Source organism: Mesorhizobium robiniae, assembly GCF_040545535.1.
In the GTDB taxonomy this organism is placed as follows: Bacteria; Pseudomonadota; Alphaproteobacteria; order Rhizobiales; family Rhizobiaceae; genus Mesorhizobium; species Mesorhizobium robiniae.
This window is the reverse complement of record NZ_JBEPMC010000001.1, coordinates 280,190-337,397: the sequence shown is the minus strand read 5'-3', so window position 1 is coordinate 337,397 and position 57,208 is coordinate 280,190. Positions and strand designations below refer to the sequence as shown.

Here is a 57,208-nt window from a genome sequence, read left to right as displayed (position 1 = left end):
ACCTCCAAGCCGGTTGCGCTCATCGTCGCCTCCTTTGGCATGGGCAATCCCGCCCCACTCAAATACCCGCCATGACGGCCAAACGGGGATCGAGCGCAATTGTTTCGTCGCTCGTCGAAAAATTGCCGAAAGAGAGCGGCGGCGCGAATGCAGCTTTGGTTCGAAAGCTCAGTGCCCGGAACTTCCGCCCCTCTCGCCAGTTTATCCGCGGAGGGGTAGGAAATGGGTCCATACTTCAGCCTGACCGCTGCGTCTCTATTGCTCGCGAGCGGCTTTGCCGGCGTGCCGTCGGCACTTGAGCCCGCGGGAGAGGAAGCGCAGCAGATAGCCGTGCTGTTCTGGGTAATGCTAAGCGGCGGCGCGGTCATTTGGCTGGGCGTGGTCGGCCTGCTTCTTCATTCAGCCCTATTCAATCGTCGCGTGCTGAACGAAAGGTCTGCCAGCAGGATCATCCTTTGGGGCGGCGTAATCTTCCCGTCGGTCACGCTTTGTGCCCTGCTCGCTTATGCACTGTGGCTGATGCCTGGCCTTCGGCCCTTCGCCCAGGCGAGTTCCGCCGGCTTGCGGATCGAAATCACCGGCAAGCAGTTCTGGTGGGAAATTGTCTATCACCCGTCTCAGGGACCGCCGGTCGCTTCCGCCAACGAGATCAGGCTGCCGGTCGGCGAGCGGGTCGAACTAACCTTGAAAAGCGCCGATGTGATCCATTCGTTCTGGATCCCTCCGCTCGGCGGCAAGATGGACATGATCCCCGGCCGCACCAACAGGCTTTCGCTTATGGCCACGAAACCCGGTGTCTTCCGGGGGCCCTGCGCGGAATATTGCGGCACGTCCCACGCGCTGATGGCGTTCTCGGCCGTGGCGATGGAGCCCGACAAATTCCGGTCCTGGCTGGCCGCCCAGGCAATTCCCGCGGAGCGGGCAGGCGCGGGCGGCGGCGCGCTGTTCCTGCGCCATGGCTGCGGGTCCTGCCATTTCGTCGCGGGCACCGATGCGCGGGGCACGATCGGCCCGGATCTCTCGCATCTCGGTTCCCGCGTTACCGTCGGAGCCGGCATCCTGCCCAATACCGAAGACGCCATCGCCCGCTTCATCGCCCGGCCCGAACGGATCAAACCCGGCTCCAGCATGCCGGCCTTCGACATGTTGCCGCCGGACGACATTCGCGCGATGGCCGTCTGGCTGAGAGGCCTGCAATGAGCGCTGCGGTCAACGAGCGTTCACGGCAAGAATACAAGGCGCAGGAGGAGCGGCTGCGCGCCGTGTGGGCCAATCCGACCGGCTGGCGCTACTGGGCCTCGGTGAACAACTTCCAGGTCGGCCTCTGGTACGGCTCGACGGCCTTCGCCTTCATGCTGTTCGCCGGCGTGCTCGCGCTGCTCATGCGCCTGCAGCTCGCCGTGCCCGACAACGACTTCCTGTCGGCCGACTTCTTCAACCAGGCTTTCACCCTGCACGGCACGGTGATGATGTTTTTGTTCGCGGTGCCGATCTTCGAGGCGGTCGCGATCTTCCTCCTGCCGCCGATGCTGGGTGCGCGCGAGATGCCGTTTCCGCGCCTCGGGGCCTTCAGCTTTTGGAGCTTTTTCCTCGGCGGTATCTTCGTCTGCGGCTCGATCTTCTTCGGTGCGGCACCGTCGTCAGGCTGGTTCATGTATCCGCCGCTCGCCACAGACAAGGAATTCTCCGGCATCGGCGCCGACATCTGGCTGCTCGGCCTTTCCTTCATCGAAGTCGCCTCGATCGCTGCCGCGGTCGAACTCATCGTCGGCATCATGAAATGCCGCGCGCCCGGCATGCGCGTCAACCTGATGCCGCTCTTCGCCTGGTACCTGCTGATCGTGGCGGGAATGATCCTGTTCGCCTTCCCGCCGCTGATCGCCGGCGACCTGCTGTTCGAGATGGAACGGATGTTCGATTGGCCGTTCTTCGATGCAGCGCGCGGCGGCGACCCGTTGCTCTGGCAGCATCTATTCTGGATCTTCGGCCATCCGGAGGTCTACATCATCTTCCTGCCGGCGATCGCGCTGATGGCGATGATCGTGCCGACTTTTTCCCAGCGTCCGATCGTCGGTTATTCCTGGATCGTGCTCGCGGCAGTGGGGACGGGGTTCCTCTCCTTCGGCCTGTGGGTACATCACATGTTTGCGACAGGCCTGCCGCAGATCTCGCTGGCTTTCTTCTCGGCTGCCTCCGAGGCGGTGGCGATACCGACGGGTGTGCAGATCTTCGTCTTCATCGCCACCATGCTGGCCGGCCGGGTGATTTTCTCGACCCCGATGCTGTTCGGTGCCGGAGGGCTGGCCATCTTCGTCATTGGCGGGCTGACGGGAGTCATGGTGGCGCTCGCGCCCTTCGACTGGCAGGCGCACGACACCTATTTCGTCGTCGCGCACCTGCATTATGTGCTGATCGGCGGCATGCTTTTTCCGGTCGTAGCCGGCCTCTATTACTATTACCCGCTGATCGACGCGAAGAAACTCTCCGACCGGCTGGGGCGACTCGCCTTCTGGCTGATGTTCTGCGGCTTCAACATCGCCTTCTTCCCCATGCATCTGAGCGGCCTGCGCGGCATGCCCCGACGCGTCTTCACCTATCCGGCCGAAATCGGCTGGGATTGGCTGAACCTGATCTCGACGGCCGGAGCCTTCGTTTCCGCCGCGGGCGTGCTGGTGGTTGTCTTCGACACGCTCCGGCCGAAACACCGGCAGCCGCGCGGCGAGCTCAACCCATGGAACGCCGGTACGCTGGAATGGATCTCCGAGCCGGAGGAGAACTGGGGCGTCCGCTCGATACCCATCGTGCGCAGCCGCTACCCGCTCTGGGACCAGAAGGACCTTGTGCGCAAGGTCAATGAAGGCCGCTATTACCTGCCCGACGCGGAAGAGGGATGGCGCGAGGGATTGGTGACCTCCGTGCTCGACGCCGAGCCCATCCAGGTGCTGCGCGTCGGCGGCACCTCCTATGTCACCATTGTCTCGGCCCTTTCGCTCGGGGCCACATTCATCGCGCTGACCTTCCACTGGTGGATCGCCACGGTGCTGGCCGCAATCATCTGCTTTTGCGCCGTCACCTACTGGCTCTGGACGGGCACCGGCGAAATCCCCGAGAAGCCGACAAAAGATGTCGGCCTCGGCCTCAGCCTGCCGCTTTATGCCTCCGGCCCCGATTCGGTCGGCTGGTGGGCAATGTTCATCACCATGGTCGGCGACGGCACAGCCTTCGCCAGCCTGGTCTTCGGCTATTTCTTCTACTGGACGATCCATGCCGACTTCACCGCAGGGATTTCCGGGCCTGACCCAGTCTGGTCGCTGGCGGCTGCCATCCTGTTCGCCGCAGCATGGGGCCTGATGATGGCGGCCCGCAGGTTCAACAGGCGAGGCGCCACGACCGCCATGCGGGGCCTGCTGGTGCTGTCCCTGTTAACGACCGTCGGCGCGTCCGTCGCAGGCCTGGCCGGACCGTGGCCCATGGACCCGACGAGCCACGTCTATCCCGCTATCGTGTGGATTCTCGTGCTCTGGGTGCTCGCCCATGCTGCGGTCGGCACGGTAATGCAGGCCTATTGCCTGGCACGTTCGCTGGCGGGCCGGCTGACGCAGAAGCATGATATGGACCTAAGCAACGTGGTGCTCTACTGGCATTTCCTGCTGATCGCCGCCGTCATCACCTTCACCATCATCGGCCTTTTTCCGGCGGCGATGTGAGGCGGCGATGCGGCTCATCCCCAAACAGATCGAGACACTCTGGACGCTGTTCACCGCACCCGTGGTATGGGCTGCGCATTTCCTCGTTTGCTACATAGGCGCGGCGGTCTATTGCGCAAAGCCCGAGCTGGTCGGACTGGGTTTCAGTGCCGTGCGCGCTGGAATCGCCGCCGCCACTATGGTCGCCCTCTCACTGATCGCGCTGTCCGCATGGCTCGCCTGGCGACAATGGGGCTTCGGCACCGACGATCCGCCCCATGACGATCCGACGAGACGAGACCGGACCCTGTTCCAGGGCTTTGCGACGTTGCTGCTCTCGGGTCTCAGCTTCATCGCTGTGATCTTCACCGCGATGCCCGCGCTGTTCCTGACGGAGTGTATCCGGTGAGACGAACCTGCCTCATCCTGGGTATCTTCGTCCTCGCCCTGGTCTGGCTCGGACCGCTGCTCGATACCTGGCGGGATTCGTTCTCGGCGCACATGCTGGCGCATATGGGAGTGGTGGCGATCGCTGCGCCGCTGATCGCGATCGGGCTCCCGCTCGGCCAAACACCAGATGCAAACCGGGCGTTCGCCCTCGCCCTCCCCGCCTCCCTCGTCGAACTCATCGTCGTCTGGTCCTGGCACGCGCCGGCCTTGCGGGCTCTGGCGCAAAGCTCGCTGTTGGCCACCGCCATCGAGCAGGCCACGTTTCTCGCCGCTGGGCTGTTCTTGTGGCTGGCCTGCCTGCCGCGCCGCGGCTCGGATGCCACAGGCAATGCCGCCGGAGCCTTCGCCCTGCTTCTCACCTCAATCCATATGACCTTGCTTGGCGCGTTGCTGGCGCTGACCCCAAGGCCGCTATTCGGCACAGGCGATGTAAGCTGCTACGGCGTGACGCTTTCCGCGCAGCAGGATCAGGAGCTTGGCGGCGTCATCATGCTTCTGGTTGGTGCAGCGGTCTATCTGGCCGGCGGCTTAGCGCTTTTCGCACGCATGCTCGCCACTCCGTCACGGGAAACAGGCTGATGCATATCAGCTGGAAGAAGCTCGCCATAGCGCTTGCCATTTTGCCCTTCGTCGTGGTGCTGGCGGCCTGGATCGGCTTTTTCAATGTCGGTGCCTCAAGCGGCCACTGGAAGATTACGGAATGGTTTCTCCATTTCGCCATGCAATCGGCTGTGCGCACCTATGCGCTTGCGGTCGACGTCCCGGACTCTCTACCGCGCCATGCGATCCAGCCGGCGGCCGGGCATTTCGCGCGTGGCTGCGCCATCTGTCACGGTGCGCCGGGCGAGCCACGATCTCCTGTCGTCGCGAGGATGCTGCCGCAACCGCCCGACCTTGCCGGAACCGTCGGCGAATGGACCGACGCGCAGCTTTTCCGCATCGTCAAGCACGGCGTGCGTTTCACCGGCATGCCGGCCTGGCCGACGCAGGAACGCGACGACGAGGTCTGGGCGATGGTCGCCTTCCTGCGCGAACTGCCGGCGATGGACGAAGCCACCTATCGTGACCTCGCCTATGGAGAAAGGCTTGCGCCTCCTCCAGTCGCTGCCGGAACCCTCCCGCAGGCGCTCGCGGACTGCGTCCGCTGCCACGGTGAAGACGGGCGCGGGCGCGGCCCCGCGATACCCGTTCTCGCCGGGCAGAGCGAAACCTATCTCCTTGAAAGCCTGCGTGCCTACGCCGAGGGAAGCCGGGCAAGCGGCCTGATGAGCCTGCCCGCCGTTGAGGCAGGGCCTCAGTTCTGGCCGGACCTGGCCAGGCATTTCGCTGCCCTGCCGACGACGCACCCCGGCAGCGGCGGCGATCCCGAGCTTGTCCGGCGCGGTAGGGAAATCGCCGAGAGGGGCATGAGGGACACCGGCGTGCCCGCCTGTCTCGGCTGTCATGGAAGACAGGACCGCAGTCCGCTCTATCCCTCGATCGCTGGCCAGCCTGAGCGCTACATCGGGGCGCAGCTCGAGCTGTTCAGGGCGGGAAAGCGAGGTGGAACGCGCTTCGGCCATCTCATGGCCAACGCCGCGAAGGGGCTGACGGATGACGACATCCGCGCACTTGCCGCCTATTTCTCCCTATTGGCCGCTCCTGCCGCAACCGGAACGCGATAAGCGCGTTTGCGTTCTTTCGATGTTGCGAGGTTCTGGTGAAAAAGTTGCTTACCGCCCTTCTCGTGCTGATCGTTCTTTTCGTCGTAGCCGGCGGAGCGGTCTTCTTCCTGTCCCGCGAAGAGGCGGCAGTTCCGGTCGCGGAAGGCTACGGCCCCAACCCGACCCTGCCGGAACCCAATCCGACGTGGTTGCCGACCGTCCATGTCGCCAAGGCCACCCCCTGGCCGCAGGGCACGAAGCCGACAGCGGCCCAGGGATTTGCAGTCAACGAGTTCGCTGGCGGGCTCGACCATCCGCGCTGGCTATACGTGCTGCCGAACGGCGACGTGCTGGTGGCGGAGAGCGCTGCGCCGCCCAAGCCGGACGAGGGCTTCAGCATACGCCGCTTCTTCATAGATTTCTTCCAAAGCCAGGCCGGCGCGGAAACGCCGAGCGCTAATCGCATCTCCCTGCTGCGCGATCAGGATGGCGACGGGGTGGCGGAAACCAAAACCGCCTTTCTCACCGGGCTGTTCTCGCCATTCGGCATGACTCTGCTCAACGGCAAACTCTACGTCGCCAACGCCAACGCCATTGTAGCCTTCCCCTACCAGGAGGGCGCGACCGAGATCACCGCGCCGGCGGAGAAGATCGTCGATCTGCCCGCCGGGAGGAACCACCACTGGACCAAGGACGTGACCGCCTCGCAAGACGGGACGAAGCTCTATGCGACGGTCGGATCCAATTCCAATGTCGCAGAGAACGGTTTGGAGGAAGAGGAGAACCGCGCCGCCGTGCTGGAGATCGATCTCGCCTCGAAACAGACGCGTCTCTTCGCCTCCGGGCTGCGCAATCCCAACGGCCTATCCTGGAATCCGGAAAGCGGCGAGCTCTGGGTCGTCGTCAACGAGCGCGACGAGATCGGCAGCGACCTGGTGCCGGACTACATGACTTCGGTGAAGGATGGCGGCTTCTACGGCTGGCCCTACAGCTATTACGGCCAGCATGTCGACGAGCGCGTCGAGCCGCAGCGGCCCGACCTCGTCGCCAAGGCGATCAAGCCGGAGTATGCGCTCGGCGCGCATACGGCTTCATTGGGACTGACCTTCAACACGGGCGACCTGTTCGGTCCTGAATACAAAAATGGCGCCTTCGTCGGCCAACATGGTTCGTGGAATCGCAAACCGCGCAGCGGCTACAAGGTGATTTTCGTTCCGTTTACCGGCGGCAGGCCCTCCGGCCCGCCTCAGGACATCCTGACCGGCTTCCTGAGCCAGGACGACAAGGCTCTTGGTCGCCCTGTGGGCGTGGCGGTTGACCGGCGTGGCGCCCTGCTTGTGGCGGATGATGTCGGCAACAAGGTCTGGCGGGTCGTTCCGTCTCAGACGCAATCGGCACTTTGAGCGGTTCGTGCTGCCGGCGACACGAGGCTGGCGCAATCAAACCGAAATCAGGGCGTCGGCACCAATCCGCGTCCGCGTACATGCCGGACCCTCTGACGCATACGATCGGCGAGAAGGGCCAGCTGGCCTTGCGCCGTGCGCGTTCCAAGAACGGATTGTAGGATAACACCCTGCGTTGCGAACTTGTTCTTGAACGATTCTGCACCACAGAGGAAATCGACCATGCCCAGGCCATGATCGATCGACCACTGTATGTAGTCCATGATCAGGATTATTCCCGGCGACGCTCGGCTGAAATCCGGATCGAAGGTGGTCACGAACGCCATCATCGTGTGGTGCTGGACGAAGTTGATCGAGACTGCAACCATCACGCCATCGCATTCAAGCACGAAAATGCGCAGCACGTCCGCGCGCGCCAGCGCGTCGACGAGTGCGGCGAGCACTGGCGCTCCCTCCTCGAAAAGTTGGGATTCACGCGTGTGCTGCACCAGCCATCTGCGCTTCAGGGCAGCGAGCCGCTCCAATACCGGCTGCAGCGGCTCATCGGGCGCAAGCAAGCGAAATTTCACTTTCCCGGTTTCTTCCAATGCCTTGATGCCGCGCCGATAGTTCTGACGTGTCTTTTTGGACTGGTCCTCAAACCAGGCCGCGCCGCTCTTCCACGGTCCGGCGACGCGATAACTGACTTCCTCCCTGTGATTGGGGCGAAGCCTGATGCCGCGTGAGAGATCCGAAGTGAAAATTCTGCGCGCCGCCGCACCTGGCAAGAGACGATTGAGAAAGGCAAGATCGAAGCCGCCGGCGTCACAGATCTGGGCCCATACGTCCTGCAGGGCCGATAATGAGCATTCCGGAGCAACCAGAATATCCCCGTAATCGGTATAGCTGTTGGCAGCCCATTCAAGAAACCGCAGGCCTTTGCGCCTGCCGATCGCCAGGGGAACGACGGCAACGAGCCTGTTACCGCTCCAGACCAGCCCGATCCGCAGCGCGCGTTGGTCACTGTCCGCTACGGTATTCCACCATGCCGAAACCCAGGCATGGCTCTGGAAGATCAGCGCATCGGTGCGATGCCAAAGATCCATCCAATCGGCTTCGATCGCAGCCAGGCGTTCCGCCGAACGGACGACTTCCAGGCGCTCTGCGCTTGAAGCGTCAATCGAAACAATGGTGTTCATGAAGGGGAACGATCCTGTGGCTGTGCAATGACATCGGGACGCCTCTGGAACAGTCTGACGACATGTCCCCCCATCTTCTTGAGCGGCAGGATGTAAAGCCCAAAGAGCGATTGATAATCGCGCACATCGCGATCGATCAGGCCAAACTTGAGGTCTTCATTCGGCTCCGGGACAAACTGCGTCCCGAAAAGGCGGTCCCAGAACGAAAAGAGTAGGCCAAAATTCTTGTCGTAGTGGCGAGGATCGATGCTGTGGTGCACCTGGTGCCAGTGCGGGCACAAAATGATGTTGTTCAACGGCCCGAACGAAATCTTGAAGTGGGTGTGGCGAACAAAGTCCATCATCAGGATGTTGCGGATGACATAGACGTTGATGCCGAAGATGGCGATCTCCACCGGATCGAGCGCGATCAGGCTCCAGATGCCGAAGCAGATCCCCGGGATGACGCCATCCCACATGCGGTTCATCAGATCGTCCAGCGGGTGAACCCGATCCTTCGTTATTCCCACCATCACCTCGGCCGAATGGTGCACTTTGTGCAATTCCCACAGGAACGGGAAGTGGTGCTGGGCGACATGGTAGAGGTAGTATGAAATGTCGTAGGCGATCAGCATGGTTGCGGTGAAGATGACGATCGTCACCGGCCCGGCGGGGCCGCCAATGAGCGGGGCATGGATGTCGAACAGCCAACCGACTGCCTGGTGTGTCCCATAGCCCACGGCAGCAACGAAGGTGACGCCGGCCGGAATGAGCAGGAAAGGCATCATCAGCCGTTTCGTGACCCAAAATAGGACATCCGCTCGCGCCGACGGGTGCAGGATGACTTCCGCCGGGAAGGCGAAATCGAAAAAGTCCCTGATGGATTTATGCTCGACAGTTCGCCAGTAAGCGATCACCGCGCTGCCCAGCGCCGTGAGAAAAAGCAGGCCGAGCGTCAGCAGATTGACGTTCGAGAGTTTTTCCACAATCACTCTGGCGACTTCAGAAAACATCGGTGCAGTGGCTCCTGGGCCGTGAAATGGCGATCCGGCGAACTGCGAAGCAAAAAGCTTGCCAAATCCACTGCGCGTTGCCTGCAACCAGGCGGCTATTGCGGCTGGAACGAGCAAAGCATGCCGGATTTGCGCCAGGCTAGCAGGTCAACCGTAACAAAACGCTAAATGTCCCAACGTAATTATCTCGAATACGGCCGGAACACCGGATAGGCCGCTCCGCTGCGGCGCCGATCGCTATCTCCGCGAAGGGGGGATTGGCGCGAGGTGGATTTTAACTCCGTCCTCGCCCACTTCGCCACGCCAGGCGATGCGTTCGGCTGGCTGCCTGATGCCAAAACGCGGTGAGACCCAGCCGCCCTGCCCCGGTGCGTCGCCGCCGGCGCGGATGTCGATCGCGGCGTCCGGAAAGCGGATGGCCACCAGCGGTTCATCGCTCCGCAGCACCATGACCATCTCTCCGTCCCGGCGGGCATCGAGGCCGGCGGCGAGTTGGAAGACGATCTCGGCCACGCGCCTGCCGCCGAGCAGTTGGTCGATCACGAGAATCCCGTCGCCGTGCTGCGTCACGGTACGCTGGTGGACGACACCGAAGCGGCTTTCATACCCGTCATGCCGCGCGCGCAGCTTCCAATGGGTCCCCGGCTCGCTGTCCATCAATGTCGCAACCGCCTTGTGCGACCAGTTGAACTCTCCGGCAATGATGCTTTGGCTTTTGCCATCGATATTCAGCGTGTTGTGCGCCGGCGTCGAGCGGAACCAGCCGCGCCAGGCGCCCCCCGAACCGTAGAGCCAGGTGCCGGGGTCGACCAGCACCGGCTCGCCATCGATGCACAAGGTGAGCGACAGCGCGTCGGCATGGCCGTGAGCCGCAATCGAGAGATAGCCGAGCGGGCCGTGGTCGAATGTCAGATCGATGCTGCGGCCGTTCATCTCACCGCGCCAGACGGATAGCCCGCCTTGCGTGAACGTCTTGATCCCAAGCGAAAGCGGCGCCGGTTCCGGCGGCGTGCCAAACAAAAGCCCACGAAAATCGTCCGGCTCCGCCGCGTTGCCCGGCATCCGCAGAAAGCCGCGGATGGCGGCGGCGACGGATCGGACATAGCCCCGCTCGCCCCCGAGCGTCAGCACGCGACCTTCGTCGTTGTCGCCAAAGCCGGCGGCCGGTGGGAGCCAGGCGACGAAGTCGGCAAAGGCGGCCAGGCGCGCTTCGACGGGCGAAGGGAACGGCGCCCCCGCCTGGCGTGCCGCAGCGGCGCACAGCAGGATGAGTTCGGCCGTAAAGGCGGCGTATGTCGGGGTCTGTTCGGCACCGGCGCCATCGGCGAGAATCTGCTTGTGCGTCTCGGCCAGGAGAGTGTCGCGTGCGGCGTCTGTCCTGATCCCCAACGCCAGACCGATCAGATACTCGCCAGCCAGTTCTGCGACGAGATGGTTGTTGGCAGAGGAAAACCGGGAGGGAAACCGCGGCAGCCAATAGGCACTTGCCGCCAGTATTTCACCCACTTGCTGCCGTGTCGCCGCGCCCAGTCGGTCGCCGACGAGGTCCATGGTGACGATCAGGCTGATGGCTCGCAGCGCGACTTCGATGCCGGAAGCCCAGCCGACTCCCCGAAAAGGCGGGTTGGTTGAATGCCAGCTGTCGATCGCCGCCTCGATGGCTATCCGAGACTGGTCGTCGCCCGCCAGAAGCAGATGGGCGGCGAGCGGCGGCAACTGCTGCAGCCGGTTGATCTCCCAAACGTATTTTATATCGCCGCGGTCGCCGCCATGGCGAAAATCGATATCGAAAGTATGGGCCTCGGGGCCTGGCCAGAGCCTGCCGGTCACCGGATCAAGGCGCCAAAGCTCGGGAGGAAACAGCCGATCGAAGTCGCGCTGTGGCCATGTCCGTCCAAGTGCGGAAAACTGGCCGCCAAGCGTGTTTTGCGCCGCCGACGCTATGGCTTGCCGTTGTGCCGGCGTCGCAGCCAGCGCAGCATCGCGCCACCCAGGCAGCACTGCTTGCAATTGGGACGAACGATAACGCTCCCAACCGTCGTCGCGGCGGCGCGAAGCGATCCTTCGACGCTGCTCGCCCAGCCGGTGCAACACCTCGGCCGGCTCCATGCTGCGCAACCGGTTGATATACCAGCCGACTCTCATACCCGCTCCGCCAAGGTTTCGTTGCTTATATACCATGCTGTCGAAAAGCCGCGCGACGGCAATCCTCCTTTTCCGATCCTGCGGTTAATATCTCCGACCATGATGCGGAGAGAGGCGATGGTAAGGATTGCGTGTGTTGCGGCGTGGGTACTCGGCATGGCGATTGCCGCCAACGCTGCGCCGATCCCGCTCCAGCGCGGCGTTGGCGTGCATGGATGGCTCAACTGGTCGCCGATAGAGGATGATGGATCCTACCGTTGGCCACCCTACCGCACCGAGAAGGAGTGGCGCGCCGGAGATAGGCCGCTCACCGACTGGGGTGATGGCGAGGCGTTTGCAAGCATTCGATCGATGGGCTTCGACTTCGTCCGGTTGAGTGTCGACCCCGGCCCTCTGCTTGCCAGCGAGGGCGCCAAACGGCAACAAACGCTGGACATGCTCGCCGCGGCGGTCGAGCGGTTCACGTCGGCCGGCCTCAAGGTGGTTTTCGACCTGCACGGCGTCACCCAGGTCCCGGCCTACAGCATGGAGATGATCTATGACGGTGCCGATAGCAAAGGCGTTGCCAGCTACCGCGAAATGGTCGTGTCGGTCGCCACCATGCTCGTCAAGATTGGTACCGACAAGGTAGCGCTCGAGCCTTACAACGAGCCGGCCTACTACCCTTGCGATTCGAGCGGGAGCGACGACTGGCAGCGGATCATGGCGGACACGGTCCGCGACATTCGCGCAGTCAGCAGCGAGCTCACCATCGTCGCAACGGGCGCTTGTGGCGGCAGCATTGCCGGACTGGTCAATCTCACGCCGGACTTTGACGATCCGAACCTCTACTACAGCTTCCACATGTACGAGCCGCACAGTTTCACGCATCAGCGGCCCGACGGTGAAAACACCTTTGCCTCGGGCCTTCCGTGGCCGGCCGACAGCAGCACGCCCGAAGTGGTGACCGAAACCCTCAAGGCGCAGATGGACGCCGCGGGCCTGAGCCCGGTCGAGCAGGTGATGAACATGGCCGTGGCGCGTCAAGCAATCGCCCGATATTTCGAGCAGAATTGGGGTCCGAGCCAACTCGAGGCGAGCTTCCGTCAGGCGGTCGACTGGGCCGGGGCCCATGGCATTCCAAGTCGACGGCTTTTCATGGGTGAATTCGGCGCCATCCTCATGTCTGCGGACGGCCGCATGGGCGCGTTCGACGCTGACCGCCTGCGCTATCTCAAGGCGGTGCGCCAGCAGGCGGAACGCTTTGCGATCCCATGGTCCGTCTGGGAATTCTCCAATCCCTATGGAATGAGCGTCATCCGGCAGGAAGGGCCTGCGGTCCCAGACTCGGAGATGTTGCGGGCACTGGGCCTGCCATAGCTGCCATTGCCCCCTTCACGGATGAGTCAGCCGGGCGGCAACGCCAATCCTCTCACCGCCACACTGGAACCGGATCGGGCTGCCTTCGTCGCCCGCCGCAACCGTCGGTCGCACCTCATTCAGGATCGAGCCAGTCAAGCTCAGCTCTGAACCATTTCTTCGCGGATTTTGGACCGCCGGCAATCAAGTGTTTAACACATTCGTCGTAAATGGCGTCGCGACTACGCGGGCCAAGGGAAGAGACAATGTGTGGAATTGCCGGCTGGATCGGGCCGAAAGTGAAGAATCCACAAGATCGGGCCGCCAGAATGTCCAACACATTGCGACATCGTGGCCCCGATGCCGAAGGCGCCGAGTTCTTGGACTTGAACACTGGCGAGAACCAGTTGGCATTGGTGCATCGCCGCCTGGCGATTATTGACTTGAACGCCGAATCCAATCAGCCGATGCATGTCGACAACGGCCGTCTCCGAATTATTTTCAACGGCGAAATATACAACTATGTCGAGTTGCGGCAGGAACTGATCGGTCTCGGTCATCATTTTCGAACACGCTCCGATACTGAGGTGCTGCTCAGGGCTTACGATCAGTGGCACCTATCCATGTTCGACCGATTGAGCGGCATGTTCGCGTTTGCGCTCTGGGATGCTGAGAGGCACGAATTGATCCTCGGCCGGGATCCCTTCGGCAAAAAGCCCCTTTACCTCATGCAAAGCGGAAAGTTGCTGTCGTTTGCGTCAGAGATCAACGCGTTGTTGTCGTCGCAGCCGAATGCGCAGCAGCTCGATTTGAAGGCCGTGCACGAGTACCTGCACTGGCGTTACGTGCCCGGACCGCGCACGCTTTTCAAACAAATCCGCAAACTCAACCCCGGAAGCTATGCCGTCTGGTCGCAAGGCACAGTGACGGAAACGCGCTATTATACGCCTCCAGATCAAACGGATCTGACTGAGGATATCGACGGCGAAACCGCCAAGCGACGATTTCTGCAACTGCTCGACCATTCCGTCGAGATCAGAATGCGCAGCGATGCGCCCTTTGGCGCCTTTCTCTCCGGAGGGCTCGACTCCTCGGCAATCGTCGCCCTGATGACCAAGCACAGCGACAGGCCCATTCGTACATTTTCGGTCGGTTTCAGGGAATCGGCTTACAGCGAGCTCCCGTTCGCCCGAAGCGTCGCCGATCATTTCAAGACCGATCACAGCGAGTTGGTGATCGAAGCAGACGACCTGATTGACCATCTGCCCAAGTTGATCCGCCACTTGGGGGCGCCTGTTTCACAAAGTTCGGACATTCCAATTTACCTGATGTCGGAGCGAGCCTCGCAGGACGTCAAGATGGTGCTCACAGGCGAAGGGGCGGACGAGATTCTCGGTGGGTATCCCAAACACCGTGCGGAGTCGCTGGCTGGAATCTACCGGTCGCTTGTTCCAGCCTTCCTCCACAACAATCTCCTCGCCCCTTTGATACGCGCCATGCCTGGTGCAACGGCCAAGTTCGATACATTTGCCCGAAGCGCGGGTGAAAGGGACTTTGCCACCCGGATGATCTCCTGGTTCGGTGCCATGACAGCGCGGGAACACGGTCGCCTTATCGGTGCGCCGGCCAATTGCCGCGATGGACGCAACGACTTCCCGTTCTCATCGAGCGCGAAGGCGTCCCATCTTCGCCGCGTGCTGTTTTTCGATCAGACATCGTGGTTGCCCGACAATCTGTTGGAACGGGGCGACCGGATGATGATGGCCGGTTCGATCGAAGGAAGAATGCCGTTCCTCGATCGCGATCTGGTTGCGTTCGTCAGCACATTGCCCGATCGCTACAAGGTGGGCCGGCGGCAGGGCAAGATGATCTTGCGCAACAGTATGGCCAACATACTTCCCGAAAAAATTCTCAACCGCCGCAAAATCGGGTTCAAGGTGCCCGTCGCCGAATGGTTTCGCGGATCGATGAGGAGTTATGTGCACGACCATCTTTGCTCCTCTCGTTCCGTCATTCGCAGCTATTTGAGCGCGAAATACCTAGATCGAATCGTCTCGGAGCACACCAGCGGTGCTGTAGACCACGAAAAACTGATATGGGCGCTGCTGAATTTGGAGATATTCCACCGCGAATTCGAGCTTGGAGCGCCGCAGTGACGCCAGTGCGATCGCTGCCGGGCTCGGGCTGCTCGTGAAGGCCCCGCCGCGCTCAAGCGACGGCACGCACAGATCAGCGTCGCATTATTATACGGGACAGCATCAGCGCTTGACCGATTGAGCCTTTGACGCGACCGACCTCCAGACGTCGCAGATCGCGCCGACAAACGGGGCGAGATCGAGCCGCTCCCGATGCAAGGCCATTGCGGCAGCACCAAGCCTGGCCCTCAATGCCGGATTCTCGACCAGCCGCGTCAGCGCCTCGGTCAACGCCGCAACGTCGCCGGGCGGCACCAGCAACCCGGATTGCTCGTTGGTGATGATATCTTCCACAGCGCCGACAGGTGTCGTCACGACCGCGAGACCTGCGGCCATGCCTTCGATGACCGAGACGGGCAGGTTTTCGGCAAACGAGGGCAGCACCAGAATGTCTGCCGAAGCGATCAGCGACGCGACCTCGTCGGGCCCGACCCAGCCCGGAAGGGTAATGCGCTCGGCAAGGTCCAGTTCGGCCGTTCTGACCCGTGCCGCCTCGACTTCGCCATCGCCGGCGATCGTGGCGCGCCAGCCCTCGATGGGTTTCATGCGGTGCAGCGCATCGATCAATTGCGGTACGCCCTTGCGGTCGCCGATGCGACCAAGGAACAGGATATGCACATTCTCGCCGCCTCCGACATGCGCCAGGGAGGGAACCGCCGTTGCATTGGGGACGATGACGATATTGCCGGCCGCCCCCGGCGCCCGGCTGGCGACGAAGTCGCGCCAAAGCCCGCCCAGGACGATCACCCGACCGGCACGCTCGAACAGAGCTTCGATGCGGCGGCTCATGAAACCATCATCGTCTTTCCAGAATGTCTCATACTGCGCCCCGTGCAAATGCAGGACATAAGGTATCGACAAAAGCCGCGCGCAGGCGGCGATCACCATCTTGCGGTAGGTGCTGCCGGATACCGATAAATTGATGTGGACGACATCGACGCGCTTCGCCAAACGCGCCGCAAGCATCTGCAGGCAAAAGCCAAACATGTAGAAGATCGAAAGCCCGACATGCCCCGCGCCGCGGCTGGCAAGGAAGCGTACATCGATGTCGGCGATTTTTTGCCGTTCGAACTCCTGCTTCAGCGCCCCCATGATGCGGTCGATGCCTCCCTGCCCCGAAACGCCCGACGGCGTCGCGACAAGGACATGCACTTTTTGATTGTGAACCAGACGCTGCAGCATGACTCAATTTCGGAACGACAAAGCAAAGGTTTCAGATGAGGTGTACGACGAATACGTTAGTTCAAACTGAATCTGTTCACCCTTTACCGTCATCGCGCTGGATTTTCCGCCGGTCGACGGTTAATCGAAGGTGAATTTCCGGGGAAAACCCTTTGCTGCTCCGCTCCACGCTCATCTATGCCCCGGCGATCCTGCTGACGCGGATCTCCGCGCTGCTCCTGCTGGTCATCGTGACGCGGTTGATCGACCAGACCGAGTACGGCCTGCTGACCCTGGTGGTAACGGTCGGCGAAATGACCGACGTCGCCGTCACCAACTGGCTGCGCATCGCCCTGCTCAGGCTTGGCGGCAAAGGCGACATCAGCCGCGGCAGCCTGATGCTGGCCGGACGGGTGTTGCTTGCCAGCACGGCGCTGGCGCTGATCGTATCCGTGGTCGCGTCGGCCGTGATCGTGCCTGAGCGCTGGGTCGAGTTCGCGATCGCGGTCTGCAGCTACCTCATCGCCGGTTCCGTCGGCCGCTTCGCGTTGACAGTGCTGCAGATGCAGCAGCGTCATTCGGTCTACTCGATGCTCGAGTTCCTGCGCGCCGTGCTGCAACTCGCGCTGCCGATTGGCGCCGTCGTCCTGTTTCGAGATTCCTTTCTGACGGTATCGCTAGGCTCGAGCCTTGGCGTGCTGATCGCCGGTATCGTGGCGGGCATCATGGCATCCAGACGTGTCGTTGCCGGTCCGCCACGCTTCACCCAGAAGGAGTTCTTCGTCCTCGGCGTGCCCCTGGTCATCATGGCGCTGGTAGGCTTCGGCCTCCACAGCGCGGAGCGTTTATTCCTCAAGATCTATTACGATGCTGGTGCCGTGGCGATCTTCGCCGCGGCCTATGCGCTGGCCCGCCAACCGATCGATATGGTCGCCAATTCCATCAACATGGGCGCTTTTCCCGAGGTGGTCAGCCGGTTCGATGAAGACGGGCCTGCGGCATCGGGCCGGCTGCTGTCGCAATTGATGGCCTTGATGATCCGCCTTTGCCTGCCGGTTGCAGCGATGCTGGTCGCACTCAGCAGCGATATCACGCAGCTCCTGCTGCCATCGGAATATCACGGCCGCTTCGGCCTGCTCTTTCCGATCATCGCCTTCAGCGTGCTGTGTGCCAACCTCGCGAGCTTCGTCTATGGCACCGTGGTGCACGCGCACAAGCGGCCGTGGCTGCTGATCATCGCCAATTCCTTCGGCTCGGTGGCGACAATCGCACTGTCCGTGCTGCTGATCCCTTCGATGGCGGAGGTCGGTGCTGCTTTGGCGCTGGCGGGCGGATCGCTGGTCGGCCTTGTAGCCTGTATCATCATCAGCGAACGGCTCACGTCGGTGCCGGTGCCATGGCGCGACATCGGCGTTTCGCTCGTCATCTCGGTCAGCACCGGGCTGGCCGCCAGCCTTGCCAGCGCTCTACTCGGCGACATGCCGGCCATCGTCTCGCTGATCGCGGGCGGCGCCGCAGGCGCAGCGGTTTTCTTCGGGCTGAGCTGGCTGTTTTATCCCATCGCCGCGATGCAATTCGCAGCTAAGTTATGGGCGCGGCTACGGCCCGCATAGACCGGCGAGAGGATTTTGAATTTGCCGGAGCCGCAGTCATGCCGCTCCTATAGGCCGGCCTTTCGGCGCCCCCGACTGTCCCGGAACTCCCGGTACAGCAGCGCTGCGTAAGCAGTATTGGTGTCGTAGTAGCGGCGCCACAAGCGTCGCGGCTCCTGCGCCACCCGAAATAACCACTCCAGACCGGCCGCTTGAACCAGCTTCGGCGCCCGGGCGACCTTGCCGCCATAGACATCGAAACTGCCGCCGACGCCCATGACGAAACTCGGAGTAAGTTCGTCACGATAGCGCTTGAGAAAGCGCTCCTTGCGCGGCGTCGGCATCGCCACCAACAGGCAGTCGGCGCCCGAGGCGTTGATCGCCTCGACGATTGTGGCCTCGTCTTCCGGCTTGAAATAGCCATTGCGCATTCCGGCGAGCACCAGGTTTGGGTGATCCTTGGAAAGCCGCCTTTTCACCGCATCGAGAACGTGCTGTTCGGCTCCCAGCAGGAAGGGTCTGAAGCCGCGCTTCGCGCAGAGGCTCAACAGATTGACCATGATGTCGACGCCGGCTACCCGCTCCGGCAGCGCCACACCGCAAAGACGCGCACCCCAAAGCACACCCTTGCCGTCGACGTTGATCACATCCGCCGTCGCAACATCCTCCCGCAGCTCGGTATTGTTGCGCATGCTGACAAGCTTGGCGACGTTCACGACCACATGATGCAGCGGCCGCCGCAGGGTCATCGCCTCATCGGCGATGGCCAGCGTCTCGGCCATGGTCAGCGCATGGATCGGCGCGCCGAGAAACTCCCGGCGACGCGATGCCAACAGGCGATGCTGCGCCCATCCTGGGTCGTGCGCGTTCATGCGGCCTCCTCTGCACCTGCAGGAAGTGCCAAACGTTCGATCGCCGATTTCTTGCCTTCGATGCGGGCGTCGGGCTTGCGTGCCTTGCGCCAGGTCCACAAACCCCTCGTGTCGATGAGCTTCTTGTCCTTGAGCGCTTCGGGATCAACCAGATTGAACTGCCGATGGTCGACCAGCAGGACGACGATGTCGCACTGGTCGATGGCGGAAAGTGCATCGGTGAAGACGATGCCCTTGCCCTCGAGCTCCTGCGGCAGCCTATGTGTGTTGGGCTCAGCCGCGATAATCTTCAGGTTGGGAATATCTGACAAAAGCTTCACCACCTCGACAGCCGGGCTCTCGCGCATATCGTCGATATTGGCTTTGAAGCTGAGGCCAAGGCAGGCGATGGTCTGCTTGCGGGACGGGTCGAGCAGGGCTTCGATATCCCTGACCACCGACAAGGGACGCTCGGAATTGATCCGGCGTGCCGAAGCCATCAGCCGCGTGCTGTTAGGCGCGGCGTCGATGATGAAATACGGATCGACCGCAATGCAGTGCCCGCCGACGCCCGGGCTCGGCTGGAGGATGTTCACGCGGGGATGCCGATTGGCGAGATCGATCACTTCCCAGACGTTGAGCGACAGATCCTGGCACACTGCGGCAAGCTCGTTGGCAAAGGCGATATTGACGTCGCGGAACGCGTTCTCGGTCAGCTTCACCAGTTCCGCGCTTTCGGCCTGGGTCATGAACAGATCGCCGGCAACGAAGGTTGAATAGAGTGCCGCGGTCCGTTCCGACGACTTGCGCGACAGCCCACCGATCGAGCGATCGTTGTTGATCAGCTCGGTCAGGACCTTTCCCGGCAACACGCGCTCGGGCGAATAGGCGACCAGGACATCGGCCTCTTCGCCGTGCAGGAGAGGAAATTTGAGATCGGGCCGCAAGTCGGCAAGCAGTGCCGTCATGACGCGCGTCGTGCCGACCGGCGACGTCGATTCCAGCACCACAAGGTCTCCCCGTTTCAGCACGGAGGCAATGCTTCGTGCTGCCGAAAGCACGTAGCTCACATCCGGCTTGTGGTCCTCGGTCATCGGGGTCGGCACGGCGATGATAAAGGCATCCGCCGGCTGCGGCGTACTGAAAGCCCTAAGCTTGCCGTTGGCCACAACCTTCTGGATCAAACCATCGAGGTCCGGCTCGACGATGTGGATTTCGCCGCGATTGACTTTCTCGACCACCGCTTCGTTGACGTCGACGCCAATGACATCGAGCCCGCGGCTAGCGAAAATGGCACAGGTCGGCAGGCCGATATAGCCCATGCCGATAACGGAAACGGTCTTGATCTCAGCCATGATGCAGCAGTTCCTCAACAATCCGGTTACTGGCCCGGCCATCGCCATATGGGTTATGTCGTTCCGCCATGCCGCGATAGGCGGCCTGATCGTCGAGCAGGCGATTGGCGTTGGACACGATTTTTTCGACATCGGTGCCGACGAGACGGGCGGTACCGGCCACGATCCCCTCGGGCCGCTCGGTGTTTTCGCGCATCACCAGGACCGGCTTGCCGAGCGAAGGCGCTTCTTCCTGCACGCCGCCGCTGTCCGTAAGCACCAGATAGCTGTGCTTCTGCAGGTACAGAAACGGCAGATAGTCCTGCGGCTCGACCAGATAAATGTTCGGCACGCCTTCCAGCTCTGCGTTGACCACCGAGCGCACATTCGGATTTGGATGGACGGGATAGACGATCTGCACGTCTCCGCGTGCCGCCAATCCCTTCAACGCCGTACAGATGCGCTGGATGCCGCCGTCGAAATTCTCGCGCCGATGACCGGTGACGAGGATCATTTTCTTGGTGGGGTCTAGGAAGGGGAAATGGGCGGCGAGCTTCGCGTTCATCAGCCTGTCGGCGTCGATCGCGCTTGAAAAATGCAACAGCGTGTCGATCACCGTGTTGCCGGTCACGAAGATGGTGTTTTCAGCCTTTCCTTCGGCGACGAGGTTGTCGCGCGCCTGAATTGTCGGTGCGAAGTGCCAAGTGGCGATGTCGCCAGCAATCTTGCGGTTCAGTTCCTCCGGAAAAGGAGAATTGATATCGTGGCTGCGCAATCCTGCCTCGATATGGGCGACCGGGATGCGCTTGTAGAAGGCAGCCAAAGCCGCAGTCATCGCCGTGGTCGTATCGCCTTGCACGAGGACGATATCGGGCTTCGCCTTCTCCAGTACGTCGGCCATGCCCAGCAGGACACGCGAGGTCACGTCGAACAATGTCTGGCCGGGCTGCATGATGTTGAGGTCGTGATGCACCGGCAGGCCGGTCAGTTCGATGACCTGATCGACCATCTCGCGATGCTGGCCGGTGATGCATGTCTCGGTGATAAAACCTGGATGGGCAAGTGCTGCACGCACCACCGGGAAGCATTTGAGCGCCTCCGGCCTCGTGCCGAACACGATCAGCAGCTTTTGCCTGGACGGCAGTTTTGGATGTGAAAGGACGTTCATTGCCGATCCTGGTCGCCGGAGCGCGTCGCGACCTGCTGGTTATTCGCCGCACGAGCTATAATAGCGGCAGAAGCCGCCTTCGTGACGTCAAATCTTAATATATGATTAACAGCCAAGCCCGCACTCTCCCCGGTAACTCTTATGAAAGCCTAAACCGATAGGTACTCTGGCAGAGTAGTCTTGAAAAAGAACATATTCGATTGACTAATATTTTAATCATCGGCCACATTGCCGGATCTCGGCGCTGGGAAAATGAGCTTCTGGTGCGGCTGAATGCAGCTGGCCACGTGGTTTCGAGTTGCCGCGCGCCGGGGCCTGCGCCGATCGCACGCGGACTGGATGGCGTGCTTGATATCGAGAGCCGGCGCTTCGGTCCTTCGCTGGCAAGCCCCTCCGAGCCGTTGCCATCCGGCATTGCTGGTCCGGCCGACCTCATAATCGATCTCACCGGCACTTTCGCACGCCCGGGCACACCGGTTCTTACGCTCGAATTTTGCGGCCGCAGCACCTTTCCCGCCGGGGTGACCGAGATGCTGGCGAGCGGGCGATTGCCCGAGCTTGCCGTTCGCCTCGATGGCGTCACGGTCGCCCGCGGGCGACCGATGCTCAGCGACCGGCTCTGGCTGTCTCGCAGTTGCAACGACCTGCTCGCCGGAGCCATCTCGCTGGTTGCGCAAAGCGTCGCCCGTTTTTCCGAGGGCGAACTTGTGCCAATCGCCGATAGCCCGGCGCCGACCCTAAGGAACAGCGGTTTTATCAGGCGCTATCTGCCCTTTTTCTCCAAGGGGTTGGTCGACCGCGCCGTGCAAAAACTCAGACTGGGACGGCGTCCCTTCTATTGGCAGGTTGCCTATCGGCTGATCGAAGGGCCCGGCGTCGCCGAAACCGGGCAACTCGACGGTACGCAGTTCACCGTCCTCGCAGACGACGGCCAGCGATTCTACGCCGATCCATTCGTCATCGAGCGCGACGGCGGCCACTATCTGTTTGTCGAGGAATTTCCCTACGCCACCGGTCGCGGCGTGATTTCCGTCGCCGAACTGGGTGACGATGGCAGCTTCGGCGTACCGCGGGTGGTGCTGGAGGAAGCGCACCATTTGTCTTATCCGCAGGTGTTCGCTCACGCCGGCGAGATTTTCATGATTCCTGAAAGTGCGGCGGCGCGCGAGCTTGTGCTCTATCGTGCCGCGCAGTTTCCGGATCGCTGGGTACGCGACACCGTGCTGATGACGGGCAAGGATTTCAATGACGCCACGCTGCTCGAATCGGATGGCCGCTTCTGGCTGTTGGGGACGGAGCGGTTCGGTTATGGCAGCGCGTCGGACACGATGGCGGTCTATTCCGCGCCCTCGCTGCGCGGGCCTTGGATTGCGCATGCGCTCAATCCCATTGCCGTCGATCACTCGGCAGCTCGGCCCGGCGGCGCCTTTATTCGCCAAGGCGACGCCCTGGTGCTGCCGGTCCAAAACGGGTCGAGAGCCTATGGCGGCGGTCTGGGCTTGATGCGGCTGGACCGGCTTGACGATCGCGATGTGCGTTTTACGCCGCCCCGCCCGATCGGCCCGGGGCCGGCATGGGCCCGCGCGGGCATTCACACGCTCAACCGTGCAGGCAATGTCGAGGTTGTGGATAGCGCCGGCTGATACGTCTGGAGCCGAGCTTATCCTGGCCGATTCAGCTTCGGCTCGGATGTAACCATGGCCGAAGATGTGCTGTTCGGCTGCTTTCGATACGAAGCGTTCCTATAGGCAAGAAGCAGCACGACGAGGATCGTAATTTCCGGCGATTTTGACGAGAGCGCGTTGTTCGACAGCGCAGCAAGCAGGAAGGTCATGGTGCCGATCCATGCCGGCAGCGGCGCGCCGCGCAGCAGCCGAAAAATGAACCAGAATATCAGCACGATAAAGAGCACGGCTATCGGCAAGCCGAAGAGCATGATGATGACCACCGGCGCGCTCTCGATAAAGGGCAGATGTAGCTTCTCGTTGACGATCTTCAGCAGCTCGTCGCCGTTCATGCCGAACAGGATGTCTTTCCAGCTGACAAGTCCGAACACCTGGTAGATCGTCACGCGCGCCATGAAATTTTCATCGAAGATCGTGTTGCTGAACCGGTTCAGCAGTCCGCCCGAAAACAGTACGGCCACCAGCACCGCGCCAGCCGCCACGGCGAACAGCAGCACGACGGACTTGGCCTGCCGCTGGTGCTTGAGCGTCAGGCGCGGCCAGGGCACGAACATCAGCAGTATGAGGGTTTCCATGGCCGCGAGTATCAGGGCGGCGCGAGCGCCTGATGCGGCACAACCCAGGAGCAACACAAGGATCGACACCACCCGCACCCATATACGCCAGCGTGCCAGCGGTACGAATCCGATGACCGTGGCACAGAGCGCGCCCAATGCCAGCGGGTGCGGCGACAGGCCTATTGGCCTGAACTGCAGTTCGTTAAGTCCGTAAGGCAGGAATCGATGTTGGGTCACCGCCTCGATGGTACCGATCACAGCGCTGAGGATCACCATTCCAAGCACGAGGTCGCCCAGCGCCCGCCGCGAATCCGCGTTCAAGGCCAGCATGAGCAGGCCTGCGGCGCCCGCCACCAGATAAGTATCGATGACGAACCCGGAAGAGCCTGCACGGCCGGTAATGAACAGATAGGGCACAAGCGCGAAAATCAGCACCGAGTAGCGCAGCAGCGCTTTGAATATCCCGATTTCGTCGCCCCGCAGCAGAAACGGTCGGCTGAAAAGGACGACAGCAAGCAGCAGAAAGATAGCATAGGTGCCGAAATGCAGCTTCTCGTAGAACGAACCCCCGTCGGCGGTATAGTCGACGACAGTGTTCATAATCTGCGGTGAAACCGTGAAGCGGAGCAGGAACGCGAAGGCCGCGCATAGGAAGAACAGAAGCGACAGCGCGTTCTGGCGGCGCGCCTGGCTGGACGACCGTTCCGATACGGCGGCGGGATAGCTCATGGCCCATCCAAGTGAAGGTATTCAAACGGCTTTCCGGCCAACGAGATCCATTCGACGGACCGCCGAACGGACGCGGCGTGTGTCGGCAAAATATGCCAACTTGGAAAATGAGACGTTAACGGCCAGCCCGGATATCAACGCAGCGTAGGTGTTGCACGGTCTTCTTATTTGTTGCCGGTGGCAGCGTAAGGAAGCGGTGCGTTCCTAACCCTTCGTCTGCCGTTCAGAACGAGAAGAATCGGCTTCTCGATCATATGGTGGATCACCAGGCTGGCAATGCAGGCAGTCACGATGCTGACCACCGAAACCAGAAACACCGTTGCCGGATGTTCGTAGCCGATGGTGCGCTTGGCCAAGTAGGCGACGGCGCCGATCACGAAGATATGCGACAGGTAAAGCGCGTAGGAGGCGTTGCCGAGCTCTTCGAGCAGGCTCCAGTGCTTGAGTTTCGGTTCCAGAATGAGGCCAAGATGAAGCAGGCTGGCTGCCCACATTACCTGCCCCGCGAAGCTGATCTGGGTCATGAGCGGCGTGCCGTCATCGACGAATGCAAGCGCTACGCCTGCCGCGGCCACAAGGCCGAGTGGCCAAGCATAGCGTGTGTCGGAAGCGAAGCCGCCATCTAGATAGCGCCGGCCTATCCACATGCCGATGACGAACGCCACCGGAGAAGCGTTCAGATAGAACTGCAGAACAGGGTTGGCGGGAGCCATCAACAGCCCGGCCAGCCACATCGCAGTGAAAAAGGCTGTCAGCACCAATGCGCGCGAAGTCACAGACAGGAATGCGAGCACCGCGAATGCGATATAGAAGTAGGCCTCATAATTGAGCGTCCAGCCGAGTGAGAGAATTGGGCTGACGCCATCTCGTTCGGGCGCTTGGTGGACGACGAAGAAGAGCGACTGGAGATAGTGGGGCCATGTAAAGACGGTCGTCTGGAACAGACTTGGTGCAAAGGCTGCCAGAAGCGCGGCGACGCTTGTGAAAAGCCAGTAGAGGGGGATGATCCGGATCGCCCGGCGTTTCAGGAAGGTTGGCGCAGAGAAAGGGCCATTTCCTGTAATGTAGACCATTATGAAGCCGCTAATGACGAAGAACAGAATAACGCCAAGGCGACCCGCAGTCACGATAATCGGATTGTCTATGCCGATCTGGTAAGAAAAAGCGTGCGCGAACAAAACCAGCAAGGCGGCGCAGGCGCGAAGATACTGGACCGAATAGAACTTCTGCACGTTCCTCTCCCGCAGGCGACTGACGCCATCCTGTAGGCCGCGGTCAGTGCTTCAAAAGGCATTACCGTCTTTTCAAATACAGGCGGGCCGTTAAGTGCCCGTTACCGACTTCATGACAATCACTCACACTTGGCCGATAAGTGAGATTTCTTCGAATGGCGCTTGGCCGTTCGCCAAATCTAACGTGCGACGGCAAACATGCCGAACATGCAGACCGCCCTGAGGCCGGCCAACCGCAGCGGCACGACCGTCCGACTGCCGCTACCAACCGGATGCTGGGTACAAAGCAAGGCTTCGCAGCGATCTCCGATCCCAGCCAAATCAAGGCCGGCGACCCATGCAAGTGGAGGTATTCTATCGTCATTCTTGGAAAATGAGATGTTAACGATCTTTCTGTAGTGCTGGCCGCATAGCAAGAGAACAAGAGTTGGCACCATGTCCGCCGCTTCCGGCACAACCCCTCCATCTGCAGCGGATTCCGATATCAGCGCGCTCGAGCGGATCGCCAATGCGCGGCGCGCCAGCAGGGCAAGGCTGCAACAGGATGCCCCAGTCATGGCACGCACCTCCGCCCCTGTCACTCCGCACACGCCCGAGCCCGTCCCGACGGTGACGCTTGACAAGATCGGCGATTTCCTCGAGCTCGATTTTCGACGCCTGTTTGTCTGGCTGCGTGCCGGGCTCGTCGTGGCATGCATGCTGGCAGTGGCCGGCGGCGTCGTCGGCGCCGCCTATGGGTTGCTGAGCAAGCAGCGTTATACGGTCACGACGGAAGTCCTCATCAATCCCGCCAATTTGCAGGTCGTGGAAAACGATCTCTACTCGCAACCGGGCCAGGTCGACAGCCAACTGCTCAACGCTCGCAGCAAGCAGCGTATCTTGACCTCGGGCAACGTGCTTGCTCGGGTAGTGGACGAACTCAGTCTGACCAACGATCCGGAGTTTTTCGACCCGGACCAGAGCGCCTCCACGCCTGCTGTTGGAGCGAGTGCCGGCAAACCCGATCCGAAGCTTATCGCCCAGAAAAACCTGGCGGAGCGGGTCAACGTCACTGCAGATGAAATGTCGTTCGTCACGACCCTCTCAGTATCGGCAGAAACCTCCGGCAAGGCGATCCTGATCTCGCAAGCCATAGTGAAAGCTTTCCAGGAAGAATTGGCCAAGGCCGAAGCTGCCGGTGCCGGCCGTGCCGCAGCTGCTCTTGACGCCCGGCTCGGCCAGCTCAAGCGCGACGTGCAGGCGGCCGAAGAGGGGGTCGAGAACTACAGGCGCAGCCACAATTTGTCCTCCAGCAACGGCCAGCTCGTCAGTTCGCAGACGATGACGCAGCTCAATAGCGAAATTGGCGAGGCGCAATCGCGGGTCATCGCTGCGCAGGCAAGCTACGACGCCTTGATTGCCTCCGGTGTCAATGGAGCCAATCCTGACCCCGCGGATTCGGCAGCACTCGCGGTATTGCGCGACAAGGCAAACGCCCTGCGGCAGCAAATCGATTCACAGTCCATGACATTTGGTCCGCGCCACCCGACGATTGTCAGGCTCAGGACAGAATTCGAAACCGTCAGTTCTCAACTCAGGGCGGAGTTCGCCCGCACGGTCGGCACGGCAAAAGCCAACCTGGATAAGGCCAACGCGTCATTGGCTTCTCTTAGCGCCAAGATGAACGATCTGAAGAGCAATGTTTTCACCGACAGCGAGTCCCAGGTCGCCTTACGTGAGCTTGAACGCGATGCCGCCTCGAAGAGGGCGGTCTATGAAAGCTTCCTGTCTCGCGCACGCCAGATCGCCGAACGCGAGCAGATCGACACCACGAATGTACAGGTAATTTCCACCGCAGTGCCGCCGAACGGGCGCTCGTGGCCGCCCCGCACCCCCCTGATGGCAGGCTTGGGGGCTTTCGCCGGCTTTGCTCTGGGCATGCTGCTCGCCATTGCCATGGGCATCTGGCGCGACATGCGCCAGCCGCCGGACCGACCGGGCATTGCCGTCGGCCAAGCCTGAATCCAGGCATGGCGAAGCGCGTTGTCTTTCACATTGCCAGCCTCAGGGGCGGTGGCGCCGAGCGTGTCTTCGTCCTCATGGCAAATGAATTGGCGTCGCGTGGGCACGATGTCACACTTTTTACCTGGAACGCGGAAGGACCTAACGCCGCGCTGCGCTCCCCCGACGTGCATCTGGTCGATTTCGACCTTCCCATCCGGGGCGAGGGCTACGGCAAGTGGGAGACGCTGAAAGGCATCGTGCGAAGCGCACGTCTATTCAGTCGCCTTGGTCCCCATGCGGTCTATAGCGCGCCGGAATTTGCCAATCTGGTCGTGACGCTGGCGCTTCTTCTGGCGCGAAGCCGAGCGCGGTTCTTTCCAAGCTTCCACGCCGCGGCCTCACTGCCTTCCGGCAGCCTCGGCGCGAGAATAGCAGTCTGGTTTTCCGCGCTGGTTGCAGCGCGCGCAACCAAGGCCATCGCCGTCTCAGTGGGCGTCGGCCGCGATATTGCGGCCCGCGGTTTCCCCAAATCCAAGGTCGTCGTCATCAACAACCCGCTGCCGCCGGCCGCGGCGCTCCAGGGACAATCCTATGCCTGGCAGGCAGAGTTGGCGACGATGGGCGATGGCCCGGTCATCGCCACCGCCGGTCGCCTGGTGCCGGTCAAGGATCATCGGACCTTGCTCCAGGCTTTCGCTATCCTGCGCGCCGGCCGCCGTGCTCGGCTTGTCATCTTCGGCGAAGGCCCGCTGGCTGTCGAACTGCGCGCCTGTGCCCAAGAATCCGGTATAGGCGCGGGTGTGCTCTTTGCCGGCTACGTCAACGATCCCGCCGCCTGTTACGCCGCAGCCGATCTGTTCGTCCTTTCCTCCACAAGCGAGGGCTTTGGCAATGTACTGGTCGAGGCCATGGCTGCCGGGGTCCCCGTGGTTTCCACAGATGCGCCGCATGGCCCGCGCGAGATTCTGGATGACGGTCGTTTCGGCGCCTTGGTGCCGGTCGGCGATGCCGAGGCGCTGGCAAAGGCGATGGCTGAGATGCTGGATCACCCCACTTCTGCCGCCCTCCTGAAGAGCAGGGCAGCGGATTTCGAAGTTGAAAAGATCGGCGATCTATACGAAGCGCTGCTCTAGCCGGGAATTTCGCTGACGCTCGTTGATGCCAGGTCAATGCCGGCATCGCCATTCGTGCCGACCGGTCAGCATCAGTGCATCGCCGTTGGCCGGCGCAAGCCCGAGCAGGATGGGTGTCAGACGCATCGGAATCTGATAGCAGCCGATGAAAGAGGAGTAGCGGACCCCGCCGCGGTGGGAAGCGCGGACGTGCAGCCGCATGGCGATTCTTTACTAACGGAGCGTTCGAATGAGACATGTATGGCGTTGGTTCGGCTCGGTCGACAAGGTGACCATCGCGGACGCGCGTCAAGCCGGTGCGCAAGGCATCGTCTCGGCCCTTCACCACGTTCCTCACGGCGCCGTCTGGCTGCCCGCCGAAATCGAAAGACGTCAGCGCGAAGTCGCGTCTTTGCCGGATGGAAGCGCAAGTGATCTCAGTTGGGAGATCGTCGAGAGCCTGCCGGTTTCCGAAGCGATCAAGACGCAGGTCGGCGAATGGCGCAGCCACATAGAAAACTACAGGACATCGCTGGAAAACCTGGCGCGGGCCGGCATTTCGGTCATCTGCTATAATTTCATGCCCGTGCTCGATTGGACCCGCACCGATCTTGCCTGGCGCCTGCCGCACGGTGGCACCACCATGCGCTTCGATCTCATCGACTTCGCCGCATTCGACATCCATATCCTGAAACGCCAAGCGGCGCTCGGCGATTACACGCCGGAGATCGTCTCCGAGGCGGAGCGGCGATATGCGCAGATGGATGATTTTGCGCGCAAGGCTCTGGCAAGAAACGTCAATTCCGGCCTGCCCGGCTCGACCGAAGACACATCTCTCCAAGGTCTTGCGGCTCAACTGTCAAATTATGACCGCATCGACGCAACAACGCTGCGCCGGCATTTCGTCGACTTCCTGGCGGAGGTCGTGCCTACGGCAGAGCGCCTCGGCCTGCGTCTCTGCTGCCATCCGGACGATCCGCCGTTTCCGCTGTTGGGCCTGCCGCGCGTCATGTCGACCGAGGCCGACTACAGGTACATTCTGGACGTAGTCGATAGCCCTGCAAACGGGGCGACACTGTGCACGGGATCACTCGGCGCAAGACCCGACAATGATCTGCCCGGCATGATCGGGCGGATCGGGCCAAAAATCCACTTCGCGCATCTGCGCAATGTGCGCAAGGAATCAGCCGGCACCCCCTGCTCGTTCCACGAGGACGAGCATCTTGCCGGCGACACCGACATGGTTGCGGTGGTGGCGGCGCTGCTTGACGAGGAAGCGCGGCGCAAGAAACAAGGACGCCCGGACGCCGTCATCCCGATGCGCCCCGACCATGGCCAGGATATCCTCGACGACCTGACGCGTGGGGCCCAGCCCGGCTATCCGGCCATCGGCCGGCTAAAAGGATTGGCCGAACTCCGCGGCGTCGAACATGCCATTCGCAAGTCGACGTCGGCTTGATTCGCAGCACGCCGAGCATGGCCATCGGCTTTCGATCATCGGGCACCCGCCTCCGGCACGATGTCAGCTTTCCACCCATTTTGCGCGGACGGTTGTGCATAAATCGCAGTTTGCGGTTTGAGTCCGATTGCAATCCGCTAGCTTGCGCTAGTTATTGCTCCATCCACAGCCGGTATTGAGAGGAACTCTAGACGCCGGAATTTATATCCTGGGAGGAAATCACGATGAGAAAATTCGCCGTCGCTCTGGCCGCCGCCGCAGCCGTCACGCTGTTTCCGTTCACCGCAGGCGGGCAGACCTATCCCGAACGCACCATCACCGTCGTGGTGCCGTTTTCGGCCGGCGGCCCGACCGACACGGTCACGCGCCTCGTCGCTGAGGCCATGTCGAAGGATCTCGGCCAGCAGGTCATCGTCGAGAATGTCGGCGGCGCCGGCGGCACACTGGGCGCCGGTCGCGTCGCACAGGCCGATCCCGACGGCTATACGCTGCTCCTCCATCACATCGGCATGGCGACCAGTGCTACGCTATACCGAAAGCTCGCATACGACACGCTGAACGGCTTCGAATATGTCGGCCTCGTCACCGATGTGCCGATGACCATCGTCGCCCGCAAGGACCTCGAGCCGACGGATCTGAAAGGGCTGGTCGACTACGCCAAGGCCAATAAGGATACCGTCACCGTCGCCAATGCCGGCATAGGTGCGGCTTCGCATCTGTGCGGCATGCTGTTCATGAGCGCGATCGGCACGCCGCTGGTCACCGTGCCCTACAAGGGCACCGGTCCGGCCATGACCGATCTCCTCGGCGGCCAGGTCGACATCATGTGCGACCAGACGACCAATACCACCAAGCAGATCCAGGGCGGCACGATCAAGGCCTACGCCGTCACCTCGCCGCAACGCCTCGAAGTGCTGCCAGATCTGCCGACAACGACGGAAGCTGGTCTCCCGGAGGTGCAGGTCGGCATCTGGCACGGCCTCTACGCGCCCAAGGGCACGCCGGCCGAGGTCACCGATCGCCTGTCGAAATCGCTTCAGGTCGCGCTGAAAGACCAGAATGTCGTCGCCCGCTTCGCCGAGCTCGGCACCAAACCGTCGTCCGACGCGGACGCGACACCGGCCGCACTGAAGGCCAAGCTGGAAAGCGAGATTGCGCGCTGGAAGCCGATTATCGAAGCCGCCGGCCAGTACGCCGACTGAGATTTGAGCGGGGCGCCACCAGCGCCCCGTTTCCGCTTCGGCCCGCTTTCGCACTGTACCGGCGTGCCCGCGGCGCCGGCCTGGGAGGACGTCATGAAGCCTTTCACGATCGACACGACCAACGGCGTATGCGCTGTGCTGTTCATCTTTCTCGGCGGATTTTTCGCAGCTCAGTCGCTCGGTCTCGAAATCGGCACCGCCTTCCGCATGGGGCCGGGCTATTTCCCGCTGGTCCTGGCAATCGTGCTGATCCTGCTCGGCGCCGTCATCCTCGTCGACGCGGTGCGCTTCGAGAGCGAGCCGATCGGGCATATAGCTTGGCGCGGCATGCTGTTCATCCTGCCTGCCCCGATCTTCTTCGGCCTGACAGTGCGAGGCCTCGGCTTCATCCCTTCGATCTTCCTGACGGCGCTGATCGCATCCTTTGCCAGCGGCCGCATGAGGCCGCTGACCGCGCTCGTACTGTCCGCCAGCCTCACCCTGTTTGCGTTCCTCGTCTTCAGCTACGCGCTCGGTCTGCCGTTCCGGCGCTTCGGCCCATGGCTGCCGCCATGGCTCGTATTGTGAGGCGATGAACATGGAACTGCTCGACAACCTCGCGCTCGGCTTCTCGACGGCAACGACGCTGGCAAACCTCGGTTTCTGCCTGATCGGCGTCCTTCTCGGCACGCTGATCGGCGTCCTGCCCGGCATCGGGGCCACCGCGACCATCGCCATGCTGTTGCCGATCACCTTTCAGATCGGCGACCCGGTTTCCTCCCTCATCATGCTCGCCGGCATCTATTACGGCGCGCAATATGGCGGCTCGACCACCGCCATCCTCATCAACATGCCCGGCGAATCCTCCTCCGCCGTCACCGCGATCGACGGCTACCAAATGGCCAGGAACGGCCGCGCCGGGGCGGCACTCGCGATCGCTGCAATAGGCTCGTTCTTCGCCGGCACCGTATCGACCTTCCTCGTCGCCATCTTCGCTCCGCCGCTAACGGCGATCGCGCTGCAATTCGGCGCCGCCGAGTATTTTTCGCTGATGGTCGTCGGCCTCGTCTCGTCCGTCGCGCTCGCCCACGGCTCGATTGTCAAGGCGCTGGCGATGGTCGTGCTCGGCCTGCTGCTCGGCCTTGTCGGCACCGACATCTACACCGGCGCGCCGCGCTTCACGCTCGGCATCCGCGAATATGCCGACGGGCTGAATTTCGTCGCGGTGGCGGTCGGCGTCTTCGGCGTCGCCGAGATACTGCGCAATCTCGAAAATGAGCACGAGCGCTCCGTCATGATCCGAAGGGTCTCCGGCTTGATGCCGACCCGCGAGGACTTTCGCCGCATGGCGGCGCCCATCGTGCGCGGAACCATCATCGGTTCGGCGCTCGGCATCCTGCCGGGAGGCGGCGCGATCCTTGCAGCCTTTGCCTCCTATACGGTCGAAAAGCGCGTATCGAAAAACCCGGGGGAATTCGGCAAGGGCGCCATCGAAGGCGTCGCCGGACCGGAATCGGCCAACAATGCCGGCGCCCAGACCTCCTTCATCCCGATGCTGACGCTCGGCATTCCGGCAAACCCGGTCATGGCGCTGATGATCGGCGCGATGATCATCCAGGGCATCGTGCCCGGCCCCAATGTTGCGACCGAACAGCCGGCGCTGTTTTGGGGCATCATCGCCTCGATGTGGATCGGCAATCTGATGCTGATCGTCTTGAACCTGCCGCTGATCGGACTTTGGGTGAAACTGCTGACGATCCCCTACTACGTGCTCTTCCCGATCATCATGGCGTTTTGCTCGATCGGCGTTTACAGCGTCAACACCAACATCTACGACCTGTACGCCGTCGCCTTCTTCGGCTTCCTCGGCTATCTCCTGACCAAGCTGCGCTGCGAACCGGCGCCGCTGCTGCTCGGCTTCGTGCTTGGCCCGCTGCTCGAAGAAAACCTGCGCCGCGCCATGATTCTCTCGCGCGGCGATCCGAGCACCTTCCTCACGAGGCCGATCAGCGCCGGCCTGCTCTTCGTCGCATTAGCCGTGCTCGTCGTCGTCTTCCTGCCTGGCGTCAAGAAGAAGCGCGAAGAGGTGTTCGTGGAGGAGAATTAGCGAAAGTCACGCGGCCGCCTCTCCACGGATGCGATGCGCTGCCGCGACGCACCTCAGGCCCTGCCTGCAGCGACAGAACCGGCAATCACGCACAGCAGCTCGAACATCATCGTTGCCCCCGCCAGCGCCGTCATCCCGCCAAGATCGAACGGCGGCGCCACTTCCACGACGTCAGCGCCGACTATGGCCACCGTGTCGAGAAGGCGGACCATTTCCTGCGCTTCGCGGGTGGTGAAGCCGCCAAGCTCGGGGGTTCCGGTGCCGGGCGCCATCGAAGGGTCGATGCAATCGATGTCGAAGGTCACATAGGTGGGACCGCTGCCGACAATGCCGCGCGCCTCTTCCATGACGCTGGCCGCGCCGCGCCGGACAAATTCCTCCATGTAGATGATGCGGATGCCCTGAGCGACCGCCCAATCATGCTCGTTGGGCTCGTAGATTGAACCGCGGATGCCGATCTGGACGACACGTTTGGGATCGAGCAGGCCCTCTTCGATCGCCCGCCGGAATGGTGTGCCATGCGTGTAGGGATTGTCGCCGAAATAACGGTCATTGGTGTCGGAATGCGCGTCGAAATGGATCATGCCGACCGGCGCATTGCGCGCGACCGCACGCAGCACCGGCAGCGTCGTCAGATGATCGCCGCCGGCAGCAAGCGGAATGGCGCCCGCCGCGACAATCGCCGCGATGCCGTCCTCGATGCGCTTCAGACCGTCCAGGAGGTTGATCGGATTGACCGAGAGGTCGCCGACATCGGCAATGTTGGCGATGCTGAACGGCTCGGTTCCCGAGACGTGATGGGCCCGCCGCATCAGGCTCGACTGGTTCCGGATCTCGCGCGGACCGTGCCGCGCGCCGGCGCGGTTGGTCGTACCGCCATCCCACGGTATGCCGACGAGTGCGATGTCCAGCCCCTCGGCACTTGCCACGGCCGGCAGTCTCATGAAGGTCGAAAGCCCGGCGAAGCGGGGAACTGCGGCCGCGTCGACCGGCTGAAAGAAATTGCTGTTCATGTTGTCGTCACCTCAGAAGAATTCACGTTTGACGATGTCGGCGAGCCGCGTCTGGCAGTCGTCGAGCAGCCATCGGCCCTTTTCCGCCGACGAGCCCTCGGTCAACGACAGGACGCCGGACGGCGGCACGTCCTCGGACGGTCTGGGATAGCGGTCATAGGGCTTGAATTGCGCGGGACCGTCATGCAGCGCCTTGCCCAGGTCGACGAGCTCCGGGCGCAGCGCCAGCATCATCGACGTCTCGATCACGCTCGCATGCTCCAGTTCGATGCCGGGATAGCCGTCGGGGAACACTTTCGCCAGCGTTTCACCGCGCACCATGTCCCAGTGGTCGACGCGCAGGATCGTCAGGTCCGTCGCACGTTCGCGGCCGATGGCGTCGAGCGCCAGTTCGATGCCTTCGATCGACGGGCCGATGTTCTCATAGTGGCCGTTGAGCACAACGATGCGTCGGACCTTCTGGCGATACAGGTCGCAGATCACATCCTTGACCAGAAGCGAGAAAGTCTGTGCCGTGATGTTGATCGTACCGGGAAAGGCCGGGCCGCCGCCTGTCCTCGGTTGCGAGCGGTTGCCGTAGGCGATCGTCGGCGCCACCAGTCCTCCGACCTGCGACGCCACCTTTTCGGCGATGGCGGTCGGGATCACCACATCGACATTCATCGCCATATGGTGGCCGTGCTGTTCGGTCGCGCCGAGCGGCAGGAAGACGGGAGCGCCGGCGGCGATCCGCTTCTGAGCCTCGGGCCACGACAGTTCAGCGAGGAAAACGCGGTCTCTCATGATCATCTCTTCTCAAAGCATCGCCGCGCCACCATTGGCGCCCAGGCATTGTCCGGTGAAAAACGTTGCGCCGGGACCGGCCAGGAACACCACCGCGGCGGCGATTTCATCCGGCCGTCCGATCCGCCCCAGCGGGTGTGTCGTTTCCAGCGCGCGCTGGCTCTCGGTCAGCGCATCGAAGCCGAGAAGCGGCGTGTCCGTTGGCCCGGGCGCCACGGCGTTGACCAGAATGCGGGGCGCAAGTTCGCGTGCCCAGGAGCGGGTAAGGCCGAGCAACGCCGCCTTCGTCGCACAATAGACTGAAGCACCCGACCGGCCGACATAGGCGAGCTCGGAGGCGATGTTGATGATGCGTCCGCCCTCGGGAAGATGCGGCAAGATTTCCCGTGCCACGATGATCGCGCCCCGCACATTGACGGCGAACATGCGGTCGACATGATCGAGCGAAATCCCGCCAAGCGGTGCTTCCTGCAGGATGCCGGCATTGTTGACGAGGATGTCATAGCCGCCAATCAGGTCCCTGCCCTGCCCGACCGCGGCAATGATGTCGGTTTCGCTGGCGAGGTCGCAGGCAAGAATCGGGATATCGCCCTCTGACGCCTTGAGATCGAATCCCAGAACCGTCGCCCCGGCCTCGCGCAAGGCGTGCGCGGTCGCGCGGCCGATACCGCTGGCCGCGCCAGTCACCAGCGCGCGTTTTCCGTGAAGCGGGCTTACCAAGGCACTTCTCCCCTGTCGACGCCAAGCGACTGCCCGGTGATGTTGGCTGCGAGTTCCGACGCCAGGAAGAGATAGGTGCCCGCCATGTCAGCCGGCTCCATCAGGCCCGGCAGCGCCTGCGCACCGACGGTGCTTTCGAGCAGTGTTGCCTCGCTGACGGCGTCTCTCTCGGCCATGCGGCCGAGCGAGCGCATCGACGCGTCGGTGCGAACCCATCCGGGACAGACCGCATTGACGCGGATGCCCCTGACCCCAAGTTCCTTGGCCCAGGTCTTCGTCAAGCCGATGATGGCGTGCTTGGAGGCGACATAGGCGCCGAACTGCGCCTCGGCAACACGGCCCCAGATCGACGCGGTGTTGACGATCGAACCGCCGGCCTGCATGCGCGGCAGAGCACGCGCCGTGACGAGCGCTGTGCCGATGATATTGATCTCGATGATGCGCCGGAAGGCGGCTTCGACATCGTCGCCGCTGTCGGTGATCGGCGTTATCAGTTCTAGCCCGGCATTGTTGATGAGCACGTCTATGCGGGCGAGAGGTTCGAGCGCCGCGGTCACGGCCGCACGATCGGCAATATCGGCCTCCGTGCTGGTGGCGCCCAATTCACGCGCCCGTTCGTGCACAGCCGCCTCGTTGGCGATGAGATGCAAGCTGGCGCCGGCTTGCGCAAACGCCTTAGCGATGCCGAGCCCGATGCCACGGCTGGCCCCGGTGATCACGACCGACTTTCCGGAGAAGGACAGGCTCATGCGACCGCTCCCGTCTCGTTGCGGATCAGATGCAGGACCTTGTTGCGCAGCTCGAAGAATTTCTGCGTTTCCCGGATCTCCAGTGGCCGTTGCGAACCTAGCTCGGCCGCCACATCGATATCGGCCACGACCGAGGCAGGCCGGCGCGAAAACAGGATGATCCGGTCGGCCAGGAACACCGCTTCTTCCACGTCGTGGGTGACGAAGATGATGGTCTTTTCCTCGCGAATCTGGATCTGCCGCAGCTCGACCTGGAGGCGCTCGCGCGTCAGCGCGTCGAGCGCGCCGAAAGGCTCGTCCATCAACAGCACATCCGAACCGGCGGCGAGCGTGCGCGCTATGGCCACGCGCTGGCGCATGCCGCCCGAAATCCGGTTCGGATAGGAGCCGGCGAAGTCGGCAAGCCCAAACAGTTCGAGATAATGGCGCATGCGCTCGGCTTGTTCGGCCGCGCCAAGGTCCTTCCTGTAGCGCATGCCGAAGGCAATGTTCTTCTCGACAGTCAGCCAGGGAAACGACGAATAGGACTGGAACACCATGCCGCGTCGGCGGTCCGGCCCGACAACTTTTTCGCCGCCGACCAGGATCGAACCCGAGCTCGGTTCGTCGAGGCCGCCAACCATCCGCATCAAGGTTGTCTTGCCGCAACCCGATGGGCCAAGGAAGACCACCAGCGAATTGCGGTCGAGGCCAAGGTCGGTTTTTCGCACGACATCGACCGGGCCGAAGGCCTTGGCCGTATCGAAGAACTGAACGTAGCCGCTCACCATGACCTATTCCTCACAGATACCGGAAAAGCCGGCGGTGAAGCAGGCGAAGCAGTTGGTCGGTGACGAGGCCGATCAGCCCGATGACGACGACGCCTGCCATCACTTCGGGCGTTTTTACGAAGCGGCGTGCCGTCCAGATCACGTAGCCGATGCCGGAATCGGCCGCGACGATCTCGGCGATGATCAGATATGTCCAGCACCAGCCGAGCGTGATCCTGAGATTGTCGATCAGTGTCGGCCCCATCCAGCGCAAGGCGACATCGGTCATCACCTGCCTTGAGCTGGCGCCGACTGTGCGGGCGACCTCGACGAACTCATGCGGCACCCGCCGCATGTCGTCGGCCACGAGAAGCACGAGCTGGAAGAACGTGCCCAGCCAGAGCAGGAAGATCTTGGTCTCCTCGCCTACGCCGAACCAGATGATGGACAGCGGCACGAGTGCGGGAACCGGAAGATAGCGGATGAAATCGATCATCGGCTCGAGTGCGGCTCCGACGATCCGGTAGCTGCTCATCATGATGCCGATCGGGATGGCCATGGCCGCGGCGAGCAGGAAGGCGATCCACACGCGTGTGGTCGAGACCACGACGTGCCAGACGAGGTTCTGCTCGGTCAGCATTGTCCACAAGGCGACGACGACGCGGCTTGGCGACGGGAGGAACTGCGGCGCGATGATGCCCCCGCGCGCCGCCAGCTCCCAACCCGCGACGACCAGGGCGGCAGCCGCAACGCTGACAGCGGATTCCGCCATCGGCGAAGCCCGGCCGCGAAAAACAAACAGACTGCTGAACAAGATCCCTATCCCCGGATGGTCGAAAACAACTTCCGCCACAGACGGCTGCCGGCATGGCATGCCGCCGGCAGCCCGCCCGAAGGCGGGTCGCCGGACCTGGTCCATTGCCGTTACTTGGCCGGTACCTTGTTGATCACCGAATTGTCGATCTGGTCCGTTGCCACGAGCTTGTTGTCGGCAGCGCCGTTCTCCAGGTTGAGGTCCATCACCGTATCGAAGATACCGTGGAGCGTGCCTTTTTCTCCCGGTTTGCCCATGTAGGCCAGCGATTCGGCGAGCGTCGTGTAGGATAGGCTGGAGTTGACGATCTCGGTCACCTCAGCCGGCGTCAGGCCGAAATGCTTCGAGGCCATATCGGCGAATTTTTCCGGATCGGCCTTGAGGAAATCGACGGCCTCGTAGATGCAGCCGAGAAACTTCGCGTATTTGTCCGGGTTCGCCTTGAAGTCGTCGTTACGGACGATGATCGCATCGATGATGATGCCGCGATGATCCTTGGATGAGACCAGCATTCGGGCGCCCGGACGGGTCGAGGCCTTCAGCGCCTGCGACATGAACGGTTCGTAGGTCGCGATCGCGGCAATCGAGTCATCGACGAAAACCGCGCCCGAGTCGGCCGTTGCGATGTCCTTGATCTGGAGATCCTCCAGTGACAGTCCCGCCTGCTTCAGCTCCATCTGGAGCAACAGGCGTGAGGGAATGTTGGGCTCGGCAGCGACGACCTTGCCCTTGAGATCCGCCACCGTCTTGATCTTATCGTCGGTGATGATGCCGTCGCCGCCGACGGATTCATCGATCGTGCCGATGATGATGCCCGGCGTGGCGGCGTCGCGAGGGCGGCCCTGATATTCGCCGACGGAGCGCATCTGCATCTCGATATCGCCGCGCGCCATCGCTGCCATGACGTTGGTCAGGTCATCCTCGAACTTGATGCTGACGTCGAGGCCCTTGCCGGCGAAGCAGCCCAGGTCGCCAGCGATGTGGACAGGTGCAAATCCCAGCCACGTCGGGGCGAGGATGCGTATCTGGTCGGCGCTGAAGGCGAACTGCGAACTGGCGAGCACCAGTGCTGCGGACAACGCGATGCGGAGTGACGATTTCATGATTGTTCCCCATTTTTCTTCCGCGCAGGCTCGCGATTTCGAGCATTGATGTAAATGAGTTTATTTAGAATTTTACATCGAATAATGTCGATGTATTGCCGTTCGAGGGACAAGCAATGCGTCGTTTGGACAACATCGACATCCGCCTGCTGCGCGTCTTCGTGGCGCTGGCCGATTCAGGCGGCTTCGCCGACGCGCAAATCACCCTCAACCTGTCGCAGCCGACGCTCAGCACGCATCTTGCGGAGTTGGAGAAACGCATCGGCGCCCAGCTCTGCCATCGCGGACGCAAACAGTTCCGCCTGACCGAGGTCGGACAGGCGACCTACGACGCGGCGCAGAAACTGTTTCGCGATCTCGATGATTTCGGGCACCGCATCAGCGCGGCCAGCGGCAGCCTGTCCGGCCGGTTGCGGATCGGCACGTCCGATGGCGTATTCACAAGCAGTGAACTGGGCATCCAGCATGCGCTCAGACGCTTCATGGGTCCTGATTCCGATGTTTTCATCGACCTCTCGCTGGGCACGCCCTCCGAGCTTGAGCAGCAAGTCGCTGATGGCGGCCGCGACATCGTCATCGGGCCGTTGTCGCAGAAAGCGCCCGGTGTCGTTTACCGGGATTACTGCGGCGAGCCGCATTTCCTCTATTGCGGCCGACGGCATCCGCTTTTTGCGATGCCCGATTCAAGGATCGACCAAAGCGCCATCCACGCGGCGCGGTTTTCGGTGCGCAGCTATCGGTATTTCGACGACCTCTATCTCGTCGGGCATCCCAAGGCCAGCGCGTCGGTGATCCACATGGAAGCACAATTGATGCTGATCCTGTCGGAGAATTTCATCGGTTTCCTGCCGGCCCACTTCGCATCGTCATGGGTCCATGCCGGCGAGTTGCGGGCGATCAAACCGGGATCCTATACCTTCAGTTCCCGGCATCTGGTCGCTTACCGCAGGGCGGACGAGACACGAAATCTGGTCCAGGCGTTCCTTCGAGAACTGACCAGAGGATCGGAAATTACTCCGCCAGAGACACCCGTCAGACCGCCCTGAGATACTCGATCATTGCGGGGGTCTGCATCGCCGAGCATCATCAAGTCTCCGGGCAGCGGATGTTGAAGCAGGGAGACATCAGCTCTACACTTCAGCGAGGGAAAAGAACCTCACCCATTCCAAGCACCGAATTATCGCCGCCATATTTTTGCGGAGCATTGCCCAGAAGCGGCCGTTTCAAAATACCTTCCGCGATCAGATGGCGATCGATGACGGCGGCGAAGACGCTTTCCGGCGCGCCGCATTCGACGAAGCTCGGCGACAGGCTTTTCGGCGCGCGATCCAGCAGGATCGAACCGCGACGCATCAGATAGCCGGGCATCTCGCCGGTGCCGCCGGCCACCACCAGCGTGCCGGCGATCATGCGGCTGCCGGCATGGTCGCCCGAGCCTTTCAGCACCGCGATCAGGCCGCGCCGCATGCGGTCGGCGGCAAAAGCGCCGGCTTTGCCCCTGACGATCAGCAAGCCGCCATTCATACCGGCCAGTTCCCCGGCGAGCGGTCCACCGAGGTGATCGCCGGCGTTGCCTGTTATTTCAAGCCTGCCGCCGCGCATGCCGGAGCCGGCATGCGGCCCCGCATTGCCTTCGATCGTCAGCTTGCCGCCGCGCATGGCGCGTCCGGCCTGGGCGCCGGCATTGCCGATGACGCGAACCGAACCGCCTCGCATGCCTTCCACGACCCGATCAAGGCGCGCGCTGCCGCCTTCGAACACGATGTCCAGAAGATCGTTGCCGGCGACCCGAAAAATATCGCCGACCTTCGATCCATGCTTCGACATGCCGACCTGGATTCTTTCGATGTCGCGCCTTTCGATCCCGGCAAGCCGCTCCGGCGTCAGCAGCGACAGGTCGAGGCGCTCGGGCGGTTCGGCGACAAGGGTGAAGGTCAGCGCCTTCATGGCAGCATATCCTTCAGCGAATAGATGAATTTGCCGAGCTTGCCGCCGTAATTGCCGGCGCCGATGCGAACCGCACCGCTCTTCGGTCCCAGCTCGATGACCGCCTTGATGCCGGCCTTCATCGCGGCGGCAACGGCATCGTTGGTCTCGCCGTCGATGACGATCTCCAGGACGGCGTTGATGTCGGGACCGAGCTCACTCCTGACGACGCCGCGCAGCGTCGGCGCATAGGCTTCGTTGGCCGAGGCGATCATGCCCTTGTATTTACCGCCGATCTTGGAACCCGAACGGGCAATGCCGCCGGGAAACGGCACGATCGCGCCGGGCACCAGGCCTATCGCGGCAACCGCGGCCTCGGCGGCAAGCAAGGCCTTGGCGCTGCTTTCAGCCATGACAAAGAAATTACCGCCGCCGACGGCATCCTTCGTCAGCCCGGTCGTCGCCTCGCACAGGAATTCGCCGTCCATGACGGGTACGCGCCAAAAATGCCTGCCGCCGAGTTTCTTGGATATTTGCCAGCCGTCGCCGAAATAACGCAGCGCCGAACCGAGCTTCAGCTCGGCGCTTCCGTCCAGCCCGGCGAAGCAGGCCGAGCCCGGCGAGGTCAAAACACACTGGCCGACGCGATTGAGCAGTTGTTTCTGGAGTTCGTCGGTTCCCATCGCGAAGATCATCACGCGGCAGCCGGGCCGGCCATCCGGTGTGGCCGATGGTGGCAGTTCGACATCGATTGCCGCTTCGCAGCCGCAGCCGATCACCGAAGTGGCAAAGCCGGTCATGGTGATCGCCGCCTGGCGCGCCCATTTCCGGTTCGGCGCGGTGATGATGATGGCGGTCGCGCGCATACCGAACGCCTCGGCAAAAGTATCGTCGATCACTATGCCATTTACCCTCACGTTCGGCATGAAACCTCGCCGAATGGCTGTTCGCGCGCGATCGCGGACTCTGGGAAATCGAACCAGTCCAGCGACAGGCCGTAGCGCTGCTGGTGATAGTCCTCCAGACGCCGCACCATCGCCTTGTCCGGCGATGGATTGAGCCTGAGCGCCTTGCCCCAACGGTAATGGGTGATCTCCCCATCCTGCACGACGAGATCGCCATCCTTGAAGACATACGCCGCCTGCCCGAGCATTTTCGCGATATTCCCGTCCCGGCGGTAGACAGCGATATCGGCTATGGCGCCGGCGCCGAGATGGCCCCGGTCTGTCAGTCCGAGCAGCTTGGCTGGGGCGGCGCGCGTCATGACGGCAATGTCCTCGAACGTGTATTCGCGCTCGATTGCAGCCAGGGTGGAGAGCGCCATGGCGGATTTTGGAAGTCCGGCAATCGCTTCGGCGCGCGCTTCCCGGCTCATCAGCAGCTCGAATAGGGCTGGATAGGCGGTAAACGGCGCGCCATTGGGATGATCGGTGGTGAAGAAGACACGCCAGGGATCGTCGATTAGTAGAAAAAGCTCGAGCCCGATCGCCCACTGCATCGCGCCATAGAAATCCTTGCCATAGCTGTAGGGCACGATGCCGCCACCGTTGCCGTCGCCGTCGTAAATGACTGATTTCTTCGGGCTCGCACTGCCACGCGCCGAAAACTGCCGCATGACGTCGGAGGAGACAGTGACTGTCTGCCCGAACATCACCTGGCCGATATCGATGCTGACCTCAGGCGTCGCATTGACCAGCTCGGCAAGACGCGCCGCGGCTGATGAGAACTTGCGCTTGCCCTCCGTGCCGTAGCCATAGAACTGGAGATGGGCGAGGTGCAGCGGCACCCCTTCTGCTGCCGCGATCGTCGCTGCCGCGGTATCCGCCGATCCGGGGCTGCCCAGATTGTTGCAATGGACATGCAGGGGATGCGGAACGCCAAGACTGTCGACGGCGGCCTGCAGCGTCTTGACGATCTTGCGCGAGCTGACGCCATAGGAAGGCACCACATCGTCCAGCGAGAAGGTACGGACGTTCTCCTTGAAGGCGGCCGCCGCACCGGCGTTGATCACCTTGACCCCAAGCGCCCGCGTCGAGGCGACGGTCCATGCGACATAGTCCTCGATCATTTGAGACGAAGCGTCGTCGCGGATCATCGACAGCAGGAAATCGTCGTTGCCGAGAATGGCGAGCGTCGCCTTGTCGATGATCGGGATGTCGGCCAATTCGAGATGGGTGTGAAGTGCGGCTCCCGGCGACATCGCCGGCTCGACGACCGTGGTGAAACCCATTTTGGCGTAGAGGCAGCCGGTCTGGAACGTCGACCAGCCCGCGTTGGAGAGCGGCGTCGTCGCCGGCCGCGCCTGATGCGCGGCATGCTGCTCGGGCAACAGCAGCCGTGCCGTATTCACGTTGCCGCCGCCGATGTGGGAATGGATGTCGATGGCGCCCGCCATCACGATGCAGCCGGCAGCGTCGATGGTCCGGTCGGCAGCGCCCCCCGCCGGCGCCGCAACGATCTTGTCGTCCCCGATCCAGAGGTCGCCCTTGCCGAGACGCCCATTGACGGGATCGATGATGTCGCCGCCTGTAATTTTCGTCAGCATGGCAACGCGGCCCCGGCGGAGACATGACTGGCGACCAGGCGGATAACAGTCGCAGCAGAAGGCAGTTCGGACGCCGCTCGCGCATCGACCGACCGCAGCGAACCGGTGCGGCTGGAATAGACGACCGCCTCGTGGTCGACGCCCGCTTCGCCGATGGCGATGGTGACCGCAGCGCCCGCGACCGGCTCCTGCGTCTTCGCCAAGGCGATCAGCGCCATGCGGTTCTTTTTCTTCTGCGGCTGGACGATCGAGGAGGAGATCCGCAGGTGCAGGTCGGCTTCGCCGGCAGCGATCATGCGGGCGACATCGTAACGCCAGGGGTCGAATTCCGGGAAGCCGCGCGCAAAGCCCGTGCGCAACGGAAAACCCGTCATCCAGGTCGAGGCGAGCCCGCTTCCCCAGCCATTTTCGTTCGCCGGCAGATGCAGGCCGGAGGCGCGTGACTTGCGGTTGAGATCGGTGATCAGTCCTTGCAGCATCTCCAGCGCCAGCCCTTCGGTTGCGTCGCCAGAAAATAGAAAGACGGGAAAATGCGCAGCCTCCAAGGCTTTGGCGAAATCGTCGAAGTTCGAGACCGGCTGCGATGTCTGACGCCCCCTGCACTGCGTCCTCAGCGCCGCCAGCGTCGCGCCGAGGCTTGCCTCGCCGCAGGACAGGAGCGTCGCCGTCCGCCCGTTACTCAACGGCGGCGCAGACGTCCCGTTCGACCCGACCAGAAAGATTTCGCGTTGATTCTTGCTTGAGAGATCGGGGGCCGAAAGATCGGGAACCGTGGCCGAGAGTTCGCCGACAAATTCATGATGGATTTGCGGGAGTTCGCCCACAATCACCACGACATCGGCGCGCCGGCGCGTCTCGCCGGGCGCAACAGTCATCGCGCCTTTGTCGGTAAAAAGCGCGGTCTCCCGGGAAAGTGCCGCGCCATCGGCATGATCGTATGCCGCGCCAACCCGCTCAGCCAGCGCGATCGCCGCCCTGGTGCCGTGTATATCCGTATCCAAGCTGAAAACCGGGCACCGGCTCGACCCCAACAGCGCGGCGGCATGTGCAGCCGCGCGCTCGACCAGCGTTTCCCGGTTGCCGATCCAAGCAACCGCCATTCACTACGCTACTTTCTGGTGCCGGCCCGATCCTAGACGAAACTGGATTGGCCGTGAACCCCGCCTGTTGGTAGATTAGCGAATGTTTTCATATGCTATCAACAAACTCCGACCGGGCTTAATCATATTTGATGTAAGCGAAGCGCTGATCGGTCGGCGGAGTGCCTTCCAGCGCGCCGCCTTCCTTGGCCGGCTGCCACTGGACGACATCCTCGATCTTTTTGGCCAATTCGAAGTCTTTGTCGGTGATGCCCTTCGCCGCGTGGTTCATCAGGCGCACCTCGACCCAGGCATAGGAGGCGGTGATATCGGGATGGTGCCACGCCGCTTCGGCGAGATGGCCGACCGTGTTGATGACCATCAGCGTCGATTTCCAGCTGTTTGTCTTGTATTTACGCCGGATCCAGCCGTTCTCGTAGCGCCATTTCGGCAGCTCCTTCTCGATCCGCTCGGCAATCTCGGCTTCAGAATAGACTTTTTCCTTAAGCGTCTCGCTCATCTCGACCTCCGCGAATTGCCCGGTCTGTCTTCGCGCCAGGGCCAAAGAAGATAAAACGAATGCACTCTCTCCGGCTTGCCCCTGCGACGAAAACAGCTATCATGGCTACGGGCACCTAAACTTCCATGATGCGTCTATGATGCACCCATCGGGGGGTAGATGTCGAATTCTGTTACCATACGAGTGCCCTCCCGCCTGCACCTTGGCTTCCTCGATCTCAATGGCGATACCGGCCGCCGCTTTGGCAGCGTCGGGCTACCTCTGAGCGAACCCGAAACGGTCGTCACCCTGTCGCGGTCCAGCGAGACCATCGTCGAAGGCACCGAGAGCCGTCGCGCCGGCCAGCATTTGTCGACGCTCTGCAGCCATCTCGGCATTCGCGGCCAGCATCGTCTGGTGGTCGAACAGTCGATCCCGAGCCATGCCGGCCTGGGCTCCGGCACGCAGATCGCCCTTGCCGTCGCCTCGGCGCTGCGCACGCTCCACAAACTGCCTCTCGATGTCGGCGGCGATGCGACCCTGCTCGATCGCGGCGGACGATCCGGCATCGGCATCGCCAGTTTCGAAAGCGGTGGTGTCATTGTCGACGCCGGCAAGGACGACAGCGGCAGGCCGCCGCCGGTCGTAGCGCGATTGCCATTTCCGGAAGAGTGGCGCGTCATCATGATTCTCGACCATGGCGGCCATGGACTGCATGGCGATGCCGAGATCGCGGCGTTTCGTTCGCTGCCGCCCTTCCCGGCTGCCGGCAGCGGCGAGATCTGCCGGCGGGTGCTGATGGGCATCATGCCGGCTCTGGTCGAGCACGACCTTCCAGCCTTCGGCGCCGCCGTCGCCGCGATCCAGATGCTGATCGGGACCCATTTCGCCCCGGCGCAAGGCGGCGTTTTCACCTCCAAGCGGGTCGAGAAGGTCGCCCACGGTCTCAATGAAGCAGGCGCCGTCGGCATCGGCCAGAGCTCGTGGGGACCGACAGGATTTGCCTTCGCCCCGTCGCAGGAGGCAGCAGTCGGGTTCGTCAGCACCGTTCAGCAGACGGTTGAAGACGGCATCGAGATCAGGATCGTCAAGGGCAGGAATTCCGGCGCGAAGATCAGTTCGACCAGACTTGATCTCGTCGGCAGGCTGACGGCTCGGCAACGCGACCACGTTTAAGCAGAAAGGCGAGAAATGGCCCGCAAACATATCCTGCACATGCTGACGCCGTTGAAGCACATGAGCCCTTTCGACGTGAACATGGCGCTTGATGCAGGCTTCGACGCCGTCGTGCCCTATGTCGATGTAAGCCTCGGCGAGGTGACAGGCCTGGTGCAGGACGCGATCTTTTCGCGCCCGCCCGATGCGGGCGTCGATACCGGCATCTTCATCGCCGGCAAGGATGCCTCGCTGGCGCTCGACATGTTCGACGCAGCTGGAAAGGCGATGGTGCCGCCCTTCCAGGTTTCGGTATTCGCCGATCCGGCCGGCTCGTTCACCACCGCTGCTGCGATGGTGGCCAAGGTCGAAAAAGCGCTGGAGAAGAAATTCGAGCGTGGTCTGAAAGACACCAGGATCGCGGTTTTCGGCGCCACCGGTGTCGTCGGCTTCTGCACCGCCGTCATCGCCGCCAGGGAGGGCGCCCGGGTCACGCTTGTCGGCCATGACGGCATCGAAAGGGTCGAGCAGATCGCGGCCGAGATCAAAAGCCGATTCAACATCGCCGTAGATGCGGCCGACGGATCGAGCGACGCCCGCAAGACCAAGCTGGTCGAGGCGAGCGAAGTGATCCTGGCTTGCGCCAAGGCCGGCGTCCAAGTGGTCTCGAAAGCCCAGTTGAAAGGCGACGGCCTGCTCATTGCCGCCGACGTCAATGCGGTTCCGCCGGCCGGCATCGAAGGCGTGGCCGTCAACGCCAATGGCGATCCGCTCGAGGCGGCAAAAGCTGTCGGAATTGGTCCGCTTGCCATCGGCAACGTCAAATACAAGGTCGAATTCGGCCTCTTCAAAAGAATGATCGAATCCGAAAAAACCATCACGCTCGATTTCCAGGAAGCATTTTCCCTTGCACGCGAGATTGCCAAGTAACGCCGGATCTCTCCTGATCGCGGCGATTTCAGGCCGGGCGCTGGCTGCCGCCGCGCGCCGCGCCGGCTATCGTCCGCTGGTCGCCGATTTCTTTTGCGACACCGACACGGTCGCGCTCGCCGAACGCGCGGCGATGCTACCGGGCGACCTGCAAGGTGGCATCGACGGCGAGCGCATCATCGAGACGCTTCGGCAATTGGCTGGAGACGACCGGCCGGTCGCCATTGTCCTGGGCTCGGGCTTCGAGCGGATGACGCAGACCGTCGACGAGGTCGCGCGCCATTTTCCGCTTGCCGGCAACAATGGCGCCGCGATCCGCAGGATCAAGGACCCGCAATTGCTGGCCGCCGATTGCGCCGAACTCGGCATTCCGCATCCGGAATTCCGATGGGACCGGCCGCCCGATCCTGAGAATTGGGTGGTCAAGACCGCAGGCGGCGCCGGCGGCACGCATATCAGACGGGCCACCGGAGAGCCACCGGCCACCGGCCGCTATTTCCAGCGTTTCGTTCCCGGCCGCAGCATCTCGGCCCTGTTTGTCGGCGACGGCCAAAGCGCTGATATTGTCGGCTTCAGCCAACAATGGGCGTCGCCTGCCCCCTCAGCGCCCTACCGCTATGGCGGCGCCGTGCGGCTGAGACGCTTCGATCGCAGGCAGGCGGCGATGATCCGCGGCTGGCTTTCAGGTCTGACGCGCCGCGCCGGCCTGGTTGGATTATGCAGCGCCGATCTCATTCGCGGACCGGACGGCTACAAGCTCATCGAGATCAATCCAAGACCAGGCGCCACGCTCGACATTTTCGACGATGTCGACGCGCCTCTGATCGAAGCGCATCTGCGCGCCGCGGCAGGCAGGGCTTACCGCCTGCCGCGCTTCGTCGATTCGATGGCGTCGATGGTGACCTATGCGGCAGCGCCGATCGCCCGGTTTCCATCGATTGCCTGGCCTGAATGGACTGCGGACCACCAGTCGCCCGGCACCGGTCTGATCGCTGGCGATCCTGTCTGCACCATCTTCGCGCGCGGTCCGAGCGCCGATTTGACCAGGCGGCTCATCAAGGGACAAGCCAGCCAATTGCAACACCAATGGGAAGGAGACCGGACATGAAAGATGGTTCGGCATTCCTTAACGACAATGCGCAGCGCATCGTCGACGGCATGATCGGCAACGCCGAACGCCTGCGTATCGCCGTGTCCACGGGGCCATTGGGCGAGTGCCTGATCGATGCCGGCGCCAAGACCGCCGGCGGCATCGAGGCCGGGCTTCGCATGGCGGAAGCCGCGATGGGCGGTCTCGGCAGCATTTCGGTCTGCATGGACCGCGCGTCGCAGAAATGGCCGCTCACCATCGAAGTGCGGTCCTCGCAGCCGGTGCTTGCCTGCCTGGGCAGCCAGTATGCCGGTTGGAACCTGTCGAGCCAGGGCTATTTCGCCATGGGATCGGGACCGGCGCGGGCGCTCGCTCGCGTCGAACCGCTGTTCGAAGCGCTTTCCTATCGCGACACCGCGTCATCCGCCGTGCTCATCCTGGAGACTGCCGAACCGCCGCCCCAGGCGATCGTTGAGAAGGTCGGCAAGGCGACCGGACTGCCGACCGAAAAGCTCACCTTCCTCTATGCGCCGACACAAAGCCTTTCGGGCAGCGTGCAGATCGTTGCGCGCGCGCTTGAGGTCGCCTTGCACAAGAGCAACGATCTCAAATTTCCGCTGGAGAACATCATTGACGGTATCGGCACGGCGCCTATCCCCGCCCCCCATCCGGATTTCCTGACCGCCATGGGCAGAACCAACGACGCCATCATCTATGGCGGCAGCGTCCAGCTTTTCGTAAAGGGCTCGGCGAAAGATGCCAGCGAACTCGCGGAGCGACTGCCGAGCCGCGCCTCGCGGGACCACGGCTACCCCTTCGCCGAGATCTTCAAGCGGTTCAACGGCGATTTCTATGCCATCGATCCGCTGCTGTTCAGCCCGGCCGAAGTGATCGTCACGGCGATCGACACCGGCGATACGTTTCGCGCCGGCGAGCGCGATCTGCAGATGCTCGAACGGAGCCTCGGTTGAACCATGGCTGTGCAATGGATCCATCTGGCATCCGCTTGCCAGGACGCTCGCCCTGGCTTTCGGTATACCGGTATCCGAGGCGCGACATGATCTCTCGCATCCTGATCGTCAGCGATGTCTCGGACACCCGCGCCAAGGGCTTGGCGGCAAGGCTGGACCGGCGGGGTGCCGTGGTCGCAACCGTGCCGCTGGCGGCGATCGAATTTGACACCGGCAAACCGAGCGGACTGTCGATCCCCGGCTTCGACGGTGCGCTGCCCGACGCCGTGCTGGTCCGTTCGATCGCCGCCGGATCGTTCGAAGCGGTCACCCGGCGCCTCGGCGTGCTGCACGCATTCGCCAAGCTCTCCATACCGGTGTGGAATTCCGCACAGGCGATAGAACGCTGCGTCGACAAGTCGATGACGACCTTCCTCCTGAAGAATGCCGGCCTGCCTACGCCGCCGACATTCGCGGTCGAGGGACGTGCCCAGGCCGAAGCGATCGCCGAACGCGAACTGCCGTTCACGCCGCTGGTGCTGAAGCCGCTTTTCGGCGCGCAGGGCCGCGGCATCAGGCTGATCGAAACACTATCCGATCTCCCAGCCGAGGACGAGGTGAACGGCGTCTACTATCTTCAGCATTACGTGCCGCGTCCCGGCCCTCCTTTCCGCGATTTTCGCGTTTTCGTCTGCGCCGGCGAAGTCCTGGCGATGATGAGCCGCCGCGGCGACGACTGGATCACCAACATCAATCGCGGGGCAGTCCCCGAGCAAATCTCGGGGCATGGCGAAACCGAACTGGCGGCGCTGGCAAGAGCCGCCGCCGCCGCTATGTCAGCGGATTTCGCCGGCGTCGATATCGTGCCGGCGGCCGACGGCAAGATGTTCGTGCTGGAGGTCAACAGCATGCCCGCCTGGTCCGGGCTTCAATCGGTCGCTGCGGTGAACATCGCCGATGCGATTGCCGACGCTCTGCTGAAATTCCTGGCTGATCGCACCGAAACGGCGGCGGCGCGCCCCTATCGCCTCACCGCGCCGGCGAATTCGTGACGAGCCGGGCGCTTTCGCGAGAACGCCTCCGGGCTGCCTACAAGGATGCCTGCCGGATGGAGATCGAGGCGCTGAAGCCCGGCAATGTCCATTTGTTCGCCGACGGGCACGGCATGTCCGCCGCCCAGTTCATGATGAGCGCAGAGGTTTCGTCCGAGCCGCTGACCGATCCTCGCCTGCCGGTCGGACAGCGCATGCTGGAAGCGGTCCGCGCGACACGCCTGGCGGTCGCGACCAACACCAATCTCGGTATCATCCTTCTGTCAGGGCCTCTGCTATGCGCCGCCGAAATGACCGACGGCAGGTTGCACGACAATCTCGACGCGGTGCTGCGCGCGATGAGCATGGACGATACCAGGGCGGTGTTCGAGGCGATCGTCGCGGCCGCGCCGGGCGGCCTCGGACAGGCCGCGAACGATGTGCGTCAGGAGCCGAAGGTTCATCTGCTCGAGGCCATGCGGGAGGCGGCCGACCGCGACATGATCGCCCGCCAGTATATCACCGGTTTCGGTGACGTGTTCGACGTCGGGCTTGCGGCTCTGGAGGCGGCGTTGGCACGCGGGGAAGGCGGCATGTGGCCGACGGTGTTCGCCTATATGGCGTTTCTCGCCGGCTTCCCCGATAGTCATGTGGTGCGCAACCATGGCGCCGAAGCCGCAGATCAGGCGCGGCAACAAGCGCTTGCCGTCCAGGCGGCGCTCCATGCCAACGACGATGAAGCGTCACGCATTCATCTGCTCATGGAGCTCGACCGCCGGCTGAAGGCGGGCAAGCTCAACCCCGGCACCTCGGCCGATCTGACGGTGGCTACTCTTTTAGTCCACCTCCTCGGCGTTCAGCTTGCATAATCGCAACGTTGGTGGTTGACTTTCAGGAGCGGAAGCTGGGCTTCCGCGGCTATCCAGCCAACCGGTCCGGATGTCCGGGCGCTGCCAACAAGGATAGCTGTCCATCGAGCGCTCGCTCGGTTGCGGCGTCTTTGGACACCTTAACTGTGTCTTGGAGGAAATTGGCATGGCAAAGATCTCGAAAGTAATGGTCGGTGAATCGCTGGTAGGAGACGGCAACGAAGTGGCGCATGTCGACCTGCTCATCGGCCCGCGGGGGAGCGCGGTCGAAACGGCATTTTGCAACGCGCTTACCAACAACAAGGACGGCTTTACCTCCCTTTTGGCGGTGATCGCGCCCAATCTTCAGTGCAAGCCCAACACCGTGATGTTCAACAAGGTCACGATCAAGGGCGCCAAGCAGGCCGTGCAGATGTTCGGCCCGGCCCAGCATGCGGTCGCAAAGGCGGTGCAGGACAGCGTCGCCGAGGGGATCATTCCTGCCAACGAGGCGGACGATCTGTTCATCTGCGTCGGCGTTTTCATCCACTGGGACGCGGCGGACGACGCCAAGATCCAGAAGTACAATTACGAAGCGACGAAGGAAGCCATCCAGCGCGCGGTCTCGGGAACACCGACGGCCGCCGAAGCCACGTCCCAGCGGGACCAGGTGAAGCATCCGTTCGCGGCTTAGACAAGAGACAGCCCCGCACAGGCAAAACCCTCCGCTGAGCCGGATGGTCTGTTGCGCCGCCTGAAAAAACTTCTGGGCCTATAGAGCATTGGACCCCAAAACCTGCCCTCGGAATTGACCCGAGGGTTGGGAACCGGTTTTTGGGAAATCCTATACTCCAGCAAAGAGATAGAGCGGCGAGACGATCGACTTGAGAGTCCGCCGCTCTATAAGGCTCAGTTTCAGAGGCCGAAGTTCGAGGCTACACAAATGTCAGGCGCCAAGCGTTGCGAGGTGCTTCGGCGTAAGCGTGCCGTCATGCAGCGAGGTCGCGACCAGCGCAGCGGCGATACCGAGTGACGAAAGGGCGCGAATGTCAGCCTCATTGCGCACCCCGCCGGCCGCGATCACGGAGCGGCTTCCAGCCTTCGCCTTGATCGCCTCGAGCCGCGTGAAATCGGGACCGGAGGCGGAGCCGACCTTGGCCAATGTCATGACGATCACCTTTTGCGGCCAAAGCTCCGGCTCGTCGAGAACTGATGGCGGACCGCGAAATCCGTCGTCGAAGAAATCCAGCGACAGGATAAGGTCCGGATGATCGCAAAAACGCCGGAACAGCGCGTCGTCTCGCTGCGATTCGGAACCCAGGACCGGGTAAAGCCAGGGTTCGGCAAGTGCCGCCGCAAGGGTTTTCTCGTCGGCGATGCCGGCATCGACCCAAAGCTCCGGCGGCTCCGCCATCGCCTTCAGCCGGGCAAGCGCGCCGCTGTTTGGCGTTCCGCCTTCGATGGCATCCAGGTCGGCGATATAGAAGGTCTGGAAGGGGTAAAGCCCGCGCAGGCCCTCAGCGACCGCGACGACATCCGAACTTTGGCTGAGCGGCGTAACGATCGGCCTGTAGCGATCGCGTTTTCCCTGCTGGGCGCGGACGACTTCGCCGCCTTTCAGGTCGAGAACCGGAATGATACGCAACGCTTTTCTCGCTGACCCAACTGTCCCCTGTCATGAAAGCTTGAAGTGTGGAAAAAAGAAAGAGCATCGTTGCCGGCTTCGATATTGGCGGCGCGCATCTGAAGGTGACGCGCGCGCAAGACGGCCGCATCGTCGAGGCCGTAACGATCGCCACGCCGCTTTGGCTCGGGCTCGACAAGCTGGCCTCGGCATTCGAGGAAACGGCGCCGATTTATGCGGGCGCCGATCTCAACGCCTTCACCATGACCGGCGAACTGGCTGACATCTTTCCGTCCCGCGATGCCGGTGTCGCAGCTCTGCTGGATGAAATTTCAAGCCGTTTCCCAGGCGAAAAGCTGATCTATGCCGGGCCGTTTGGCTTTGTCGGGGTCGAGCAGGCAGCTCAGCTGAGCACCGATGTCGCCTCCGCCAACTGGCACGCGACAGCGTCGTTGGTGGCGAAGCTCGCCGGCGATGCCCTGTTCGTCGATATGGGCTCCACCACCACCGACATTATCGCCGTCAAAAATGGCGCCGTCGCCAATGACGGCTACACCGATGCCGGACGGCTGCTGACCGGCGAACTGGTTTATACCGGCTTCACCAGGACGTTCCTGTTCGGTGTGGCCTCGTCGGCCCCCGTCCGTGGCAGGCTGACACCGCTGATGAACGAATATTTCGCCTCGATCGCCGACGCGCACCGGATCCTGGGGGTGCTCGACGAGAAAGACGACAGGCACGCCACCGCCGATGGCAAGGAAAAGACGGTCGACGGTTCGACCGCGCGGCTGGCGCGCATGATCGGCCGCGACGCCGCCGATCTGACACCGCCGGAATGGCGTGAAGTCGCGCGCTGGTTCAGCGAGCAGCAGTTGCGCAAGATCCACGATGCAGCATCCCTGGTTGCCGGGCCCCTGGCTAGGGATGTGCCGATCGTCGGCGCCGGAACCGGCCGCTGGCAGATCAGGCGGCTGGCCGAACGCATGGAACGCCGCTTCGTCGATTTTGCCGAGATCATCCCCGCAGATGACGCCGTTCGCGGCGAAGCGAGCAGCGTGGCACCCGCGTCAGCGGTGGCGCTGCTGGCGGGATCTCAATTGTAGGCGCTGTATCATGGCCATCCGATCAATCGGGGAGATGAGGTACTGACCCGGTTTGAAAAAGATCTCGACCCGTACCAGCGCATCCAAAATCAGACCGCGCGCAGGGTCGCAACAGGGTGGGGAGCTGACGTTCGGCACCCGCTCGGCGCATGGCCGGTTCGCGCCGCGTTTCAGCCATCACAATCCGCCAGTCGATCTCCAGAAGCGGTCGTTCATGTGACGCCTCTTGATGAGGGCGCAGCCCCAAAGTAGGATTCCTCTCGCTGCTTTATCGTTTAATATCTCGAGACCGAACTTCTCCGCCGTTACGACAGAAGGAACACTCTTTCGGTTCCCGAGCCGCTTGTCCATGGTGCAAGAAAAGCCCCGAGCCCGCTCTGGTAGTATCTTACTTGCCGAAATCCAGTCATAAGATGCGCCGCAGGGGTAGATTCAAGGGGGCGGCATGTACCTGTGCGGTGACGGCATTGATGAGATACTGATCCAACTGTACCCGATCCTTCTCGCGGAGGGAGCCGCAAACGTAGGCACCCGAGGCGAAATGCGAGAAAAGCTTGGGGTCTCATTCCGAATGACCAACCCCAGAGCTCGGATCAGCCGGTCACAGGACCGTGGCAAGCCGTTCAGTGCCCTGGGGGAGTTGCTATGGTATCTCGGAGGCATCGATACTCTGGAGTTCATCAAGGAATACATCCCGGATTACGCCGCCGATGCGGAGGATGGTATCCTCGCTGGCGCGTACGGCCCGCGCATTCATGCGATGCGGGGAAGTATCAACCAGCTTGAGAATGTCACCAGGCTTCTAAAAGAGAAGTCCACCACTAAGCGCGCCGTAATCCAGCTTTACGATGCTGCGGACATCGCGGTCCATCACGAGGAGATTCCGTGCACGACTGCATTGCAATTCGTAGCGCGGGACGGCCGTCTTCACATGTCCACCACGATGCGGTCGAATGACGCGTACAAGGGCCTACCACATGACGTTTTCTGCTTCACCATGCTCCAGGAAATGATGGCAACTCGCCTTAACCTCGATCCGGGTGATTACATTCACTACGCCACCAGCATGCACGTTTACGACGGCTCGATCGAGGCGATGAAGCACTACGTGAATGAAGGGCATCAGAAGACCGTGCAAATGCCCCCCATGCCCTCCGGAGACGCATTCGCAATTACCGACTCCCTGTTGAAGGCTGAGGGCGAGATCCGGGCAAAGAAGAAAATTCGGGCCGTAGACTTTGCGAAAGAACCTTACTGGGCCGACATCATTCGCCTTCTCCAGGTTTTCTGGGCGACTAAACGGCGGGATGCACCAAGGTTCGAAGACCTCAATGAGTTGAAGGCCGAGTTTGATGACGAGGTTTATCGAACGTATCTCGAGCGGAGGCTGAAGACCCGAGTTCTGCGAGACGCCAAAACGACGGGAGCAGCCTGAAATGTGGCCGACGAGGCAGCAACAACATGCGCAGATCTCCAGCGCTCTTCACAGCCACTCGGCTAACGTCCGTAATCTACCAGGTGCTGCGGTGAACCTAGCGCGCGATACCCTCGCCATGCAGTTCGTCGCGAGCCTGAGACGCGAAGATTACTACAGGCGAGTACAGGAAAAGCTCGTCACGGCAAGGAAAGCAGATCCCAATTCGGGCAGTTTCGATGCCGAGCGCGCCGTTGCATATCATATGCAGAACGGCAACGTAGAAGAGGCCGCATGGCTTGTGTTCCTCATGACGCATTTTGCTCGACCTGCATCTTCCGGATGGCTTCGACTGCAGCAGGTATACGGTCGCCTCGGAACTGGAGTGTGGGATTGGCAGACAGTTTTGAACAACCCACAGGCAATGACTTCATGGCTCGCCGCGAATTCGATGAACATCGGGGGGAAATTCGGCAATCACCGGAAGTACGAGAGTTTGCGGCCGAATTCCAACAGGTGCTTCGGTGACATCCTGCTCAGCTACGTTGGTTGGATAGGGCCTGCGGGACATCAAGCGTTCTTCGCTGCAAAGATCCAGCAAACAGGCAACAATCCTGCAACGATCTTCGATGCTATTTATCGGAGCATGAGCGTGAAAACCTTCGGACGCCTCGCGAAGTTCGATTACCTCGCGCTGATCGGGCGGTATGGTATCGCTCCAATCGAACCAGGATCCGCCTACTTCAAGGGCGCTACGGGTCCCGCTTCCGGCGCACGCCTCCTGTTCACGGGTTCACACACTGGCGCGGCAACGGAAGCACAGCTTCAGAACTGGGTGGATGAGTTGGATGCAGGCCTTCAGGTGGGGATGGCCGTGATGGAGGATGCCCTATGCAACTGGCAAAAGAGCCCGACCGCATTCGTCCACTTCAAAGGATAGTCTCTTAGACGGTAGCGGGATTGATCTGACTCCAGTCCCACGTACGCTTAAGATAGTTCAACTTGTTCGGCTCCAGCATTCCACGGTGCTGCATCTGTCCGACCGTTAGGCCTGGAGCCACTCCAATCGAAACGCTGAAGCGGACGACGTCGTCTCGTTGCGGTCTGACGCGTTCGAACTCGGATTCCCGAAGGGCAGGAATGACGCACTCCGCCGCAAACTCGTTGGCCTCGTTTTCCCGAATTGGGTCTCCCGGCAGAGCATCATCGTCAACGAAGGTGTCCGCCTTATGGAGCACAAGATGTCCGATCTCATGGAAAACCGTGAACCAGAACTGATCATCCCGCTTGTAGCGGAAGCTCAGCAGAAGCATTGCCTTGTCGGGATCGACCATTCGTATCGCGCCGCTGGCGCGGCAGCCATCAGGAGCCTTGACGACCACAAGCGCAACACCCGCTTCCGCGCAGAGCGTGCTCAGCTTCGGTAGAAAGAGCTGAGGATGGCGGATCATAGAAAGCTTTCGGATCTCCTTCAGCCGATCCATCAGATTCCCGGAATTCCAGGCGCGCGTTTGGACCATGTCGGCCTCAAGTTCGCCGCGCCGGAGCCAAAGAAGAGTTGCATCTTCCTTGGACGCGAATGACTGAGAGGTACGATAGTCCGTGTCGCCAACTAGCCGCCCGTATCGACCCGTCCACGATTCTGCATCCGGAACGTTGTAGAACACCAACCTCTTTCGGATCTCGGCTGCACGGCTCTCTAGGGATAGCTTGCCACGTGCCTTCCGGCCCGGAGCGGGGACGCGCAGCAGCAGATCCTCATGTCCACTTTCTCGGACTTGAGCCACAGCACGATCGACCGCCGTATCGAAGTTCTCCTGTCGCTTCAGCCAGAATTTCGCCGTCGCTCCCAAGACCGTAGACAGTGTCGAAGCAGTTGACTCATCGATCTGCCGCGTCCCC

At 62.2% G+C, this 57,208-nt stretch carries 52 protein-coding genes (2 of these 52 cut by a window edge); 27 read left to right on the top strand and 25 right to left on the bottom strand.

What is annotated here, in order from left to right; translation table 11 throughout:
- A protein-coding gene (locus ABID19_RS01610; RefSeq protein WP_354487468.1) for a DUF2267 domain-containing protein crosses the window boundary here: on the bottom strand, window positions 1-23 show its 5' portion. 415 nt of this gene lie to the left of the window's left edge; only the first 23 of its 438 coding nucleotides appear in the window; its start codon is at window positions 21-23; the stop codon falls past the left edge of the window.
- 199 nt (window positions 24-222) lie between these two features.
- Between ABID19_RS01610 and coxB the strand changes: the two genes are divergently transcribed.
- The 6 genes from coxB (at window position 223) to ABID19_RS01580 (ending at window position 7,182) form a co-directional block, all read left to right on the top strand.
- Window positions 223-1,200 (top strand): cytochrome c oxidase subunit II, encoded by a 978-nt coding sequence (gene coxB, locus ABID19_RS01605; RefSeq protein WP_354487466.1) that lies wholly within the window; start codon window positions 223-225, stop codon window positions 1,198-1,200.
- Window positions 1,197-3,707 carry a cytochrome c oxidase subunit I gene (gene ctaD, locus ABID19_RS01600; RefSeq protein ID WP_354487464.1) on the top strand — a complete coding sequence of 837 codons (2,511 nt, stop codon included), beginning with the start codon at window positions 1,197-1,199 and terminating at the stop codon, window positions 3,705-3,707. The genes coxB and ctaD overlap by 4 nt, the downstream gene beginning before the upstream one ends.
- A 7-nt stretch (window positions 3,708-3,714) precedes the next feature.
- A complete protein-coding gene (locus tag ABID19_RS01595; RefSeq protein ID WP_354487462.1) occupies window positions 3,715-4,095 on the top strand; it encodes a hypothetical protein in 381 nt (126 codons plus the stop codon).
- Entirely contained in the window at window positions 4,092-4,715 is a 624-nt protein-coding gene (locus ABID19_RS01590; protein WP_354487460.1) for a cytochrome c oxidase assembly protein, read from the top strand. Before ABID19_RS01595 ends, ABID19_RS01590 begins: the two co-directional genes overlap by 4 nt.
- Window positions 4,715-5,800, top strand: coding sequence for a c-type cytochrome (locus ABID19_RS01585; RefSeq protein ID WP_354487458.1), 1,086 nt, complete (start codon window positions 4,715-4,717; stop codon window positions 5,798-5,800). Before ABID19_RS01590 ends, ABID19_RS01585 begins: the two co-directional genes overlap by 1 nt.
- A 107-nt stretch (window positions 5,801-5,907) precedes the next feature.
- Window positions 5,908-7,182 carry a PQQ-dependent sugar dehydrogenase gene (locus tag ABID19_RS01580; RefSeq protein WP_354488265.1) on the top strand — a complete coding sequence of 425 codons (1,275 nt, stop codon included), beginning with the start codon at window positions 5,908-5,910 and terminating at the stop codon, window positions 7,180-7,182.
- Window positions 7,183-7,229: 47 nt separating this feature from the next.
- On the opposite strand, the gene ABID19_RS01575 is transcribed toward ABID19_RS01580, so the two are convergent.
- The 3 genes from ABID19_RS01575 to ABID19_RS01565 all read right to left on the bottom strand — a co-directional run bounded on the left by ABID19_RS01575 (window position 7,230) and on the right by ABID19_RS01565 (window position 11,497).
- On the bottom strand, window positions 7,230-8,360 hold the full coding sequence (locus ABID19_RS01575; protein WP_354487456.1) for a GNAT family N-acetyltransferase: 1,131 nt from the start codon (window positions 8,358-8,360) through the stop codon (window positions 7,230-7,232).
- Window positions 8,357-9,352, bottom strand: a complete 996-nt coding sequence (locus ABID19_RS01570; RefSeq protein ID WP_354487454.1) for a sterol desaturase family protein — start codon at window positions 9,350-9,352, stop codon at window positions 8,357-8,359. Before ABID19_RS01570 ends, ABID19_RS01575 begins: the two co-directional genes overlap by 4 nt.
- A 237-nt stretch (window positions 9,353-9,589) precedes the next feature.
- Window positions 9,590-11,497 (bottom strand): heparinase II/III family protein, encoded by a 1,908-nt coding sequence (locus tag ABID19_RS01565; protein WP_354487453.1) that lies wholly within the window; start codon window positions 11,495-11,497, stop codon window positions 9,590-9,592.
- A 117-nt stretch (window positions 11,498-11,614) separates the two neighbouring features.
- Between ABID19_RS01565 and ABID19_RS01560 the strand changes: the two genes are divergently transcribed.
- Entirely contained in the window at window positions 11,615-12,856 is a 1,242-nt protein-coding gene (locus ABID19_RS01560) for a glycoside hydrolase family 5 protein (protein WP_354487451.1), read from the top strand.
- Window positions 12,857-13,101: 245 nt separating this feature from the next.
- Complete coding sequence (gene asnB / locus ABID19_RS01555) at window positions 13,102-14,991, top strand: asparagine synthase (glutamine-hydrolyzing) (RefSeq protein ID WP_354487450.1); 1,890 nt, start codon at window positions 13,102-13,104, stop codon at window positions 14,989-14,991.
- A 102-nt stretch (window positions 14,992-15,093) separates the two neighbouring features.
- Here asnB and ABID19_RS01550 read toward each other — a convergent pair whose 3' ends face one another.
- A complete protein-coding gene (locus ABID19_RS01550; protein WP_354487449.1) occupies window positions 15,094-16,212 on the bottom strand; it encodes a glycosyltransferase family 4 protein in 1,119 nt (372 codons plus the stop codon).
- A 152-nt stretch (window positions 16,213-16,364) separates the two neighbouring features.
- On the opposite strand from ABID19_RS01550, the gene ABID19_RS01545 reads away from it, so the two are divergent.
- Window positions 16,365-17,804, top strand: a complete 1,440-nt coding sequence (locus ABID19_RS01545; protein ID WP_354487447.1) for a lipopolysaccharide biosynthesis protein — start codon at window positions 16,365-16,367, stop codon at window positions 17,802-17,804.
- A 47-nt stretch (window positions 17,805-17,851) separates the two neighbouring features.
- Here ABID19_RS01545 and ABID19_RS01540 read toward each other — a convergent pair whose 3' ends face one another.
- Genes ABID19_RS01540 through wecB form a run of 3 tightly spaced genes read right to left on the bottom strand, consistent with a single transcriptional unit; the run spans window position 17,852 to window position 21,136 of the window.
- Window positions 17,852-18,655: a WecB/TagA/CpsF family glycosyltransferase gene (locus ABID19_RS01540; protein WP_354487445.1), complete on the bottom strand. Its 804-nt coding sequence runs from the start codon at window positions 18,653-18,655 to the stop codon at window positions 17,852-17,854.
- Window positions 18,652-19,989: a UDP-N-acetyl-D-mannosamine dehydrogenase gene (gene wecC, locus ABID19_RS01535; RefSeq protein ID WP_354487443.1), complete on the bottom strand. Its 1,338-nt coding sequence runs from the start codon at window positions 19,987-19,989 to the stop codon at window positions 18,652-18,654. The genes ABID19_RS01540 and wecC overlap by 4 nt, the downstream gene beginning before the upstream one ends.
- A complete protein-coding gene (gene wecB, locus ABID19_RS01530; protein ID WP_354487442.1) occupies window positions 19,982-21,136 on the bottom strand; it encodes a non-hydrolyzing UDP-N-acetylglucosamine 2-epimerase in 1,155 nt (384 codons plus the stop codon). Before wecB ends, wecC begins: the two co-directional genes overlap by 8 nt.
- A gap of 200 nt (window positions 21,137-21,336) precedes the next feature.
- Between wecB and ABID19_RS01525 the strand changes: the two genes are divergently transcribed.
- A complete protein-coding gene (locus ABID19_RS01525; RefSeq protein WP_354487440.1) occupies window positions 21,337-22,779 on the top strand; it encodes a glucosamine inositolphosphorylceramide transferase family protein in 1,443 nt (480 codons plus the stop codon).
- Window positions 22,780-22,796: 17 nt separating this feature from the next.
- Here ABID19_RS01525 and ABID19_RS01520 read toward each other — a convergent pair whose 3' ends face one another.
- Entirely contained in the window at window positions 22,797-24,107 is a 1,311-nt protein-coding gene (locus ABID19_RS01520) for a VpsF family polysaccharide biosynthesis protein (RefSeq protein ID WP_354487438.1), read from the bottom strand.
- Between the two features lie 164 nt (window positions 24,108-24,271).
- Complete coding sequence (locus ABID19_RS01515; RefSeq protein WP_354487436.1) at window positions 24,272-25,339, bottom strand: acyltransferase family protein; 1,068 nt, start codon at window positions 25,337-25,339, stop codon at window positions 24,272-24,274.
- 435 nt (window positions 25,340-25,774) lie between these two features.
- Here ABID19_RS01515 and ABID19_RS01510 point away from each other — a divergent pair, with 435 nt between their 5' ends.
- Both ABID19_RS01510 and ABID19_RS01505 read left to right on the top strand, forming a co-directional pair.
- Window positions 25,775-27,340, top strand: coding sequence for a GumC family protein (locus tag ABID19_RS01510; RefSeq protein WP_354487434.1), 1,566 nt, complete (start codon window positions 25,775-25,777; stop codon window positions 27,338-27,340).
- Between the two features lie 8 nt (window positions 27,341-27,348).
- On the top strand, window positions 27,349-28,455 hold the full coding sequence (locus ABID19_RS01505; protein ID WP_354487433.1) for a glycosyltransferase: 1,107 nt from the start codon (window positions 27,349-27,351) through the stop codon (window positions 28,453-28,455).
- Between the two features lie 33 nt (window positions 28,456-28,488).
- Here the strand turns inward: ABID19_RS01505 and ABID19_RS01500 are convergent, their stop codons facing one another.
- Window positions 28,489-28,656 carry a hypothetical protein gene (locus ABID19_RS01500; protein ID WP_354487431.1) on the bottom strand — a complete coding sequence of 56 codons (168 nt, stop codon included), beginning with the start codon at window positions 28,654-28,656 and terminating at the stop codon, window positions 28,489-28,491.
- Window positions 28,657-28,684: 28 nt separating this feature from the next.
- Here ABID19_RS01500 and uxuA point away from each other — a divergent pair, with 28 nt between their 5' ends.
- The 4 genes from uxuA to ABID19_RS01480 all read left to right on the top strand — a co-directional run bounded on the left by uxuA (window position 28,685) and on the right by ABID19_RS01480 (window position 33,181).
- The gene (uxuA, locus tag ABID19_RS01495; RefSeq protein WP_354487429.1) at window positions 28,685-29,893 is read left to right on the top strand and encodes a mannonate dehydratase; all 1,209 of its coding nucleotides are present in this window, start codon (window positions 28,685-28,687) and stop codon (window positions 29,891-29,893) included.
- A gap of 224 nt (window positions 29,894-30,117) precedes the next feature.
- Window positions 30,118-31,095: a tripartite tricarboxylate transporter substrate-binding protein gene (locus tag ABID19_RS01490; protein ID WP_354487427.1), complete on the top strand. Its 978-nt coding sequence runs from the start codon at window positions 30,118-30,120 to the stop codon at window positions 31,093-31,095.
- A 93-nt stretch (window positions 31,096-31,188) separates the two neighbouring features.
- Window positions 31,189-31,662, top strand: a complete 474-nt coding sequence (locus tag ABID19_RS01485) for a tripartite tricarboxylate transporter TctB family protein (RefSeq protein WP_354487425.1) — start codon at window positions 31,189-31,191, stop codon at window positions 31,660-31,662.
- Window positions 31,663-31,672: 10 nt separating this feature from the next.
- Window positions 31,673-33,181 (top strand): tripartite tricarboxylate transporter permease, encoded by a 1,509-nt coding sequence (locus tag ABID19_RS01480; RefSeq protein WP_354487424.1) that lies wholly within the window; start codon window positions 31,673-31,675, stop codon window positions 33,179-33,181.
- Window positions 33,182-33,234: 53 nt separating this feature from the next.
- Here ABID19_RS01480 and speB read toward each other — a convergent pair whose 3' ends face one another.
- The 7 genes from speB to ABID19_RS01445 all read right to left on the bottom strand — a co-directional run bounded on the left by speB (window position 33,235) and on the right by ABID19_RS01445 (window position 39,112).
- On the bottom strand, window positions 33,235-34,194 hold the full coding sequence (gene speB / locus ABID19_RS01475) for an agmatinase (protein ID WP_354487423.1): 960 nt from the start codon (window positions 34,192-34,194) through the stop codon (window positions 33,235-33,237).
- Window positions 34,195-34,206: 12 nt separating this feature from the next.
- Entirely contained in the window at window positions 34,207-34,977 is a 771-nt protein-coding gene (locus tag ABID19_RS01470) for a creatininase (protein WP_354487422.1), read from the bottom strand.
- 12 nt (window positions 34,978-34,989) lie between these two features.
- Window positions 34,990-35,697: an SDR family NAD(P)-dependent oxidoreductase gene (locus ABID19_RS01465; RefSeq protein WP_354487420.1), complete on the bottom strand. Its 708-nt coding sequence runs from the start codon at window positions 35,695-35,697 to the stop codon at window positions 34,990-34,992.
- Window positions 35,691-36,446, bottom strand: coding sequence for an SDR family NAD(P)-dependent oxidoreductase (locus tag ABID19_RS01460; RefSeq protein WP_354487418.1), 756 nt, complete (start codon window positions 36,444-36,446; stop codon window positions 35,691-35,693). Before ABID19_RS01460 ends, ABID19_RS01465 begins: the two co-directional genes overlap by 7 nt.
- Entirely contained in the window at window positions 36,443-37,216 is a 774-nt protein-coding gene (locus tag ABID19_RS01455; RefSeq protein ID WP_354487417.1) for an ABC transporter ATP-binding protein, read from the bottom strand. Before ABID19_RS01455 ends, ABID19_RS01460 begins: the two co-directional genes overlap by 4 nt.
- Window positions 37,217-37,226: 10 nt before the next feature.
- Complete coding sequence (locus ABID19_RS01450; RefSeq protein ID WP_354487415.1) at window positions 37,227-37,967, bottom strand: ABC transporter permease; 741 nt, start codon at window positions 37,965-37,967, stop codon at window positions 37,227-37,229.
- A gap of 152 nt (window positions 37,968-38,119) precedes the next feature.
- The gene (locus ABID19_RS01445) at window positions 38,120-39,112 is read right to left on the bottom strand and encodes an ABC transporter substrate-binding protein (RefSeq protein WP_354487414.1); all 993 of its coding nucleotides are present in this window, start codon (window positions 39,110-39,112) and stop codon (window positions 38,120-38,122) included.
- A 116-nt stretch (window positions 39,113-39,228) separates the two neighbouring features.
- Here ABID19_RS01445 and ABID19_RS01440 point away from each other — a divergent pair, with 116 nt between their 5' ends.
- A complete protein-coding gene (locus ABID19_RS01440; RefSeq protein ID WP_354487412.1) occupies window positions 39,229-40,158 on the top strand; it encodes a LysR family transcriptional regulator in 930 nt (309 codons plus the stop codon).
- Window positions 40,159-40,249: 91 nt separating this feature from the next.
- Here ABID19_RS01440 and ABID19_RS01435 read toward each other — a convergent pair whose 3' ends face one another.
- The 5 genes from ABID19_RS01435 to ABID19_RS01415 form a co-directional block, all read right to left on the bottom strand.
- On the bottom strand, window positions 40,250-41,059 hold the full coding sequence (locus ABID19_RS01435; RefSeq protein ID WP_354487410.1) for a formylmethanofuran dehydrogenase subunit C: 810 nt from the start codon (window positions 41,057-41,059) through the stop codon (window positions 40,250-40,252).
- Window positions 41,056-41,964 (bottom strand): formylmethanofuran--tetrahydromethanopterin N-formyltransferase, encoded by a 909-nt coding sequence (fhcD, locus tag ABID19_RS01430; RefSeq protein WP_354487408.1) that lies wholly within the window; start codon window positions 41,962-41,964, stop codon window positions 41,056-41,058. Before fhcD ends, ABID19_RS01435 begins: the two co-directional genes overlap by 4 nt.
- Complete coding sequence (locus ABID19_RS01425; RefSeq protein ID WP_354487406.1) at window positions 41,952-43,583, bottom strand: formylmethanofuran dehydrogenase subunit A; 1,632 nt, start codon at window positions 43,581-43,583, stop codon at window positions 41,952-41,954. Before ABID19_RS01425 ends, fhcD begins: the two co-directional genes overlap by 13 nt.
- Window positions 43,577-44,683, bottom strand: a complete 1,107-nt coding sequence (locus ABID19_RS01420) for a tungsten formylmethanofuran dehydrogenase (RefSeq protein WP_354487404.1) — start codon at window positions 44,681-44,683, stop codon at window positions 43,577-43,579. Before ABID19_RS01420 ends, ABID19_RS01425 begins: the two co-directional genes overlap by 7 nt.
- A gap of 118 nt (window positions 44,684-44,801) precedes the next feature.
- Window positions 44,802-45,182, bottom strand: coding sequence for a 4a-hydroxytetrahydrobiopterin dehydratase (locus ABID19_RS01415; RefSeq protein ID WP_354487402.1), 381 nt, complete (start codon window positions 45,180-45,182; stop codon window positions 44,802-44,804).
- A 159-nt stretch (window positions 45,183-45,341) separates the two neighbouring features.
- Between ABID19_RS01415 and ABID19_RS01410 the strand changes: the two genes are divergently transcribed.
- The 7 genes from ABID19_RS01410 (at window position 45,342) to fae (ending at window position 51,859) form a co-directional block, all read left to right on the top strand.
- Complete coding sequence (locus tag ABID19_RS01410; protein WP_354487401.1) at window positions 45,342-46,337, top strand: beta-ribofuranosylaminobenzene 5'-phosphate synthase family protein; 996 nt, start codon at window positions 45,342-45,344, stop codon at window positions 46,335-46,337.
- Between the two features lie 15 nt (window positions 46,338-46,352).
- Complete coding sequence (locus ABID19_RS01405) at window positions 46,353-47,246, top strand: NAD(P)-dependent methylenetetrahydromethanopterin dehydrogenase (RefSeq protein ID WP_354487399.1); 894 nt, start codon at window positions 46,353-46,355, stop codon at window positions 47,244-47,246.
- Complete coding sequence (locus tag ABID19_RS01400; RefSeq protein WP_354487398.1) at window positions 47,236-48,354, top strand: ATP-grasp domain-containing protein; 1,119 nt, start codon at window positions 47,236-47,238, stop codon at window positions 48,352-48,354. Before ABID19_RS01405 ends, ABID19_RS01400 begins: the two co-directional genes overlap by 11 nt.
- On the top strand, window positions 48,351-49,307 hold the full coding sequence (mch, locus tag ABID19_RS01395; RefSeq protein WP_354487396.1) for a methenyltetrahydromethanopterin cyclohydrolase: 957 nt from the start codon (window positions 48,351-48,353) through the stop codon (window positions 49,305-49,307). Before ABID19_RS01400 ends, mch begins: the two co-directional genes overlap by 4 nt.
- Window positions 49,308-49,393: 86 nt before the next feature.
- Window positions 49,394-50,338 carry an ATP-grasp domain-containing protein gene (locus ABID19_RS01390; protein WP_354487395.1) on the top strand — a complete coding sequence of 315 codons (945 nt, stop codon included), beginning with the start codon at window positions 49,394-49,396 and terminating at the stop codon, window positions 50,336-50,338.
- Window positions 50,335-51,186 carry a triphosphoribosyl-dephospho-CoA synthase gene (locus ABID19_RS01385; RefSeq protein ID WP_354487393.1) on the top strand — a complete coding sequence of 284 codons (852 nt, stop codon included), beginning with the start codon at window positions 50,335-50,337 and terminating at the stop codon, window positions 51,184-51,186. The genes ABID19_RS01390 and ABID19_RS01385 overlap by 4 nt, the downstream gene beginning before the upstream one ends.
- 166 nt (window positions 51,187-51,352) lie before the next feature.
- Window positions 51,353-51,859, top strand: coding sequence for a formaldehyde-activating enzyme (fae, locus tag ABID19_RS01380; protein WP_354487391.1), 507 nt, complete (start codon window positions 51,353-51,355; stop codon window positions 51,857-51,859).
- Between the two features lie 252 nt (window positions 51,860-52,111).
- Here the strand turns inward: fae and ABID19_RS01375 are convergent, their stop codons facing one another.
- Window positions 52,112-52,810 (bottom strand): HisA/HisF-related TIM barrel protein, encoded by a 699-nt coding sequence (locus ABID19_RS01375; RefSeq protein WP_354487390.1) that lies wholly within the window; start codon window positions 52,808-52,810, stop codon window positions 52,112-52,114.
- A 47-nt stretch (window positions 52,811-52,857) separates the two neighbouring features.
- Between ABID19_RS01375 and ABID19_RS01370 the strand changes: the two genes are divergently transcribed.
- The 3 genes from ABID19_RS01370 (at window position 52,858) to ABID19_RS01360 (ending at window position 56,246) form a co-directional block, all read left to right on the top strand.
- The gene (locus ABID19_RS01370; RefSeq protein WP_354487388.1) at window positions 52,858-53,892 is read left to right on the top strand and encodes a hydantoinase/oxoprolinase family protein; all 1,035 of its coding nucleotides are present in this window, start codon (window positions 52,858-52,860) and stop codon (window positions 53,890-53,892) included.
- Window positions 53,893-54,463: 571 nt separating this feature from the next.
- The gene (locus tag ABID19_RS01365; protein WP_354487387.1) at window positions 54,464-55,327 is read left to right on the top strand and encodes a thymidylate synthase; all 864 of its coding nucleotides are present in this window, start codon (window positions 54,464-54,466) and stop codon (window positions 55,325-55,327) included.
- Between the two features lies 1 nt (window position 55,328).
- The gene (locus ABID19_RS01360) at window positions 55,329-56,246 is read left to right on the top strand and encodes an alpha-glutamyl/putrescinyl thymine pyrophosphorylase clade 3 protein (RefSeq protein ID WP_354487385.1); all 918 of its coding nucleotides are present in this window, start codon (window positions 55,329-55,331) and stop codon (window positions 56,244-56,246) included.
- Between the two features lie 4 nt (window positions 56,247-56,250).
- Here ABID19_RS01360 and ABID19_RS01355 read toward each other — a convergent pair whose 3' ends face one another.
- Window positions 56,251-57,208 carry the 3' portion of an ImmA/IrrE family metallo-endopeptidase gene (locus tag ABID19_RS01355; protein ID WP_354487384.1) on the bottom strand. It continues 143 nt past the right edge of the window, so 958 of the gene's 1,101 nt are visible here — the last part of the coding sequence; the start codon falls outside the window, past its right edge; it ends in the stop codon at window positions 56,251-56,253.

Coding starts and splice junctions, on each gene's coding strand:
- coxB (WP_354487466.1), top strand. CDS start 223: ATGGGTCCATACTTCAGCCTGACCGCTGCGTCTCTATTGCTCGCGAGC.
- ctaD (WP_354487464.1), top strand. CDS start 1,197: ATGAGCGCTGCGGTCAACGAGCGTTCACGGCAAGAATACAAGGCGCAG.
- ABID19_RS01595 (WP_354487462.1), top strand. CDS start 3,715: ATGCGGCTCATCCCCAAACAGATCGAGACACTCTGGACGCTGTTCACC.
- ABID19_RS01585 (WP_354487458.1), top strand. CDS start 4,715: ATGCATATCAGCTGGAAGAAGCTCGCCATAGCGCTTGCCATTTTGCCC.
- ABID19_RS01575 (WP_354487456.1), bottom strand. CDS start 8,360: ATGAACACCATTGTTTCGATTGACGCTTCAAGCGCAGAGCGCCTGGAA.
- ABID19_RS01570 (WP_354487454.1), bottom strand. CDS start 9,352: ATGTTTTCTGAAGTCGCCAGAGTGATTGTGGAAAAACTCTCGAACGTC.
- ABID19_RS01565 (WP_354487453.1), bottom strand. CDS start 11,497: ATGAGAGTCGGCTGGTATATCAACCGGTTGCGCAGCATGGAGCCGGCC.
- ABID19_RS01560 (WP_354487451.1), top strand. CDS start 11,615: ATGGTAAGGATTGCGTGTGTTGCGGCGTGGGTACTCGGCATGGCGATT.
- asnB (WP_354487450.1), top strand. CDS start 13,102: ATGTGTGGAATTGCCGGCTGGATCGGGCCGAAAGTGAAGAATCCACAA.
- ABID19_RS01550 (WP_354487449.1), bottom strand. CDS start 16,212: ATGCTGCAGCGTCTGGTTCACAATCAAAAAGTGCATGTCCTTGTCGCG.
- ABID19_RS01540 (WP_354487445.1), bottom strand. CDS start 18,655: ATGAACGCGCACGACCCAGGATGGGCGCAGCATCGCCTGTTGGCATCG.
- wecC (WP_354487443.1), bottom strand. CDS start 19,989: ATGGCTGAGATCAAGACCGTTTCCGTTATCGGCATGGGCTATATCGGC.
- wecB (WP_354487442.1), bottom strand. CDS start 21,136: ATGAACGTCCTTTCACATCCAAAACTGCCGTCCAGGCAAAAGCTGCTG.
- ABID19_RS01520 (WP_354487438.1), bottom strand. CDS start 24,107: ATGAGCTATCCCGCCGCCGTATCGGAACGGTCGTCCAGCCAGGCGCGC.
- ABID19_RS01510 (WP_354487434.1), top strand. CDS start 25,775: ATGTCCGCCGCTTCCGGCACAACCCCTCCATCTGCAGCGGATTCCGAT.
- ABID19_RS01505 (WP_354487433.1), top strand. CDS start 27,349: ATGGCGAAGCGCGTTGTCTTTCACATTGCCAGCCTCAGGGGCGGTGGC.
- ABID19_RS01500 (WP_354487431.1), bottom strand. CDS start 28,656: ATGCGGCTGCACGTCCGCGCTTCCCACCGCGGCGGGGTCCGCTACTCC.
- uxuA (WP_354487429.1), top strand. CDS start 28,685: ATGAGACATGTATGGCGTTGGTTCGGCTCGGTCGACAAGGTGACCATC.
- ABID19_RS01490 (WP_354487427.1), top strand. CDS start 30,118: ATGAGAAAATTCGCCGTCGCTCTGGCCGCCGCCGCAGCCGTCACGCTG.
- ABID19_RS01485 (WP_354487425.1), top strand. CDS start 31,189: ATGAAGCCTTTCACGATCGACACGACCAACGGCGTATGCGCTGTGCTG.
- ABID19_RS01480 (WP_354487424.1), top strand. CDS start 31,673: ATGGAACTGCTCGACAACCTCGCGCTCGGCTTCTCGACGGCAACGACG.
- speB (WP_354487423.1), bottom strand. CDS start 34,194: ATGAACAGCAATTTCTTTCAGCCGGTCGACGCGGCCGCAGTTCCCCGC.
- ABID19_RS01470 (WP_354487422.1), bottom strand. CDS start 34,977: ATGAGAGACCGCGTTTTCCTCGCTGAACTGTCGTGGCCCGAGGCTCAG.
- ABID19_RS01460 (WP_354487418.1), bottom strand. CDS start 36,446: ATGAGCCTGTCCTTCTCCGGAAAGTCGGTCGTGATCACCGGGGCCAGC.
- ABID19_RS01455 (WP_354487417.1), bottom strand. CDS start 37,216: ATGGTGAGCGGCTACGTTCAGTTCTTCGATACGGCCAAGGCCTTCGGC.
- ABID19_RS01450 (WP_354487415.1), bottom strand. CDS start 37,967: ATGGCGGAATCCGCTGTCAGCGTTGCGGCTGCCGCCCTGGTCGTCGCG.
- ABID19_RS01445 (WP_354487414.1), bottom strand. CDS start 39,112: ATGAAATCGTCACTCCGCATCGCGTTGTCCGCAGCACTGGTGCTCGCC.
- ABID19_RS01440 (WP_354487412.1), top strand. CDS start 39,229: ATGCGTCGTTTGGACAACATCGACATCCGCCTGCTGCGCGTCTTCGTG.
- ABID19_RS01435 (WP_354487410.1), bottom strand. CDS start 41,059: ATGAAGGCGCTGACCTTCACCCTTGTCGCCGAACCGCCCGAGCGCCTC.
- fhcD (WP_354487408.1), bottom strand. CDS start 41,964: ATGCCGAACGTGAGGGTAAATGGCATAGTGATCGACGATACTTTTGCC.
- ABID19_RS01425 (WP_354487406.1), bottom strand. CDS start 43,583: ATGCTGACGAAAATTACAGGCGGCGACATCATCGATCCCGTCAATGGG.
- ABID19_RS01420 (WP_354487404.1), bottom strand. CDS start 44,683: ATGGCGGTTGCTTGGATCGGCAACCGGGAAACGCTGGTCGAGCGCGCG.
- ABID19_RS01415 (WP_354487402.1), bottom strand. CDS start 45,182: ATGAGCGAGACGCTTAAGGAAAAAGTCTATTCTGAAGCCGAGATTGCC.
- ABID19_RS01410 (WP_354487401.1), top strand. CDS start 45,342: ATGTCGAATTCTGTTACCATACGAGTGCCCTCCCGCCTGCACCTTGGC.
- ABID19_RS01405 (WP_354487399.1), top strand. CDS start 46,353: ATGGCCCGCAAACATATCCTGCACATGCTGACGCCGTTGAAGCACATG.
- mch (WP_354487396.1), top strand. CDS start 48,351: ATGAAAGATGGTTCGGCATTCCTTAACGACAATGCGCAGCGCATCGTC.
- ABID19_RS01390 (WP_354487395.1), top strand. CDS start 49,394: ATGATCTCTCGCATCCTGATCGTCAGCGATGTCTCGGACACCCGCGCC.
- fae (WP_354487391.1), top strand. CDS start 51,353: ATGGCAAAGATCTCGAAAGTAATGGTCGGTGAATCGCTGGTAGGAGAC.
- ABID19_RS01365 (WP_354487387.1), top strand. CDS start 54,464: ATGACCAACCCCAGAGCTCGGATCAGCCGGTCACAGGACCGTGGCAAG.
- ABID19_RS01360 (WP_354487385.1), top strand. CDS start 55,329: ATGTGGCCGACGAGGCAGCAACAACATGCGCAGATCTCCAGCGCTCTT.